We start from the raw sequence: 57,218 nt of genomic DNA, 5'->3' as shown, positions 1-57,218 counted from the left end.
AATCAGCGGTGGATGACGTGTGTGCCGAGCCCGTGCGAACACCAAGCAGGCGCATTCCCGGAGGCGCACGGAAATCCAGCGCAAACAGCATGTGTTGCCCGGCAGACGCGCATTCTATCTCCGCCTTCAGGGATCTGAATTCCAGGTACAGCACCGGTGTCGCAACCAGCTGGATGCTCTCGCCCCGCTTCAGGTACGCGTGGTTGACGGTGGGCTGTAGTCGCAGATCGGCGTCATCGGGCTCGACGACGCGAATGGCGAGATCACCGATAGTCTCACCATCGTTTCGAATCTCGATAGTCTTGGCCAGCGTGCGCGGATCTTCACTGACGACGCGCAAAGACAATTTCAACGGCGGGCGCGGCACCCTTACCCGCACCGTCGCGAATGTTCCTGAAGCCTCGACGGGAATGTCGTACGTCTCGCGCGTCGCGTCTGGTGCGGTAACTGCCAGCTCCAGTTTCAGTGTTCCGCCGGGTTGCAGCTGCGCGGGATCGTCGATGGAACCGGGTCCAACGATGTCGGCGGGGAGATCTTCCCAGAACTGAAGCGCCCTCGCTCCAACACTGATCGCTGTGGCTGAGCGATTCTTGAGCATGAGCGAAACCCGCTGGTCGTAGTCGCGCGCGACGATAGTCTCGAAGCTCGGGGGATCGAACATGAGACCAGGCTGTACCTCGAAGGTGCGAAGGCCGCTGCGGGACACGACGTCCGCGATCGCCTCTTCGACCATGTACTCGTACCGCCGGCCAATCTTGAGCGGACCGATGGGGGCTACGACAGGATCATCACCACTGGCTGGAACATTCCTGAATTCTTCCCGCCCGCTCTCGCGCCACATGACGCGCGCGGCACCGTGTCCCGACGTGCGCCACCTGACCCAGGTGTCCGTGCCATGAACGACGGCGCCATCAGCTGGCTCGATCTCCGTCACCGAGGTGGCGAAGACTGGTTCCACCTCGATGCGATCAGGCTGTCTCTCGATTACCGGCGGCGGCGCGCTCGGCTCAATCGGCGCGATGTGCGGCGGTCGTGTTGGCTCAATCGGCGCGATGTTCGGCAGATCGGTAGCGTTCGGTCTCGGCCAGCGGCCGAACTTTCGGAGTGCGTAGCGCGTGGCGAGTGTGGCGGTGAAGCCGACGATGGACGCGAAAAGCAGCGCGAATCCGAGCACATATAGAACGAGGGATTTCTGGAGGCCGATCGCGGCTAGAATGATCGAGATTACAAAAACGACCGAGTACACGCCCAGGAGAAGGCGGAATCGCGATGGTGTCATGCTGACTCTCTTGAGAACACGGATAGGAAAAAACGGATAGGAAAAACGGATAGGAAAATCAATCCGATCAATCCGGCGCCGATTTCGCTGCGCCGCGCCCGCGCGCCGGGAGCCAGTGCGAAAGCGCACGCACAGTGCGCATAATCGGTGTTAAGTTCATGCGGGCTGCCCCTCCCCGGCAGACGACCGCGATCCGGGCGGGTCGTGAGCGGGATCAGCGGTCGATTACCGAGCAATCTATTCCAACGGCGAGATCACAGCAAGCCCTTTCCCGCCCCTTGGCTATCGCAAGGGGTTAGGCGATGTCGGGAACCGGGTGATAGGTGAGCGGCAAGTTGGCATGTTGGGGCCAACTCGCGGCAGCGGGTGGCGGACTGCGCTCGGTGGCGAGCGGCGTCCACAATCCCAAGTGCTCGAGGATGCGCCGGATCACGCCCGGATCTTCGATCAGCGCAATCACCCGCATCGGGCCCTTGCACTTGGGGCACTGCAGCGGATCGGCCTCGTAAACCTGGCGGGAAATGTGCGGGAAATGGGACGCTACCCTTTATTCGTCCACTCTTTATTCGTCATCAGCCATCTTCGGTCGTCCTCGTGGCCGGTACTGTAACAGGCGTCCCGCTCGTTTCTCCAGTTGCTGGATGAACTTCTCCGAACCGCAGGGCAATCCCTTGTCGGCGTTACGCCTCAACACCTGCATGGCTTCCGGCGCATCGCCCTCGGCCAGCCTAGCGGACCAGCGGCCGATGCTGCCGAACTGCTTGCGCCAGAACGATTTCTGGGTCAGCACCGTGTCTGGTCGCAGTCCACAGTGCCCACCGGCGCTGGACCAGCGATAATTTTCGGCTTTTCGCACCATCTTGGCGCGGACGGGATTGCGCTCCACGTACCGCACCGCCGCCCACAGATAGGGTTCGTCCAAGGGCGAGGAGAAAAACCGTCCTTGCCACAGGTGCCCTTTCCATCCCCGCGCCTGGTTGATGCGCTGGGCATAGCGCATGTGCAAAGGCTTGAGTACGCGCTCGAGGCCGTGATCCGTCTCGGGCACGACGACCAAGTGAATGTGATTGGTCATGAGGCAGTAGGCCAACACGTCAACACGGTGTTGCTGGCAATACTCTTTTAACCAGTCCAGATAAGCCGTACGGTCCGCGTCGGTGAAGAACACCTTTTCGCGTCGGTTGCCGCGCTGCGTCACGTGATGGGGGACGCGAGCGAAGACGGTGCGGGCCAGCCGGGGCATGAATAGAATCTACCACGGCGAACACCTGAGATAAAGGGTAGCGTCCCCTTATTCAATTCACTTATTCACGCCCTTAATCACGAGACTCTCGACTACGTCAGTCCGGTGCGGTATGAAGTGCAGACTGTTGTTCCTTAACCATGTGTCCGTGGAAACGGGTACGCCTCACCTTGTCCCCAACCACCGGTCATGCCACGTGAGTTTGTCGCGGTTGGACATGATCCGCACCGGATCTCTCCCGCGTCAGGATCAAAGTATAAACACGATGTTTGTGCAGGCGCTGAAAACCGTGCTAGGATAAGTATGTTCAATGATCTGTACAGGTTCCAGTTCCATGAAAACGCTTACTTACACTGCCATCCGCAATAACCTCGCCAAGGCGATCGACGAGGTTAACGAGGATCACGCGCCCATCATCATCACGCGCCAGAAAGGCGCCTCCGCCGTACTGGTATCCATGGAGGATTACGAATCGTGGCAGGAGACGGCCTATCTGGCGCGCAGTCCGGCGATGCGACGCCGCCTGAGGAACGCGCTGAAGCAGATCGAAAGCGGAAAGGGGAAGAAACGGCGACTGATTAAATGAAGCCGGTCGTATGGGCGGATGAGGCGTGGGAAGATTATCTCTGGTGGCAGGCCAAGGACCCCAGGGTCCACAAGCGTCTCAACCGTTTAATCGAGGCTATCGCGAAGGATGCTTTCCATGGCATTGGCAAGCCCGAACCCTTGAAGCACGAATTGGCCGGTTATTGGTCGCGTCGTATAACGGAAGAACACCGATTGGTTTACAAGGTCGTCCAAGGAAAAATATTTATCTTGGCATGCCGATACCATTACGGAAAATAAAGCCCCAACCAGAGTTAAAATAATATGGACTTGGGGAGCTATTGGTTTTTAGGCAATAAAATTATTTTCGTCCCCGACCACCGGTCATGCCAGGCGAGTTTGTCCTGATTGAAGAGTATCCAGAGGAAACCCAGGCCGAGGCAGAGCAAGGAAATCCACGCCAAAGCGAAGCGCTTAACAGCGATGGCCCAACCGATCGGAGCGCCGTTTTGTGCGACCAGTTTCAGGCGCCAGGCGCGCATGCCGAGCGTTTGTCCGCCACGGATCCAGAAGCCGGCGTAGAATAAGAAACAAATGGCGAGCAGATAGAGCTGGTACAGCGTTTTGACGAACAGGACGGGCTTGTCACTAGCTGTCAGCCAGACGTAGGGGTAACTGAGCATCATTAATAAGGCAAGACCTGACCCTATTTCTGCGCTATGCCGCGCAGCCGCGCGCGCTCACGGCTGCGATTCGCCGTACCATCGCGGCGGCTTTGCTGCACGGCCTGTTGGTTTCGTTCGCGTTGTTCTTTGCCGTGGGAGGTAGGTAATCTTCGTTCCGGGGAAATGGGGCCCGTGAGCTGACCCGGCTTTCCCATCCGACACCACCAACCGGAATTGTCAACCTTCAAAAGTGTCCGTTAGCGCCAGGTTGGCTCAAACCACCGTTGTTCAATTCGGTCGTACTTAAACGTAAAACGCAAAGTTGTCGGTGCGCTTAACGTGACAACGGCGCCACAGGCGGTCGCAGAGGAGCGGCGGCCGGTGGCACACCGTAGTGGGTGCTCAGGTAATCTAGGATCTCGTTTTCAAATGGCTCAAGCGGCCACAGCCCTTGGGTTTTCTGCATCCAGCGGATTGAGTCGATCCAACCCGCGCGGGTTTTGCCGGATTGCGTAATGAGGCGCGCGGAGTGGCAGGCAGTGCAAAACTGCTTGACGATCGCGAAGCCATTGTCGATTACCAGCCCGGTTTGTGGGTCCACGGGTTTGTCCGCGGCGGCGACTTGCACCACGATCAGGGCAGCGGTCAACGCCGCCGCCCAACGAGCCCTCACACCACGCGCACCGCGATGCGGTGCATGGCGTTGCTGCCGTATCCGCCGGCGTTCCATCCGGGGGTGACCATCGGCTGCATCTTGCCGGTATTGTCGGTAGCGCGCGCCCAGATTTCGTAATAGCCCTTCTGCGAAAACTTCAGATCGGCTGAGAAGCGTTGCGGGCCGGACGGATTACGTGCTGATTTCAATTGCGTGGCGACCCAGGTCTGTCCAAAGTTGTACGACACATGAACCTCCTGGACCTGCTTCTGTCCGGTCCACGCTTGACCGCGCACCGTCATTGGCTGACCGAACTCATGCTGGATGCCCGAACGCGGGAACGTAATCAGTGATTTCACCGGCATTTGTTCGAGGATGCAGTAGTTCTTGGATTCCTCGCCGGGCGCGATCGGCTCGCACGCTACGCGGTAGTCGGTTCCTCCCATCTTCGGGCCATCGTGGACTTTGTTGCGAATCGATATGCGCTGTAACCACTTGCCGGACACCGAACCCGGATAGCCGCCAACCACCAGGCGCAACGGGTAACCATGCAATATCGGCAGGTCCCCGCCGTTGACCGCCCACGCCAGCATCACGTCTCCTTGCCTTGCCTTGGTGATCGGCGCGCCGCGCGATATCACGGGCTTGCTGGTATCGCCGGAAAGATGCGCATCGGCGCTGTAATAAGCGAAGTAGACGGCGTCCTGCTTCACATCCACCGTCTTGAGCACATCGCGCAGCAGAACACCGGTCCACATTGGAAATCCGACGCCGCCGTACGTCCACTGATTGCCCTTCGCCGGCGGGTAGAAGCTGGCGCGGCCGTTACCGGCGCATTCGATCCAGAGATGTTGCGTCACGATGCGGAAGCGGTTCTTAAGTTCCGCTAACGTAAACTTTACTTCCTTCATCACTGACTCGCCGTCGATCGTCAGCGTCCAATTGGCGACATCTATCGACGCCCGGTCGGGTGGTAAGCCGTTATTGCGGGTGAACAATTGCTCGATCGGCGTGATGTCGTCATCGAGCAAATGCGCCGGTGTCTCCATGACCAGAGGCTTGTCGCCGAGGACAACCAGCTCATGGTTCTTGCCGATGGCGGAGAAATCCACCGCCCCCTGCGCCAGGGCAACCGGTATCAATCCATCTGGGAAAAAGCGCGCGAAAGGAACGTGCGCGCCGACCGCTGTTGAGATTGCGAACAACGAACTGCCTTTAAGAAATTTCCGGCGACTTGAGTTGGTTAGAGCTGCCGGTGGCGTGGGGTAGGTGACTTCCTTTTGCACCCGTCCGGGTAATAATTCCTTTCTCATACATCCTCCTCGGCATCAGTCGGAATGAGTACGCTAAATTGTCATTCTAACTTCGGACATCAAAACCATGTAATCACCGCCGGGTAATGTTGTCAATCCGAAGTTGCCAAGGGTAAATTGACCAACAGGTTAATGATGTTTAGACGGTCTTCTTAGGTTCTTGGCAACAAGATCAACCTCGTCCCCGACCACCGGTCATGCCAGGCGAGTTTGTCCTGATTGAAGAGTATCCAGAGGAAACCCAGGCCGAGGCAGAGCAAGGAAATCCACGCCAAAGCGAAGCGCTTAACAGCGATGGCCCAACCGATCGGAGCGCCGTTTTGTGCGACCAGTTTCAGGCGCCAGGCGCGCATGCCGAGCGTTTGTCCGCCACGGATCCAGAAGCCGGCGTAGAATAAGAAACAAATGGCGAGCAGATAGAGCTGGTACAGCGTTTTGACGAACAGGACGGGCTTGTCACTAGCTGTCAGCCAGACGTAGGGGTAACTGAGCATCATTAATAAGGCCAGCAACAGCAGGCCATCGTAGGCCATAGCGCCAAGGCGGCGCAAAAACCCGGGGGGTGGGAAATCGGTCGTCATGTCCCTTTTTATTAGTAATTTTCCCGTCCGATTTGTTTAAAAAATATTCAATATGACAGCCGCGCGGTACGTCTACCACATCGGAGCCGTTCCATGTCATTTGCACACAAACTTATGCACAAAATCTGTGAGTAGATTGACGGCCATCAAGTTTTCCAGCCTACTAGTCTGGCAAAATCACCATAGCAGTACCGGAAGTGTCACCCGACTCTATACGAATGCACTGCTATAGGATAACCTGATAACTCTTATTGATGACGAAGATATGACAGCTTGCCTCCGTTGAATTTCTCCCGGGAGTTGAATTTAAGTGCTGGCCAGTAACCTTTCGCTGAATCTGGTCGAACTCGGACACTTCTGCGCCTATCTCGCCATGATGGTGGCGCTGCTACAGGGGGTGTCCCCGATCGCGGCGCATTACCTGCGGCAACCGCGGCTCGCCCAGTTAAGCGTGAACGCAAGTGCGGCGGTATTCCTGCTGACGACAATCGGCGGGCTCAGTCTGATACACGCCTTTGTAACCAGCAATTTCTCGGTGCAATACGTCGCGACTAATTCCAACTCCCTGCTGCCTATTTTCTATAAGGTCGCAGCCCTGTGGGGAGGGCACGAAGGCTCACTTTATCTCTGGGTGTGGATACTCACCTTATATACGTTGATTGTCGGATGGCGCGGGCGCAGGCAGTATCCGGAGCACCTGCCCCCGATACTCGCCGTCCAAGGATGGTTAATAGTGGGTTTTTTCGGCCTGATCCTGTTTTTATCCAATCCCTTTGACCGCGTGTTCCCGGCGCCGCCGGACGGCAACGATCTTAATCCGTTACTGCAGGATCCGGGAATGGTATTTCACCCGCCATTGCTTTATCTGGGTTACGTCGGCTTTTCCGTCCCGTTTGCCTTTGCAATGACGGCGCTCCTTACGCGCTGGCGCAGCGAACTGTGGATCGGCCTCATACGGCGTTGGACACTGATCGCGTGGGGATTCCTCACGACGGGCATCCTCCTTGGGGGTTGGTGGGCTTATTATGAACTGGGCTGGGGCGGCTACTGGGCCTGGGACCCAGTGGAGAACGCTTCCTTCATGCCCTGGCTGTTGGGCACCGCGCTGGTGCATTCCATTACGGTGCAGGACCGCCGGCGCATGCTGCACACCTGGAACATCTTCCTCGTTATTTCGACCTTTTCCTTGTCGCTGCTCGGAACCTTTCTGGTGCGCTCCGGGGTGCTTTCGTCGGTGCACGCCTTTGCCGTGGATCCGGGTCGTGGCGCTTATATCCTGGCCTTCATGACAGTCGTGCTCGCGATCTCCTTCGGGATTTTCATGGTCAAGGGTCGTTACCAGCAGGCGGAAGAAGAGATTACTTCGTTGATGTCGCGCGAATCGCTGTTCGTCTGGAACAATGTCTTGTTCACGGTGGCATGTGGTAGCGTGTTGCTTGCCACGCTTTATCCATTGGCACTGGATGCCTTCAGTGGACAGAAAATTACCGTGGCAGCGCAATATTTCAATGCCGTCATGGTGCCGTTATTTCTCGCGCTGATGCTCTTGATGGCCGTGGGTCCGCTGGTCCCGTGGCGCAAGGCCAAGCTCGATCGATTGCGTTTGCGGCTCCTTTGGCCGTTTGTAATCGGAATCGCCACGGCCGTGTCGGTGATCCTGTTTTTCCCTCCGGTCCACTGGACCGGACCGGTGGCCGCCGGACTGGCGCTCTTCGCATTTTCCAATCTCGTCATCGACTATGCGCGTGCCGTCAGCCAGCGCCGCGTGCAATTGAAGGAGCCGTTGGGCCGCGCGTGCTACAAGACGGTGCTGGCTAGCCGGCGACATTACGGCGGAATGACCGTGCATTTCGGCATTGTCATTATCGCGCTCGGTTTGACCGGTTCAGGACTGTTCCGCACGGAGGCGACCGTTTCCATGGCGCCGGGTGACGTGGTTGAGATTGCCGGCGAGCGCCTGCGGTTTGAGGGGGTCAGGGAATTGCAGGGATCAAATTACCAGGCAATACAGGGACGCCTGACCTTGTTGAACAGCGGGCGCGTGCTGCTCCCGGAACGGCGCCGTTACATGCGCCAGGAAGCGCCCATGACAGAGACGAGCATTGACTCCACAATGGCACGGGATGTGTATGTGGTTTTGGCGGAATCCAGCGATCGAAACAAGTGGGCAGTGCACGTGTATGTCAATCCGCTGGTGCGGTTCATCTGGACGGGCGGTTTTATCATTCTATTGGGTATATTGCTTTCCCTGAGCGTTTACCGCCGTTCACGCGCCGAGAAAGTGGCGGCCGCCGCACGGCCCGCCGGATAAAGAAAAGATGCGATTCCTGATTTATCTGTTTTTTTTCGTGGCCATGCCGGTATTGGCGGCGCAGGTCTCGGAGGACCCGCTCGAGCGGCAAATGCTCGAAATCGCCAAGGATCTGCGTTGCACCGTTTGCCAGAACCAGCCGGTTTCCGAATCCAACGCCGACCTGGCGCAGGACATGCGCTCCATCATTCGTGAACAGATCAAGGCCGGGAAAACGCGCGGCGAAATCATGAATTATTTTGTCGAGCGTTATGGGGATTACGTGCTGATGAAGCCGCGCACAAGCGGGGCGGGTACGTTGATCTGGTTGGCGCCGGTCATACTGGTAATAGTCGTCGGTGCGTCCGGTTTTGCGTTTCTGCGACGCCGATTACGCCCGACACTGCCTCCGCCGCCACCGCTTTCCAAGCAGGATGCCGAGCGGGTACGCGCGGCCCGCCGCCAAGGCAAAACATGACTTGGTTCTACGTTTTTGCTGCGCTGATTGCATTGGTCACGGTCTGGTACGTGACACGTCCGCTCGCACGATCCATGGCGGACGACAACGGCGAGCGGCGCGATCAATTGGAGCAACTGCGGGAACGGCTGCTGGTGCAATTGAATGAACTCGATATCGAGGAAGGCGATCGCAACATTGACGCCAATGTTGTCGGTGACGAGCGCCGCCGCCTCGAAGCGCAACTCTCCAGCGCCCTGCGCGAACTGGAATCGCTGGGTGGCAAGAAGAAAAGGAAAAAAACCAAGCAGGATTCCCGCCGGGGATGGGCGGTCGGCCTGGCGACGCTGGGTATATTGTTGCCGCTGACTTCCGCCGGGCTTTATGCCTTGGGCCAGCGGGATACGCTTTCGTATCTGTACCGTCCGCAAACACAATCGAATCCTTCCGTGCCGCCCATGGCGCTGGAAATGGTTGCGCGGCTGGAGAAACGCCTGGCCGGGCAACCGAACGATGCCGCCGGATGGCACCAATTGGGCCGCGCGTTTTCGGTCATGGGCAATATGGATGGAGCCAACTCGGCCTATGATCGTGCTTATAAGCTCGATCCGAACAATCCGGAATTGGTATCGGAATATGCCGCGTTTATCTACCGGCAGAATCCGCAAAATACAACCGGGCGGGTTTTCACGCTCTACAGTAACCTGATAAAGCTCCAACCGGAAAATCAGAATGCCATGTGGTTTCTGGGTTTTGCGGCTTATCAGAATGGGGACTACAAGCAGGCGCTTGGCCAGTGGGAACGGTTGCTGATTGCCATGCCGCCGGGCAGCCAAGAGGCCGAACATTTGCGCCTCATCGTCAACAAGACGCGCGAGAAATTGGGGGAAAAATAACTTTGACGCGGTGGTACGTTCCGCGGGTTATCGATTATTACCGGCGGTACCGAGGCAAGACGAATTGATTTGATCTTGCCGCGCGAAAGCGCGGGGATTACAGGGAAATTTCTTTAATCAGCGGCAGAATTTTTTTATCGAGCGCTTCCGCGGAGATCGGGCCGATGTGCTTGTAGCGGATGACGCCCTGTTTATCGATCAGGAAAGTTTCCGGTACCCCGTAGACGCCGATATCAATCCCGAATCTTCCGTCCAGGTCCGCCAGGCTAAGTTCATACGGGTCGCCCAGCTCCGCGAGCCAACGCACGGCATCTTCACGCTTGTCCTTGTAGTTCAGGCCGATGATGGGGACGACTTTACGTTGCGCCAAATCGTTAAGTAACGGATGTTCTTGCCGGCAAGCGGCGCACCACGAGGCCCAGACATTGAGCAGGTAAACGCGCCCGAGCAAATCATCCCGGCTGACCCGCCGCGCCGGGTCGGCGACGGTGGGCAGCGAAAACGCCGGCAACGGTTTGCCGATCAGGGGCGAGGGAATCTTGCGCGGGTCGAGATTCAATCCATAGGCCAGCAGGGCGCCCAGGATGGCAAACATGACGAGCGGGACCGCGTATTTCTTCATGGGTTTTTCTTTGCATCACCTGGCGCGAACGAGCCGCCTTTGAGCGCCTGCGCGGCTTCCGGCGGCATGTATTTCTCATCGTGTTTGGCCAATACTTCGCTGGCAATAAAGCGGTTATCGCCCAGCATTTTTCCCTGCGCCACGACACCCTGCCCTTCGCGGAACAGGTCGGGCAGGATTCCTTCGTAATGAACCGGAAGCTTCTTATTGAGATCGGTGACGACAAAATCGACCTTCAGGCCATCGGGCGATCGCTGTACGGAGCCTTGTTCGACCAGGCCGCCGATGCGGATGGTTTTTCCGGGGGCGACGGTCACCTTGCCTTCCAGCAGCTCGGTCGGTGAATAAAAGAACACCAGGTTGCTGCGAAACGCGTTTAATACGAAAAGGCCGGCGACGGTCAGCCCGATGACACCGGTTACGATAATGGCCAGGCGCTTGTGTCTTGTTTTCATCGGGTTTGTCCCTTGATTCGAAAAAATTCACGCAACAACCGGTGTACCGATTTGCGGCGTCGCAGCGGCAGATAAAGATTGAAGATCAAAATCAGGGCGGCGAATGCATAAGCAGTCCAAACATAAAACCCGTAACCGCCCATGGAAAAAAATTCCGACCAATTCATGATTCGGGATCGAGTACGCGAGCAACCCAGGTAGTATGCCGCTCCCGCTCCAGGATTTCGTTGCGCATCCGCATCAGCGCCACCGTGAAAAAATAAAAGGTAAAGGCCAAGGACATCAACAGCAGCGGCGCGAGCATGCTTGGATGTATCGAGGGTGCGCCGATTTTCGAAACCGAGGCCGGCTGGTGCAGCGTGTTCCACCACTCCACCGAGAAGTGGATGACGGGAATGTTGACCACGCCCACCAGGGCGAGGATCGCGGCGGCGCGCGCCGCCCGCCGCGGGTCGTCGATGCTGGCCTGCAACGCCATGTAGCCGATATACAGGAAAAACAGGATAAGTTCCGAAGTCAGGCGCGCGTCCCACGCCCACCAGGTGCCCCACATCGGTTTGCCCCAGAGCGATCCCGTTGCCAGCGTAAGCAAGGTAAAGGAGGCGCCGATTGGCGCGCAATTGCTCGCGAATATTTCGGCCAGCTTGACGTTCCACACGAGCGCAACGGCGCCGGCGCCGGCCATCATCATGTATATGAACATCGACATCCACGCGGCGGGAACGTGGATGAACATGATGCGGTAACTCTCGCCTTGTTGATAATCCGCGGGGGCGACGAACAAGGCCAGATACAGGCCGGTTACCAGCAGCAGGGCGGTAATCATCGCGGCCCATGGCGTCAGTTGTCCGGCAAGCGTGTAGAAAAATTTCGGCGAGGCGTACTTGTGTTGCATGCATCAGTCCAGGGATACGCGTAACGCGGCGGCTGCCGCCCAGGGAGCAAACGCGAGGGCCAACGCGAGAAAGGCTCCCAATAATGAAAAATGCGCTTCGACGTCGGTGCCGGCAATGACACCCGCGACCGCACCGGCGCCAAAAATCAGAACCGGAGTATACAATGGCAGCACCAACAGCGAAACCAGCACGCCGCCGCCGCGCAAGCCCAGTGTCAGCGCGGCGCCGACGGCTCCAAGCAAACTCAATACCGGAGTGCCGAGCAGCAGCGAAAGGGTAAGCGTTCCGATTGCCGACTCCGGCAGAAACATCTGAATCGCCAGAAGCGGAGATATCAGCACCAGCGGAAGTCCCGTCAGCATCCAATGCGCCGTGACTTTGGTCAGCACTAATACCGTCAGGGGATGCGGCGACAAAGCCATTTGTTCGAGCGTGCCGTCCGCGTGATCGTTGGCGAACAGGCGATTGAGCGAGAGCATCGTGGCGAGGAGCGCGGCCACCCAGATCACGCCCGGCGCGATGGTTTTCAGCACCGAGGGTTCCGGGCCCAGACCGAGGGGAAACAGGCTCACCACGATGACAAAGAAGATAAGCGGAGTGAGGATATCCGTGCTTCGACGTAACGCGACCGTCAGATCACGATGCAGCAGGCAGCCGACGGCTTTGAGGAGCTTGGGCACGTTATGCTATCTCGATCCGGAGCACGGTTTTCGCGGCCACATTGATTTCCTGATGAGAAGTCATGATAACCATTCCGCTTCGGGCAAGGTGTTCGATCAGGAATCCGGTAATCAGGGTGACTGAATCAATATCGAGGGCGCTCAGCGGTTCGTCCAGAATCCACAATGGTTTTTGCAGTATGACCAAACGTGCCAGCGCCAGGCGGCGCTTCTGGCCCTGTGAGAGAATTTTCGACGGGAAATGCCGGTAAGGTGCGAGGCCGACGCGCTCCAATGTTTGTTCGATGGGCACCGCGTGCATGGTGCAAAGGCAGGCAGCGGCACGCAGGTTTTCCACCGATGTGAGTTCACCCTGGATGCCGTTGCTGTGGCCAACGAAGGCCAGTTGGCTGCGGTAATCATCTCCCAGATTGTGAATGGATGAGCCGTTCCATTGCACTTCGCCCGCCGAGGCTCGCGTCAATCCGCAAAGCGTACGCAACAGCGTGGTTTTGCCGCTGCCGTTGACACCGGTGACGTGGATGAGCTCGCCCGGATTGAGACGAAAGCAAAGGTGGCGGAACAGCGGCCGATCGCCGCGCGTGCACTCTATATCAATTGCTTCCAGCAAAGACGCCTCCCCAAGGCAGTTTGAAGATATATCGAATTATGAACTTGGCGCCCCAGGCCGGAGTTGAACCGGCGACCTGCCGCTTAGGAGGCGGCTGCTCTATCCACTGAGCTACCGGGGCCTGACGTTATTCTAGCAGGGTGAACCGCGAGAATTAGAATCTCGCATGCCGGAGTAACTTTTGGCACTGTGATGTTGAATTTTCGGGTGACTGGATGTTACTGATACCGCGGTCCGGCACCTAGGGACGCTTTGAAGCGATGACATCGGTTTTTCTATACCGAACCGAAATTGCGTATTTTCAGGCGACTAGAATAACTGGTGGAGCGGAAGGGGATCGAACCCTCGACCTTCGCATTGCGAACGCGACGCTCTCCCAGCTGAGCTACCGCCCCATGAAGAAATTGCAGCAATTGTATCAGTTGCCCCGACAGAGTAGTTGTCGAAGTTGGACGGCAATTCTAAACACCGGGTGATTCTGAGACAAGCCAACTCGAGCGCCGCTGACATGTCAGAGTTTATTATGCCCCGGCATGCGTTCCAGCGAAGGACGATAACTGCTGTTTGACAGCAGTTCCTGCGTCGAAGGGAGGGCCTGATAATGCAGGCGCTTGATTTCTCTGCGTTCACGACTTACCGAGTCAAGAATGAGCCCGATGGTCAGGCCGATTCCCGCCAGTATCATCAGTCCGGTTGCAAGTATCGCTGTTGGAACCCGCGGAACCAGTCCGGTTTCAAGAAATTCAATGACGACGGGAATACCGAGCGCTAGCGAAATAATCACGAGAAGTCCCGATAGAAAAACGAAGAAACGGAATGGATGATATTCTTTGTACAACAGCATGATCGTGCCAAGAATCCGAAACCCGTCACGAAGGGTGTTGAGTTTGCTTTCCGTGCTTTCCTGCCGTTCAAAATACGGGCACTCGACTTCCGCATAGGGGAGTCGCAGGTCCAAGGTATGAATGGTCAACATGGCCTCGATTTCAAATCCGCTGGCGAGCGCCGGGAATGATTTAACCAACCGGCGCGACATGACACGGTATCCGGAAAGTATGTCGCGGAACCGGCTGTTAAACAGCTTGCCGACCGTGGCGGTCAGAAAGCGATTACCAAAAAGATGTCCGAAGCGATAACTCCGTGGGTTGTTTTCCTGTGCCCGGATTCCAACCACCATATCGAGGTTCTCCTTCTCCAGGAGTGCAATCATGTGAGGGGCTATCGAGGGTTCGTAGGTCCCGTCTCCATCTGCCAACACGTAGATATCGGCTTCTACGTCGGCAAACATGCGGCGCACTACGTGACCTTTCCCTTGCATGAATTCATGGCGAACAACTGCGCCCGCTGCCAGCGCATTAACTGCCGTATCGTCAGTAGAGTTGTTATCGTAGACATAGATAGCGGCTTGGGGCAGCGCGGAACGGAAAGATTTCACCACCTGGGCGATGACTGGGCCTTCGTTATAACAAGGTAGCAGTACCGCAGTTATCAGCGGATATGTCCGGTTGGCATTCTCGTTTTCCACGCGCATGGTTCAGCTTTTTCCCAGGGGGACGAAGCGCATTTCCAGCAACCGTTTGGCGACCAGGGCGAGCGGTACCATGGCCATGATATGCAGGAAAGGTCGCATGGGAATGGCGTATCGAGGAAGCGGGAAGCCGATGATCATGATCGATAAATGATACAGCAAAAGAATTGAAACGGCGCGCGCGACAAATACCGTATTTTCTGAAAACCCGGACAAACGTGGCGAAATCCAGGCGACAATTATTCCTCCCACCATCAATATGACTAAAACCCAGTGTGCGGCGTGCATGAACAAATGTGTCGCCTTGAATTGGGGCAGGTAGCGATAAGGGGTACTTGCCACGGGATAGACAAAAACATCTCCCGGACCTTCAATGTTGCTCCATGACCACAGCGTGAATGGTTTACCAATCAGGTACCAGCGCAACTGCTCCACCGGCGATTCCATGAATCTATCACCTATCTCCGTGGTCACGGATGATATGTCTCTGGAGGTATCCTCAAAGCGGGGATCGAAGCGATACGGATATCCGTAGGACCGCGGATCGTTTTGGTACATCATGTCGACATAAATCCCGGTGCGTAATGCCGCCAGCATCAAGGTGTTGTCGCCGGGTACGCCGAGGGTAGTGATATTACGTCCGATCCACGCCCCGTACAGAATAATGAAGCCCACGAAAATGACGCCGACTTTTTTCCATCCGGGATTCCATCCCCATGAGTAAAGCAAAAAGATCAACAACGGCACGATGAAGTAGAGCAGCATGGGATGTGTCAGCCCCGCGGCACCGAGTGCCAATCCCGCAAGTATCCGTATTGTGTGTCCGGAATTTTTTGCCGATTTCGTGATGAGCAGCATCGTCAGTACGACCAAAAAGGTAAAAAGCGTTTCACTAAGTAGGTAGATATTCATTGTCACCAAGTGCGGGCTGATGGCGGTTAGGGCCGATGCCATGAGAGCGAATGGTGTAGGAAGAAACTGGCAAGCGATCAGGAAAACCAGCAATACGGTTATCGTGCTGATCACTGCCTGAACCCGGGTTATGGTGGAAATATTGTCCATGGTGGGAGGCTTATCCAGAAACAACGCGATAAACAACGGAAAGAGTGGTGTGCGTTTCGCATCTGGAACGGGAATTGCCTGTTCGCCGGTCACGAATGTATTGGTGCGCGAGTAGACCCCGTAATTTTGCAGATTGTGTGCGTACAATACATACTCGCGCGCGTCCGCGCGAACCGGGGTATCCACTACAGTGTTGACGACCGCCTGAATGCGCAGATCGAAGGCGACCAGGAGTATCGCCATGAGGACATAGCCGTACCGCGGTATGTACCATTTCGATCCGAGAAATTTTTTCACCACTCCGCTAAAATCCTGCATTTAATTCTTTCTCTGGCTGAATCCGTTACCCGTGACCTGAGTATAGATTGATCTGCCGCTATTCGGATTTCCGGAAGAGTCCTATATAAAACAGAGGTACTGCAAACGGTCCAAGACGCGGTACGTACCGGTACGCCAGGCAGGTATAGCCGGCATCGTGATAACACCGCACCAGATCTTGCGCCGGATGATAGTGATCGGCGGGTTTGGTCTTTCTGAGGAATGCGCGTCCCAGTTTGTAAATCCAATTTTCGGTAGGCAGGCTGACCAGTAACAAACCGTTCGGCTTGAGATGGTTATCGAAGAAGCAGCGTGGAACGGATTTATCGGCAAAATGCTCGAGCACGTCCATGGCCACAACCAAGTCGTAAATTCCGGCGTCGTCCCAGTTCGTTATGTCCTTTTCAAATAGGCGTACGTTCGCAAACTGATAATGTTTCGCGACGCGCCTGGCATCATTCAAGTCCAAATCCACGACCGAAACGTCGGCAAATCGCCTAGCCAGCGCCGGCAAAAATGCGCCACTCCCGCCTCCCAGATCCAGCACCTTCGATCCGGAGGGGATTTCTTCCAGCAGGCGATAACCCATCTCCAATCGTTGCCAGAAAATCCACCGTGCCACGGGATTCGGATGAGCGTACATGTTGCGCTCGTGCTGCGCGTCGGTAAGCCGCACCAGGTCCGCAGGCGGAATTTTCATGAACATGATCGGATTAGGAGACGGTAGTATGGATCATGGCCAGATCGGTGTAGGCGCTCCGCATATTGTTTATGAACCAGTCCGGTTGTCGCGGGCTCAGATCGGGTAGTGTATGCGGGTGGTAGCCGAGCGCCTTAAAGGTATCGAAGAACTCCTGCGGCGTCACGCCCGCATGCTCGAGATCGCCCGGCGAATATTCAACGAGAATCGGCGGGTAATTGTTCTGCACGAGCACCCGGTCCATGCCACGCACGACCTGCAATTCCGCTCCTTGCACATCGATCTTGATCAGTGAGATGGACACAGCCGCGTATTGTGGATGAGCGTCCAGGAAGTCGTCGAGCCGGGTGATAGCAATATCGGCCGTTCGTGAAGATCGCGAATTGATGAGCTTGTGGTCCGTTGGCGCGAAATCTGAAAGGTATAGCGAGCCGGTTCCGGTTTTGTCGGAAAGAGCCAGCGGGAATGGAAATATCCGGGAGTACAGGCCATTTTCAGTAATAACATGCTCGAGATTTTGAAAATTCTGCACATCCGGTTCAAAGACGAGCAAGTTGACTTCCATGCGCCGGGCCAGCGCAACGGAGAAAAATCCGATATTGGCGCCGACGTCCACGACCAGCATACCGGGTTTCGCCAGTTTGCGAGCCGCCGAAATGAGATGTCTGTCAGTAAGATTCTTGTAGGAAAAATATGCGCGACAGTACGCCTTGCCAATCAATCCGCCATGCAGGTTTAGATGAGATGACAGGAACCGGTGGAGTATGACAAGAAGATGCTGGGCCGGCGAATTGAACAGCTTTCCTGGCATAAGGCTATTCGGTGGTCAATAATTGTGATTGTAGCTATAAATCAAGGAATCGATCAGGACGACTGGTGACCAGGCAGTTCGACGTCGAATTACGGGCATCAGCGCAAAGTATAGCAGAGAATAATAATCCAACTTTTAGGCGACACGATGGGAAATCGGAAAGATTACGGAAGCAGGGAAAGCGTGTTCGTTTTTGCCGCTCTCAGCGGTATCCTGGTGCTTACCCTGCTTCTCAGGCTGTATGGCATCGATTGGGGATTGCCAACCTCACTCCATCCGTACTATTCCTATCATCCGGATGAGGCTGCTTTGCTTCAGTTGTCGCAGTGGCTGGCGCAAGGTAAGACGGCCGTAAAGGAATTCATCTATGGAGGTACGTTTTATTTTGTGATTCTCCGGGCATGCACGTATTTCGGTGTCATGTTCGGGGAGAGTATCGGCGGCTTCAATGCGCTGGCCAATGCCATGTTGGTCGCCAGGTACCTGCAGGTATTCATCGCATTGCTGACGATGCTGCTCGTCTATGAATGCGGACGCTTGCTGTACGACCGTCGGACAGGGTTGGTCGCGGCACTCGTCCTGGTAGTGGCCCCGGCGCATATCATCGCGACGCAGACCGTCCGTCCCGACGCAATCAGCGCCTTCCTGGTGACATTGATCACGCTGATGGCCGCTAAGCTTTTGAGATCGGAAAGAACTGATCAGCGAAAACTCCTGGTGTATACCGGCATCGCCATCGGCGCAACCGCCGCGTTTCGATTGCCCATGATGGGTTTCGGAATCATGCCGGCCATTGCTTATATCATTGCGCGACAACGGACCGGTGGCGGGCCATTCTGGAAGATGATATTTGACTGGAATGCCCTGTGGCTCATTCTGGCGATCGCTTGTACATATGTTGTCCTCAGTCCGCATCCCTTGATATACCCGGAAGCGTTCATGCAGGGTATCAGGACAACAATAATGTACGAAACGAGTGTATTTTCAGATGCAGTGGATCGCGGGCCGATTTTTTATCAGTACGGCTGGCGGTTACTGTACCAGGCGCTCGGTTATCCGGCGTACTTTTTGACACTGGGCGGTGTTATCTACCTCCTGCTGCGTCGCCACATCGAAGACAAGATATTGCTCGCCGGAATCGCGCTCTATTTCATCATGCTTTCCTCGATTACCTGGACGGTGGTTCGATACACGCTCCCCATACTTCCATTACTGGCACTGGCGGGCGGAGTCGGAGTTATCCGGCTCTTCGATAGGATGCGTGAGGGTAATGCAAAAAGAATATTAACTGTCATAGCAGGGCTGCTTCTTGCCTGGACGCTGGCCGCGGATCTCGCCTTGCTTAATGTTGTGGCTTCGAAGAATGTACGTGTGTTGTCCAGCGAGTGGATAACCCATAATATCCCACGTGATAAATCCATCCTGGTTATCAAAGGCTACGTTGAAGATGAATTTTTCAATCCGACCATCCCACCATATCATAGCCTTTCAGCCGCATATTTGTTTAAAGGTAGTGATAGTCGTGAATTATTTACGCCAATAATGTTTGATTATCTTGTCCTCCATGAACTGCTTTATGCCGACATGGAAAGGCTCGGTAGCCAGCATCCCAGAAAAGAAGTGCGAGAATTTTACGAAAACATCGTAAATGCGAAGTTGAAACTCGTCGCAGAAATTAAAGTACCGATGAATTTCTTGGGAGTAGATTTTTCCGAATTATTCCAGGCCATGGATTTTTCTATTATCAATCCGGGAATTCGTATTTACCAGGCGCCTTAGGTACCTTTACTGATGTCTGGATACGTTACCTCGCGTAACAAAGAATATTGATCCCACCCGCGGTCGGGATTTTCTGCCTGATGCGGCTATCGTTGGGCAGCGCTGTTCTCCCATCCAGATCGTAGAGCGAATATCCGTGAGTAGCCAGGATTCCCAGGAGCTCGTCCAGGGAAGCACCCGCCTCATCGAGTCCATACGGCATAATTTCAATCAACAGGATCGGCTTGTCACGCTGGAGCAGTTCGTGGGAGCCGCGCAACACCTGACATTCATGCCCATCCACGTCCATCTTGATCAGGGAAACGGCGCCGATTTTATGTTCGGCGATATAATTATCCAGCGCCTCAAAACGCGCGCCGGTGGTGTCCATCAGGCGCCCGCCATGCTTCGGGTGCGTGTCGGGTAAGGCTTCATGTATCTGCCAGCTTGAGTAGAGCCGCGGTTTTACCTGCGAGTTGTCTATGCCGACCAGCATGATCTGCTCAGCCTGAATCATGCCGGCAATCGTTGGATTCAGCGAAATATTCTGCCGGAGTTTGCCGTAGGCATAGGCCGTGGGTTCAAAGGCAACGACTCGTCCCGCGGGATAAACGCAACGGGCCATGGGCAAGGTATGGGCGCCGATATTGGCGCCGATGTCGAGCACGGTGTTTCCAGGTTTCAATAGTTTCCGGTAGGCACGGAATGTGTCGTATTCAAAACTGCCGAACAGATATATCGCAAGATCAATTCCCTCCCGCAGATCCAGTTGCCAGCGGATGCCGCGTCGCGTGACCAGGGCGCTGTCCGTACGCCCCAGCAGACGCCTGAAGCCCATCACCGTTCGGTAGAGCGCGTGCGCAATGCGCAACTTTGTCCGGGTGTTCATCATGGCCAGGGACGAGTCATGACGTGAACGATCAGGCGGACTTGAGCTTCCGGTAGGCGTAGATCACCATTCGCAGCAACATCAGGCCGTGGCGGAAGCGGTGTATCTTCGTTTCGCCGTACTGGCGGTTCCGGTAGCGTACGGGGACTTCGATGATCTTGAGGTTCATTTTGCTGGCTCCGAACAGCAAATCGAAATCCCCGAAGGGATCGAAATCACCGAAGTATGACCGGTTCCTGACCAGCGTCAGATAATCATCCCGGAACATCACCTTGGTGCCGCACAGCGTGTCCTTGAGGCGTTCGCCGAGCAGCCAGCTGAAGGTTAAGGCGAATAGCTTGTTGGCAAACAAATTGAGGATGCGCATAGCCTCTCCCTCCATGGGGTAGACCAGCCGGCAACCGTTCAGGAATTCGGCTTTGCTACTGGCAACGGCACGATAAAACTTCGGCAGATCCTCCGGTGGAACGGTGAGGTCGGCATCGAGGATCATCAATATATCTCCACGGGCCTCCTGAAATCCTTTGCGCACGGCGTCACCCTTGCCGGTTTGATCCTGAACGACAAGTTTGATGTCGCGGTCGGGATTGCGCATTTGCACGCGTTTGATTTCCTCCTGTGTGCCATCGGTGGAATGTCCATCGACAAAGATGATTTCCTGACCCGTCCCGAAACGCGGAAGCCGTTGGATGGCCGGATCGATGTTGCCTCTTTCATTCCGGCAGGGGATGACGATGGAAACCGAAAATTCCTGGGTGTCGAGACTCGGTGAGGCGCGGGCGACGGTGTAATGGCAAAGGCAGCATTTGTTGATTATCGGCAGCATTCCCAAGTTGTTGAGCAACCAAGAAATCACGGGAATATAAACTGGAAACAGAAGCCGCCGTTCAGTTTTCACCACCTGATAGTCGGCAAGCGACATCAGGTTTCGCATATCGTTCGGGGTCAGCCAACTGTGTTCCGGTGTCGGCGTCTTGAAACCGAGAAATTCGCCGAATTTAAGGACCGGTTCCCAGAGAAAATTGTAGTAAGAAATGATCAGCCGGGTATGAGGGCCACAGAAAGGGTGCAATCCCTCGAGGCACGCCTGGATGTCGTCCAGATAGCCGACAACGTCGGACAGAATTATATAGTCGTAGGTCGACCGCGGAATCTGGCTGAGTCGCTGGGCATCGGCCTCCAGGAAAGTCAGGTGCGGATATTTTTCCTGGGCGAGCCTTACCATCCCCGGACTGATATCAATGCCGACGCCATGCGACGGCTTGAGGGCATTGAGCAGATCGCCGCTGCCGCAACCAAGCTCCAGCACGCGTTTGTTTTCCGTGACAAGATATTTGAAATAGCGTGTCTGCTCGCGGTGATAATGGCGTTTCAGCCGCCGGGACCGGGCAGTTTCGGCAGACAGTGCGTCGAAATGAAGCCGTATTTGTTCTGACCGCGTGCTCATGAGACGGTAATCTTACCGGTGCGGCTGAGCAATGGCACGAGGGCGCCCGGAAGGGTGGAGAGCCATAACACGATGAGATAAAGGAGTGACAGGGTGATAGCCAGGTGAAAGTCTGCGCCGGCCGCGACCAGCATGGCCACGAGAGTGCCCTCACGGATACCCAGGCCTCCAATCGATATTGGGAGGCTGGCGGCGAGAAAAATCGCCGGAATCGTCACGATATAGGTGGTAACCGAGATATCCAACCCCAAACCGCGCCCGAGTAAATAATAAGTCAGGATGACCAAGGCATATCCGGTTGTCGTTATCGCAAGCGCGAGGAGAATGCGGGTTTTTTCCGCCCGGTAGGAATAACAGGTGCGCAGGACGTCCAGTATCCAGCTACGCACCCGCGTGTGCCGGTATTTTTTTCCCAGCGATTCGATAAGCCGACCGCCACGCCGCGAAAGCAACCAGCCCGCCGCCGACAGGCAGCCGAGGAAAAGACCGAACAGAATGATCTTCGAATGATTGGGGATGCGCAGTTCATCGGTAATGACCACGCCGAGCAGACCAACGATGAAGATGGTCGCAAACCCGATGGATCTGTCCACCACGCTCGCGCTCACGAGCGATTTCATGCTTACGCCGTGGATACGCATATGCAGTATTCGCACCGTGTCGCCGCCGAATCCTGTCGGCAAAAAATTATTGAAAAATACGCCCAGATAATAACTGGGAAACGCCCGGAAAAATGGAATTGCAGCGTGAGTATGTTGCAGTAGAATCCACCAGCGCAATGCGCTGAGAATAACGACCGCAACATGCAGCATCACACCCAGGACGATGGGTATCGCACCCAGGCGCGCCAGTCCCTCCTGCAAGGCTTGTAGATCGACGCGCGTAAATAACCAGATGCATAACGAAGCCGTTATGGTTAGTTTCAGTATCAGGAGCGCGATCTTCATTCCTGTGATTTCTGGATATGTCAAGCAGGGGTGGTGAAAGGACCGCGTGTAAATAGCATAACAATCTGTTTTACCGCATCCTGCGAGGACAGGTTTTTTTCGTAAAAGGTACGGGCGTTTTCAGCATACCTTCGGCGTCGTTCGGGGTCTGTGGCGAGTCCGGCGATGGCGTTCGCCAGCGCGGCGGGATCCCCCGGCGGAACGGTCAAGAATGGCGCGGCATCCGTGCGTTGCAACATCTGACGCGTATGTAAAGTGTCCGCGGTAATGATTGTGCGCCCGACGGCCATGTACGCATAGTTTTTGAGCGGCCATACGCGCTGTACCTTGGGGCCCGCGCCGAAAATCCCAAGGCAAATGTCAGCACTCCGGATTTCCTGCGCCAGCTCTTCGCTGTCCATCCATGGTGTGATCCAGTCAACGTTTGACGGGGAGTGATTCCGGAAAATTTGCTCCACAGCCTTTGCCATCTGTCCAAATCCTACGAGCCGGAATCGTATATCGCGGCGGGATTCCAGCGACACCGCCGCATGCGCGATCACATCGACTCCCTGCAAGGGGACAAAAGTGCCTATGAAGAGCACCTTGCACGGACCTTCGTGTGCTTGGTACGGTGCCGGCCGAAAGCGGGACTCATCGATGCTGAGTGGCAGGGCCATGATTCTTGTTGGAGCAAGCCCGAAGGTTTTAGTGAAATAAGCGGCGTTCAAATCCGTGTCCACAATCACCATGTCGGCGGCCCGGTAACCACGCGATTCCACCGATCTCAGGATGCGCGCAAACCACGAGAGGGGTTGAAAAAGCGTTCTGTCGGTGATGGCCGTATCGTAAAGCGAAATGAAACAGTCCGCGATCATCTGCCTAGGGCGCCAGAACTTGGGCAGCAGCGACAGGCAAAAAAGCACCAAGGCAGAGGGATAGGGGACATATAGCCTGCGCGGGCAGCCTCGCCAGAAATAGGCAGACAAAACATGTATATGCGCATAAAAAAAACGTAGCGTGATCCACAACCATTTCAATGGTTTCAAGACACGTGAACGGGAACCGCCATAAGGTGGAGTGGCGCTAAAGGGGAAATTTATTTCCCGTGTTTGCAGCACAGGTGAGCGAACCAGGTCACGTATGCGAAAGGCTACGTTGGGATATCCCGCGGATTTCACATGCACGCCGAGGATGGTGACTTCCACGGGTACCTGTCTGTCGTGCTTTCCCTCTCGTCCGGAGATCACGCCGGGCGGACCTTTTGCGCCAAGACCAGAAACCCGTCACCGAGATTGGTGTTTTTAACCCGGTTTTGCAGAAAATAGAATGGCCGAAGAAGATTGGCCAGAAACCGCGCGCTGTTTTTGCCGATCAGTGGTCGCTCGATGCCGCTTCGCTTGGTGGAATCTTCTTTCGACAATTTTTTTCCGCGGAGAGAGAGGCCGTAATAAAGCTGGCGGACCGGGTAGAGAAGTTCGGTAACGGGAAAGCCGAAGGACCACATGGCATCAATCCGAAAACCGTGGAGAGTGAATTTTTCGATGAGTTCGGCGCGCTCATAGCGGCGATAATGGCCGGCATATTCATCAGCACGTTGCCACTTCCGCATGAAGGCCGGCGCCGAAAAAATGAAATACCCGCCGGGATTAAGCAAACCGGAGACAATCCGAAAAGCTGTCTTGTCATCGTCTATGTGTTCGAAGACTTCACAGGCAATGATGAGATCGTAGTTTCCCTCATGAGACATGGTCATGAAATCGCCGGTGCGTAACTGCAGTCGCGGATTGCCTGAGGTTCGTTGTCGCAGGATATCGATACAGTCGCTGGAAAAATCCAGCAGTACACCGCGCGCTTCCGGAAATCGACGGCCGAGATACAGACTCAGGTCGCCCATTCCGGGGCCGATCTCAAGGAATGATTGGATGTTCGAAGGCAGTCGCTCCACGAATTGTTCGATTAACACCAGCCGCATCAGATACCTTGGCGCGGGTGTCACCAGTGTATCGATGATGGCGGCTTTTCGTGCTTCGGGAATTGGTCTATTTTTCACTGTCTTTGAAATTCAAAGCGGTAATTTGTTCGGATACCAGACCGATGAGAAATACAAGCACGGAAGTGATGAAAAGGAATGCGCTCATGTTGGTAAATCGCTGGTACTGAATAAACGTGTAGAGGTAATAAAACAGGCCGGTGAGAAAAAAACCGAGGCTGACAGGGAAAAACAGCTTCAGTGGCGCGTAAAGAGTGCCAATCTTGAAAATAATAAGCAAAAACCGAACTCCATCGTGGACGATACGGATATGGCTTTTGCCTTCGCGCTGGCCGGTGACGATCGGGACGTACGCGACCGGGTGACCGGCACGGAAAAAGCTCATCGTGATCGTCGTAGGATATGAAAATCCGTTCGGCAGCAGGTGGAGAAATTTCCTGAATTTGTCGGCGCGGACAGCTCGGAATCCTGATGTCAAGTCATCTATCCGAGTCCCCACCATCCAGCTCGCCAGCCGGTTATATATCTTGTTGGCATAGGATCTGCCTATGCTTGACTGTGAATCACTGTCCCGCGCTCCAACGACCATGTCATAGTTTTCGTCCAGTCGCTCCAACAATCGGCGGATGTCCTCCGGCTGGTGTTGACCGTCGGCATCCATGAATAACAGGATCTCGCCACTCGCAGCGCGCGCCCCTGATTTCACGGCAGCGCCGTTGCCCATGCTGTATGGGTGTGTAACGACGCGGGTCGCATATTGGTTGCAAACTTTTATAGTGTTGTCGGAGGAACCATCATTGACTACGATGATTTCTGCGTCAGGGAGTTTCTCGCGTATCCGTGGAAGGATTAGCGCCAGCCCTTCTTCCTCATTTTTAGCAGGGATAATAACGGATATACGATTCATTTTTGTAATTTAGTGACCTTCGAAGACCGTTTCGGCTTGCCTGAAGTATAGTCCAGTCCATTAAAAATTCTCGCCCAGTCAGGAAGCTGCGGACATGACGGGTCACTGTATCGGTTTTTGAAGGTCTCTGTACCTGTCTAATAGTTTGTCGTACAGATTCTGGTGGGAACCCCGTTGAAGCCGTGATTCAGGGTTGTTGTCCGAGATGTTGTTCAGAAGCACCTTCGCCTCGTTTAGTCTTCCTAGCTGTATCAAATACTCAGCTTTCCGGAGCCCATAGTAGATTCTGTCAGGCGCTGCATCGACAGCAGCCGTGATATACACGAGTGCCTTATTATATTGCTCCTTACCTGCCAATAGCTCGGCTGCGTTGCTTGATATCAGGGCATGATATTCGGGAGAGGTTTTGTTATTCGCAGCAGCAATTATTAACCACTTGAGCGCTTGGGGATACAGGGAACGGCAGCGGTACGGCGGGATAAGGATACATTCACGAAGGTTATCGAGCGAGATAATTCCATGAACTGTGATCGGTTCATTGCGGAGCAGCTGTTTTATTTGATTCATGGAAGAGACGTCGGTTGATAGCTGCAGCCGACCATTTTCCGTTTTCCAGCGTATGTTCGGTGGTAATCCCGAGATGGTAACGGCGGTCAATTTTGTTGTGTCGCCTGTTGTCCGGGATATGGAATCATTTACATCGGCAGCGAAACTGGTAAGCACTATCTGCATGTCAAGTCGAAATCCGACTTCATTTGGCGCAATACGCACACCATTTTCTAGGTAACGGATCGCTTTATCGATATACCCCATCTCCAAGTTTGTGCGTGCGGCGTAATCGTTGGCCTGTGGAGAGTTGGGGTGATTGTAGACAGTATGCTCTGCCAGAGCGTAGGCGTTGTTCCATGTGCCAGCCAGGCTCCAAGTATCAAAGGTCAAAAGAGAGAGCAACAGCAGTATAAATGCCCAAGTGCCAACTCTTATCACTTTGGTATGCCGAAGGAGAAGGATGGCCAGATAACTCACACCAAAGAAAATGCCAAAACTTGGTAGATAGTTGCGATACTCATAGGCAATTTCGAGACCGAAAATACTTGATTCGAGCACATGACCAATCATAAACCAGAGTATCGAAAATCCGGCGACGGGATATCGCTTGTGTCTTAAAAGCACGAATAACAACAGTGCATAAATACCCAGAATCGCCGGCAGGGTATCGTAGGGATTCAAGATTCCAGTACTGATAGGGATGTCATCATGAAAGAGACCAAAAAACCTAAAATCAGGTAGCAGGATGAGGCCCACGTAAAACCATAGTACACGCGCCTCTGTCATCAGACGTTCAGTCAGAGTGAAGTTTCGCTCCGCATAGGCGCTCAGCACAAGCTCAGGATGCATGATGAGATATGTGGCGAACAGAATGGCAGGAATAACTACAATTCCCAAATAAAATATGTGTAGCTTAGTGCGTGCGTCAATAGAAAGTCTTGTACGGTCAAAAAATATGTATTCAATGCTTGCGGCAAATAGCGGAAGGAGCAGGGCATTTTCCTTCGATGTCAGACCGAGTAGCGTGCCGAGAAGAACTCCACACAACATCACCCCGATTCCCTTGTTAGTAGCCGTTACATAACTCTGTCTCCCGCGCACGAATGCAATTAGACCCGCAATAACAAACAAAGCCGAGAGGCTGTTCATTCTTTGTACGGTGTAGAGCACGCTCGTCAGCTGAATAGGATGGAGCGCCCAGAGGGCGGTGGTGAATGCAACGATGATGAGCCTCTCTTTGGATGACAGCTTCAGGATAGGTGTGTGTACGAGCGCAAGAGATAAAAAGTAAACCAGTATGGTATTGATGAGATGAATGCAAAGGTTGGTGGTTTTAAAACCGAAACTTGTTTCGAAGCCTCCCGAGAAGTAGTGATTTATCGCAAAGCTCAGGCTGGCAAGTGGACGCTTCAGCGGACCAGTATCATTGCTCCAAGCTGCCTGATGCAAACTCTGCAGATCGAGATCGTGTATGGCGATAGCTTTATTCGAGATAATGTTCCCGCTATCGTCGAGTACAAATGGCCCATTCAGTCCGGGGTAATAGGCCAGGACCGTCAAGATCAATAGCGGTGCGAGAACTAAAAAATGCACCAAGGCATGAATCGGCAGACGTGCAGGTTTCTGAAGGGACGAAATCATTATCAGGTTTGATCTTGTTATGTGCTGCGGTATTGTTTGGCAAGAGGCTTTTAGTGTTGCTGCTTGATTATAACAAGAATCTTCTCGGCTTCTTCTTGGTCGGTCTTGCTCAAAGTGATGCCAGATTCCATCAGGCTACGTATGATCCCATTTGCTTTATCCGGTCTATCAGCCAGGACGTGTATGTTCGCCTCCATGATCGCAAGAGCGGGTTGCAATGGATCAAGGCTTCTGGCTTCTTCTGCCACGCGTAAAGCCTGTCTTAAGTTGCCACGCTCAAGGTATAGTCTCACAAGTTGGGTGGAAAGCCTTTTGCGGACAGAGATGTTTCCACGCGGGTTATCGAGAGCCAGGCGATACCAACTAACGGTATCCTTGTACAGGTATCCGCAATATTGAGGCTGTTCCAGAATGCAATTGGTCAATATCTTCAGCGCGCCCTCCACCCTGTCATGAACAGGTTGTAATCTCAGTTGTTCTGTTATCCTGCCAAAAATGGACCGGTCCAGTTGCAAACGCATTTCCCCACCATGCTCGTTGAGCGTTATAGAAGCAAGATCGCCAGGTATAGATCTGCGCCATGGTTTCGAAACTCTGGCCCATTGAACCTCTGCGGCAGATGCGATAAGGACCATTCTGATTAAGTAGCTTGTTTCATAAGGAGCAAGCTCGGAGGCTTTTTTATAATATATTAATGATTGGATTGGATCGCTTCCTTTCTTTAAGTACACATCCCCCAGCATTCCGTGCGATCTGGCAGAGGACGGATGGTGTCTTACCATAAACTCAGCCAGGCTGATTTCATCAGCCCAATTTCTTGCGATGACGTGTGTCGAAAATGCCAGGCTGGCGACAATCAGGAGCAATAGCGCAACTGGCAATATCTTGTCCTTAAAGCGGCCAAACCCGAGCACTAAGACATAGATCGCACCAGCAACAGGACCGAGGCCGGGAAGGTAGTTGCGATGCTCATGGGCAAGCTCGAGGCCGATAAAACTGGATTCCATGCTGTGTCCGACGAGAAACCACAGTATTGAGAAGCTGAGCCAAGGATATTTTCTGCGGCTGGTTATGGCAACCAGCACAGACACGATAATACCCACAAGGGCAAGGCTAGTTGTCCATGGTAAAACCAGGCTTGTGCTGACCGGAATGTCGTCATGAAAGAGTGTCAGGCGGTTAATCCCGGGCAACAACAGCAGGCTGAGATAAAACCAGAGCACGCGACCTTGCGTCAACAATCGTTCAATTGGCGTGAATTCCCGAAGCTTGTATGAGCCGAGAACCACGTCCGGGTGCTTGATCAACCAGAATAAGGCGAGCAGAACGAGAAGAATAAGTGGAGTTGCATAAACCCAGATCAGTCTTTTACGCCCGGAAACGGTGTTTCGGATATTATTAAAAAAAACCAATTCGATGATCAGTGCGTATGCCGGAAGCAGCGCTGCATTTTCTTTGCACGTCAGTCCAAGGATAGTCCCACCCAGAATTCCGGCCCACATGAATGTTATGCCTCGTGAATCGTGTTTCTGCGCTAAATGCCTTCCGTGAACAAATATCAAGAGGCCTAACAGAATAAAAAACGCTGAAAGGCTAGTCATGCGCTGGACGACACTCAACACCGTGGTGAGCTGAATCGGGTGCAAAGCCCATACGACAGCAATAAGGCCCGGCAGCCACGGGCGCAGGGAGGCATGCCGAAATTCCGGTTTTCCTGAACTTGTTTGCAGTAGAAGAGAAAACAACCAAAAGACTAAGCTGGCATTAATGATGTGTATGCCAAGATTGGTGGCTTTGAAGGCAAAAGTATCTGCAAATCCACTCGCAAAATAATAGTTGAGAGCGAAACTCAGAGCTGCCAATGGCCGCTTGAGGATACCGCTTTCGTTGGACATGGCGGCTTCGGCCAGAGCTTTGTACTCAAGAGACTGAATGGCGATTTCCGGCTTATCGACAAAATTTATATGATCGTCGAAAACGAAGGGGCCATGAAGCCCCGGGTAATATGTAACGAAGGCAGCTATGCCGATGACGACAAGCGCGAGCAGCGTCTGGAATAAGGTTTGTCGGTAGCCTGCGCTCATTGCATTTCTTGGTTACGGGACGTGATACTTGCTTTGCCGCGTTTCAATTTCTCAATGTCTTCCGCCAAGAGCTCAAGTTCCTTGGTTCGAGGGTGAGGGTTATCTTCGTTGGCGCTACGTAACATCAACAATACCTGTTCGGCATTATCTGGCTGTTGCAACTGGATGTAGATACTCGCCATGGCGAACAGGGGATGAAGGTAAAAGGGATCCATCTGATGAGAAATCCATAGCGACTCAATCGCCTCGTCTATTCTGTTTTGACTGGCAAGACTGATGCCAAGGGCATAATGGTAGAAGGACTTGTCTCCGGGCAATTTGTCTCTGTTGAGAATAACTCTGAGCCACTCCTCCATGGAAATTTGCAACGATTTGCACCATGTCTGAACACAGTTGGCGATGTGCTGGATGGAAAGATAAGTTGTGGCTGATAGGGGTTCAGCGGCGAGAAGTTTCAGGGTTTTAGCGTGCTCAACAGGATCAATTTGTTTTCCCGACCGTGCGGTGAGCAAATGCGTCTGAATGAGGTATCCTGTTTCTGTCGGTTCAATTCTATATGCGCGGCGGATCGCTTCCAACGCGGCATTATATTGTCCCTGTGCTTCGAGCAAGATGGCAAACCCGGCCTGAACCCGCGATGAATCCGGATGATGCATAACTTCATATCGATAGAAAGAGTTGTAGTTGGCCCATTGTGATGCACGCAGACTGGTGCTACCTACGAAAATCAGCGCCATGACAGGGACCACCCACCACAATTTTCGATGCCCAAGTTTGGAATTACTCAAGTCAATAAGGCCGAATAACGCCATTATGATCCCTGCGGAGGGCAGATAATTTCGATGCTCATGGGCGAGTTCCAGTGCGACGATCGTTGACTCCAGCAGATGTCCGGCAAAGAACCAGAATATGCCGAGGCTTATAAGGGGGAATTTTTTTCGTGACTTGAACGCAATGACCAACAGGCCGACGATTCCGATAAGCGCCGGGAGCGTTGTCCATGGCTCGAATAACGAGGTTGAAATCGGAATATCGTCGTGTTGGTGCCCAAAGCGGTTGATCTGCGGCAGCAGGATAAGCGACAGGTAGAAGATCAGGACTCGCCCCTCGGTCATCAGGCGTTCCGGCATGTTAAACCGCCTGGCGGCGTAATCAGGCAGGGCAAGCTGGATGGCCAGGACCAGCCCGATAGCTGCGGTCGCCAGAAAAGCCGTGATTACTATTCGCTTCGATAAAACAGGAAGGAGGCTCCATTCTGACCATGGACGTTCACGGGGGAACAAAACGAAATCCAGAGCAAGGATAAACACCGGCAACAAAATGGTATTTTCCTTGCTGAACATGCCAAGCAAACCGCATAGCAGTAGGCCAAACACGGACAACCAGGCTCTATTCTTTTGTCCCGAGAGAAATTGAACCCGGCCCTTTAGATAAAAAATCAGTCCCGCTAGCGTAAACATCGCAGACAACTCGGTCATGCGCTGTATTACATAAAGCACGCTGGTGATCTGGATGGGATGTATGAGCCACAGCAAGGCGACGGAAAACGCCAGTAATGTGACCATCTGGGCGACACTATTACTAAGCAGGATATTTACTTTTTTGAGCTGTCTAAGCCGCGAGAAGACAAGTTGCATCATCCAGAACAACAGAAGGCCGTTGATAATGTGGATACCTAAATTGGTGAGTTTATACGGCGCCGTATTCTTGAAATCCCCCGCAAAATAGTAATTCAAGGCGAAGCTCAGCATGGAAATTGGGCGTTGCAGCGGGCCCGAACCGAGCGAGTACGCAGCTTGATGCAAGGTATCTGAATCGAGTGATTGAATCTTGATGTAACTGTTGAACAGCAGGTTCGTGTAATCGTCAAAGATAAACGGACCTGAAATTCCCGGCAGGTAGACGGCCGCGGATAATATCAAGGCAAGGGAGCACAGCAGTTTGATGCCAACATGATTCCTTATCATAATGATTTGTTTTCTTCCGTAAATGCTGTGTGTTCAATGGTATTGAATGGATTTGCGGTTAATTTCCTTGAACACTATGAAAAATTCAACTGAAACTCTCCAGAAAATATTAAAGCGATATTTGTCAGCGGAAGTCCTGAGCGACTTAACACATGTAAATATAAACAGTTTAGTTTTTATTTCTGCGGGGGCGCTGGCTAATACGATAAGGGTAAGCGGCAAATGGGACTTTTGGTGCAGGTATCTGCAAGTGCCGTAAAAAAAACAAAGGCGACAGAAGTCGCCCTTGTTTTTGATTTTGAGACAACCCTTGACAGTTTTGCGTAAGGGTCGACCGTACAACAGATTAATTCTTCGGACGGTATTTGGTCTGTATCGTACCCTTCACTTCCCACCTGAGGTTACCACCTACGCTAGCTGGTGAGTAGACCACAGTCCTTGTTACAGCAGCGCCAAGTGATCTTTCGCCTGTCAACGTCACGGTTACAAGACCACCGGAGCCGACATATCCGACACTTGACACATATTTGCTTTTATAGCTGGCGGCTGGAGAAACGTTCAGCGATGCTGGAGTTGCCGGTATGGAAAGCAGGCCATAACCTTCGCTGAAAGCGACATCAATGGCAGTTCTTACCGCTCCTGACAGACTCGCCGCCTCCGACACACGCGACCGAATCGTATAGTCCTGATACGCCGGCACCGCGATGGCGGCGAGAATGCCGATGATCGCGACCACGATCATCAGCTCGATGAGTGTGAAACCCTGTTGCAACTTTTTCATAAAACCTCCGAGTTGGATAATGTTGCGAGGGTGCCCCGGAAATAACCGGCCCTGTATTTTCCTTGGCAGGGACCGTTTTGAAGCAGGGTCAGGGCAGTTCCTCGCGCCGTGCCGATGCTTTCCGTGACATCCTCATATATCTAATTAGCAGAGCCACCCCCGAAGTCAATTCAGCGTGTGCCCGGCTCACAATAGCGTCTCCTTGAACGACAGTCCTAATGTTTCCCAATACTCCTGGACCTATAAAAGCTGCATCAATTATGCCAAAGCAACTCCTCGTAACGTATGCGGAAGGTTGCGTTTGGCCCATTGAAAACAAAGGATTATTTTACAATACCACTTTATCTATCTTGATTTCCATAGTCTTTTTTCGTGGTTCCACTGCCATATTTCGTCATGGCTGCCGTAGTCTGTCAGCCAAGTCACTCAATCCCCAGTTTTTCCAGCTTGTAGCGCAGGGCACGGAAGCTGATTCCCAAAAGCTTGGCGGCGGCCGTTTTGTTCTGTTGCGTCTGGGCTAAGGCCTTCTCGATCGTGGCCCGTTCTACGCGCTCCAGATAATCGTCCAGCGATTCCTTGCCGCTCATCACGGTTTGCTCGCTGGCCACGGGTTCTGCGGCCTGAAGCTGCAAATCCGGCGCTGAAATTTCGGTTCCATTACACATTGTTAGTGCCCGTTCCAGAATATTTTCAAGTTCCCGAACATTGCCGGCGAACGCATAATGCTGAAGCAATTGAGCCGCCTCCAAGGTCAGACGCGGCGGCTTCATCCCCATGTTGTCACACAGCTTCCGGCACAGGGCCTCGGCGAGTACGGGAATGTCTTCGATGCGCTCGCGTAACGGAGGTATGATCAACTCGATGACATTAAGGCGGTAGTAGAGATCCTGGCGAAATTTTCCTTGCCCCACGAGATCATGCAGGTTTTTGTGCGTGGCGGAAAGGATGCGCACGTCTACTTTGATTTCGCTCTGAAAGCCGACCGGACGGACGCACTTTTCCTGGATTGCGCGCAGCAATTTGACTTGCATGGACAAGGGCAGATCTCCGACTTCGTCGAGAAAAAGCGTACCCCCGTCGGCTGCCTTAAATAGCCCATCCTTGTCCGTCACCGCGCCGGTGAAACTGCCTTTCTTGTGACCGAAAAATTCGCTTTCCATCAGACTTTCGGGGATAGCACCGCAGTTGACCGGCACGAACGGCTTGTCGGCTCGCGGACCGAGTTCATGAATCAGCCGCGCCGCGAGTTCCTTGCCGGTACCGGATTCTCCGGCGATATAAACTGGGGCTTGGCCGCGGGACAGCCGCTCGATCATAATCCGGACCTTCTCTATGGCGGGAGAAGCCCCCAGCATTTTTTTGGCGGTGATACTTGTGGCCTCATCGTTGTTGATGGAAGCCTTGGCAACGGTCGGCGGTCCAACCCGCAGCGCGGACCGGACGATATTACGCAGGTCGTTCAGGTCGAGTGGTTTGGATACAAAATCGAAGGCGCCGGCTTTCAGCGCGGCCACCGCCGTTTCCATGTTGCCGAAAGCGGTGATCACCGCCACCGGCAGGTACGGATGGTTTTCCTGTATGTGGCGGACCAGTTCAATACCGTTTCCATCTGGTAGGCGCATGTCCGTCAGGCACAGGTTGAACTGGTATTTATTCAGCAAATGACGCGCTTCTTCAATATTGGCGGCGGTTCTTGTCTCAAGGTTCATGCGTCCCATCGTGAGTTCAAGGACTTCGAGGATATCCGGTTCGTCGTCGACGATCAGAATCTGGCTTTTGGTCTTGCTCATAGCGATCCCAACTCGGTGCAGTCCTCGGCGCGCACAAACGTAATGCGGAAACGGCATCCCACACCACCTTCGCCCGGGTGATGATTCAGTGATGCGCCGTTGCCTTCGCACAATTCCCGCGCGATATACAGGCCAAGCCCCGTACCTTTCGGGGTGGTTGTGAAGAACGGATCGAAAATGTTGTCCGCAATCTCGGGATTGACCCCGGTACCCCAATCAATGACATCGAGCGTGGGCCGGTCTTCGCTTTCCCGGCCCCCCTGCAACTTGATCAAGGGGGTTCCCGTAAAGGGGGGGCTGTGTCGCAGCGCATTCTGGCAAAGATTGGAAATGATCTGGTAAAGCTGGTCCGGATCCACGCAAACCGACAGGCCCGGTAACCCTTGCAGGGCAAATGCCGCGCGTGGAATGGATATCGTATCACAGTACTGGCGCAAGAAATCCTCACACCACGGTTCCAGATCCAGCTTGACGGGGCTGATTCGGTCACGCCGGCTGAGTTGCGTGACGTTGTGCACGATCACATTCATGCGCCTGCTTTGTTCTTCGATGATTTTTACGAGACGCTTTTCTTCCGCACTTTCTGAGCCTGTCGTTTCGCCGAGCAGTTGTGCGGCATTGGTGAGGGCGCCGAGCGGATTGCGAATTTCGTGCGCGATGCTGGCGGTCAGCCGCGCAAGCGCCGCCATTTTCAGTTGCTGGGCTTGCTGTTTCAGGAGCGACATGTCTTCAATGAAAATCAGTTTGACCGAATTCTTGTCCGAGCCGAGCGTGACAAAGCGCGGCAATAGTGAGTACCCCACGCGGGAGGTGAACACTTTGCGTGTCCGGCTCGCGGAACCGTGCCCCAGCCATTGGAACAGCTGTATCGCAAGTTCCGGCGAAATCTCACTCAACGGTGATTTTTTTTCAGCCTCGTTGCGCAGACCAAGGAACCGTTGTGCGGCCTGATTCATCATGCGAACCGTTCCCTGGGGATCACAAATCACCACGCCGGATTGCATGCGCTGAATGACCAGCTCGTTGAGTTGGGTGAGATTGACCACATCCACGCCCCGGCGTTGGGCGAGTTCTTCGGTCGCGCGCAGACGTGTCGCGAGCAAATAACCGAAAAAGGCCGTGGCAAAAAGTCCCACGCCGAACAAACCGACTTGCGGATATTCCAGAAACAAGTCGGCATTGACGTTTTCTGCGCCGGTAAGCCAGCCCCAGGAATGTTCCAGCAACACCGAAATGGTTGCCAGCGCGGCAAAAAAAATCGTCATGCGTTTCCCGAGCATCAGGCTGGTGCCGGCGACGGCCACCACCAGCATCAAACCCAGGCCGCTCGCCAATCCGCCGCTGGCGTGCATGATGATTGTCAACAGGGTTATGTCCGAAAAGGAGAGCAGCGTCGCCTGGCTTTCATAGTCCGGTGTCTGCCAGAGGATGGCTAGGGCCCCCGTCAGGCTGATGATGGCGTAGACCATGCTCGCGCTGAGAAATAAGCACGGGTGCGTATCACCGAATGGCGTGAATTTTCCCAGGAAAATGGCAATCACCGCTGCCGACAGCGCGATTGCCACACGATAGTAGTTAAAATATTTGAGAAGCTTCCAGTTCTGGGCCGCGACCGCGGCTTTACCTTCGGCCAGGCTTGGTCCGGGATGCGGGAGCACGCTTTCCATAGCTGTCATACCTTTACTGAAATAGCACAGAAAAGGGGGGGTGGCAAAAATTGTCAGCTTTTTTACTTGGATATGTAAGGCTTTTTAATGACACTGGTAAAACTGAATCCCGGTCAGGAAACAGCAGGGAGTCAGGGTTTTTTCGCGGCTGTCCGGTGTTCTTCGCAGCAATAACGCTGCTTTCCGTTGTGTAGGGCTTCCGATTCCGGTATGTGCACGCCGCAGTGGTCGCATGCGATCATGTTATCGAGCGTGGCGGGTGTTGGCGGCGGTTTCCGGCGCGAAGCCAGCGCGCGCTTGATAATCAGCAGGACGAGCCACAATCCGATCAGTACGATGATGATGCGTAACAGCTGTCCCATATTCGAAGATGTATCAGTTGGTCGGGGTGAGAGGATTTGAACCTCCGGCCCCTTGCTCCCGAAGCAAGTGCTCTACCAGGCTGAGCTACACCCCGTTGATACCTAATAATTGCGATGCGCGGAGAAATGGGCCAGATCGAGAAGCGCTTGTTTATAGGGCGAATCCGGAATGTTGGCCAGGGCCGCCATGGCTCGGGAAGCCTCGTCTTCAGCCCGGCGCGCAGTGTACGTGATGGAACCCGTTGATTCAATCGCGTTCATGACCTCATCGAGTTGGGCGAGCCCGCCTTCCTCGATGGCAATTCGAATCAGGTTGCGCTGGTGGCTGGTGCCCTGACGCAAGGTATGAATGAGCGGCAGCGTGGGTTTACCCTCGGCGAGGTCGTCGCCGATGTTTTTGCCCAGATCGCGGTTGTCTCTGCCGTAGTCGAGCACGTCATCGATGAGTTGAAACGCGGTGCCCAGGTGCATGCCGTATAGCGCCATGGCCTGTTCGATTTCCTGGTTTTGGTTGCTGATGACGGCGGAGAGCTGTGCCGCCGCCTGGAAAAGTTTGGCGGTCTTGTTCCGGATCACCTCGAGGTAATGTTCCTCGGAAGTATCGGGGTCGTGGCAATTGAGTAATTGCATGACCTCGCCCTTGGCGATGGTGTTGGTAGTATGAGCGAGAATTTCCATCACGCGCATGCTGCCCACTTCAACCATCATCTCGAAGGCGCGTGAGTAGAGAAAATCGCCCACGAGGACGCTCGCTTCGTTGCCCCAGATGGTGTTGGCGGTGGTGTGTCCGCGGCGCAGCTCCGAGGCATCGACTACATCGTCGTGCAGCAGGGTGGCGGTATGAATGAATTCAATGATGGCAGCCAGCCGGATATGCGCCGACCCTTCGTAGCCGAAAGCGCGACTTCCCAGCAATACCAGAATTGGCCGCAGGCGTTTACCGCCGCTGTGGACAATATAGGAACCCATCTGGTTAATCAGGGCGACATCGGATAGCAGCCGCGTTTCGATTTCGATATCGACCGCCCGCAGCTCGCCCTGGGCGAGGGCCTTGATGGCTTCAAAATCCATGGATTTCATGGTGGTCTGGGTTCGGCGGCATGCTAGGGGCTGGGTTTAAACCCGTCAAGCAGTCGGGGTTTGACCTGATAAGCGCTAATCGTTAGAATTGCCGCCCTTTTAGCGGCAATTAAGCGTATTTTTACGCTAAGTTATCTCCAGGAGCTGAATTCATGTACGCGGTGTTCGAGAGCGGCGGCAAGCAGTACCGGGTTTCACCGGGGGACATCATCCAGGTTGAGAAACTCGATGTCACCGAAGGACAATCCGTGGACCTTAACCAGGTGCTCATGGTGAGCGATGACCAGGGGGTGCGTGTTGGCAATCCGATTTTGAGCGAAGCGACAGTCACCGCCAAGGTGAAAAGCCACGGTCGCGGCGAGAAGATCCGGGTGTTCAAGATGCGCCGGCGTAAGCATTATCGCAAGACCACGGGTCATCGTCAGTATTACACCGAACTGGAAATTACGGGCATCAAGTAATACTAAAATACAGAGAAAATTTTTTATGGCACATAAAAAAGCAGGTGGCAGCTCGCGCAATGGTCGGGATTCCCAGGCTCAACGGCTCGGTGTCAAGCGTTACGCCGGCGAACAGGTCCTGGCGGGCAATATCATCGTTCGCCAGCGTGGCACCGCATTTCATCCGGGAACCAATGTCGGTATCGGCAAAGACGATACACTGTTCGCCAAGGTAAATGGACGGGTACAATTCGAAATCAAGGGGCCGCGGAGCCGCCGAACGGTAAGCATCGTCCCGGGCTGAAACGCTTACCTTACGTTCGCATCGCCTAACCCCGCCCTGGCAACATGGCGGGGTTTTTTATTTGTACACTGCGGTCTCGATGGTGGAAAAGTGATATGAAATTTGTTGATGAAGCGACCATACGCGTCGAGGCCGGCCACGGCGGGAACGGCGCGCTATCTTTCCGGCGCGAAAAATTTGTTCCCCGCGGCGGGCCGGACGGCGGTGACGGAGGAAACGGCGGCAGCGTCTTCCTTATCGGCCGGGAGGCGCTGAATACCCTGGTCGACTTTCGCCACACGCGCGTTTATCGCGCCGCGAACGGAGCCAAGGGCGGCGGAGGTAATTGCACCGGAAAATCCGGTGAAGATCTTTATATTCCGGTTCCCCTCGGCACGCGGGTGATGGATGCCGAGGCAGAGGAACTCATTGGAGAAATTACCCATGACGGCGAGACCCTGCTCGTGGCACACGGCGGCAAGAGTGGTTTGGGAAATACGCGCTTCAAATCGAGCACCAACCGGTCCCCACGGCGGACCATCCCCGGCCGTCCCGGAGAACACCGCGAATTGGCGCTTGAACTTCAGGTGCTCGCGGATGTCGGTTTGCTCGGATTGCCCAATGCCGGCAAGTCAACATTTCTGCGCGCGGTGTCGGAGGCACGTCCCAAGGTCGCCGACTATCCCTTCACCACGCTCCATCCGCATTTGGGTGTGGTACCTATCGAACCGGGTCGAAACTTCGTGGTTGCTGATTTGCCGGGTCTCATCGAAGGTGCTGCCCAAGGCGCGGGTCTCGGTCACCGGTTTCTGCGGCACCTGGCGCGCACGCGGATCCTGCTGCATATGGTGGACATGGCACCATTTGAGCCGGCCACCGATCCCGTGGCGGGCATCGAGGCGATTGCAGCCGAACTGAGACAATTTGGCGCGGGTCCCGAACGCGGGAAAGTTTCGGGCGCTAAAAAGCCGGGAATATCCCGTAAACTGCACCGGCGCGAACGCTGGCTGGTGCTGAATAAAATGGACCTGCTGCCCGACAATGAACGCGAGTTGCGTGTGAGCCGGTTGGTCAAAAAGCTGAAATGGAAAGGTCCGGTGTATAGAATCTCCGCGATCAACCGCGAAGGTTGCCGCGAACTGGCCATGTCCCTGATGCAGCGGCTGGAAAATATGAAAAAGAAAACCAAGCAAAGAACGGTGACGCGAAATGGGTAACGCCGCGCGCGCATCGCTTAAGAATATCCGCCGTCTCGTGGTTAAAATCGGCAGCGCACTGCTGACTCGCGATGGCCAGGGATTAAACCATGAAGGCATTCAGGATTGGGTCACGCAGCTGGCGCAGTTTCGCGCGCGCGGTCTTGAAGTCGTGCTGGTGACATCCGGCGCCGTGGCGGCCGGAATGCAGCGGCTGGGCCGCACGGTTCGCCCGCATGCGCTTTTTGAGTTGCAAGCGATGGCGGCCGTCGGGCAAATGAACCTGGTCCAGGTTTATGAAGCCGCGTTTCAGCGCCATGGACTGCACACCGCACAGGTGCTGCTGACCCACGATGATCTCGCGGATCGCCAGCGCTATCTCAACGGCCGGAGCACTTTGCGTACGCTGCTGACTCTGGGCGTGGTTCCGGTGGTAAACGAGAATGATACGGTTGCCACGGAAGAAATCCGTTTTGGCGACAACGATACCCTGGCGGCACTGGTTGCCAATCTTGTGGAAGCCGATTTGCTGCTCATTCTCACGGACCAGCATGGGCTTTATGACCACGATCCCCGGCGGGATCCGGATGCCAAGCTGGTTTACGAAGGCGTCGCCGGCGATCGCCAGTTGCTTTCCATGGCCGGCGCATCGGGAACGCTCGGCCGCGGAGGGATGCGCACCAAACTTCTCGCGGCGGAAAAGGCCGCTCACTCGGGTGCCTCCACGGTAATCGCATCGGGCCGGGTTGAGAACGTGATTCAACGTGTGCTGAACGGGGAAGCTTTGGGTACCCATCTCAAGGCTGTGCAGGGACGCGTAGCGGCGCGCAAGCAGTGGCTGGCCGGCCACGAGCGGGTGGCCGGCAGCTTGAAACTCGACGCGGGCGCCGCGAAGGTTATCCGTGAAGGAGGCAAAAGCCTGCTGCCGGTCGGGGTGAAGGCAGTCGACGGCAGGTTCACACGCGGGGAAATTGTCTCCTGTCTCGATCCCGAAGGGCGCGAAGTGGCGCGCGGCCTGGTGAATTACAACTCGGAAGAAGCGGGGAGCATCATCGGCAAGGCCAGCGACAAGATTGAATCCATCCTTGGGTATGTGGATGAACCTGAATTGATCCATCGCGACAACATGGTCGTGTTGTAACCGGAATAATTCCCCTGCCTGAAACAACGAGGACTGGTGTTGTCAAGTAGACAGGAGATTCGTAAGAAAAAATAATCGAAGGCCACGGTGGCCTCTGTGGTGTTGTTATTCGCGGGGAGTTGATTGAAAGGCCGGTGTCTCCGGCCTTTTATGTTTTGCTACTGCTTTTAGTATTACGTCAGCGTTCGCAATTGCTGATTGAGCCCGCTTTTGTAACGCGCTGCGGCATTTTTGTGCAACAGGCCTTTTCCGACCATGCGATCAATGACGGAGCCCGCTTCGCGGAATGCCTGCTGTGCGACAACCTTGTCTTTGGCGGCGATTGCCGTGCGGACTTTCTTGATCTGGCTGCGCAGCTCGGTACGTTGCCCGGTGTTGCGCGCGCGATGCGTCTCTGCCTGGCGAGCGCGTTTCTTTGCCTGTGCGGTATTGGCCAAAACAGTTCTCCTGGGAACGCCTCGAAAAGCGCGCAACTATGCTTATTTCAGACATGTTTGTCAATCCCGCCGGCGTTTTATCCGGCGTTATTCAGGGGGCGCGACAGCGGTTGGGGCAGCCCGGTGACATCCTGTATTATCGCTCTCACACTCTGACCAGCTTACAAGCCATCCATGGCGCGGGATCATGACTTCGATAGTCCCCAGCCCGGCCATCCGTGGCCGGGCGCTCAGCGGCGCAGAGATACGTTAAGTGTCTCTGCGACAACCCCGCTTCGCCCGTGAGCCGCCAACTCCTGAAATCCACGGCTGTCACCGGCAGCATGACACTGTTATCGAGGATTACCGGGCTCATTCGGGACATGTTGTTTGCCGGTCTCATCGGCGCCGGAAGCGGCGTCGCCGCGGATGCCTTCTACGTTGCCTTCCGCATTCCCAATTTCCTGCGGCGTATTTTCGGCGAAGGCGCGTTTTCCCAGAGCTTCGTGCCCGTGTTTGCCGAATACAGGACCAAGGAGGATGGCGGACAAACGCGCGAGTTTGTCGACAACATGGCCGGAATCCTCGGCCTGATCCTGTTCGTGATCACATTGGTTGGGATCATCGCCGCGCCGATCCTGGTGATGATCCTGGCGCCGGGCTTTGTCGGCGAACCGCACAAATACGACCTCACTGTCCAGCTGCTGCGCATCACTTTTCCTTATATTTTTTTCATCTCGTTGGTGGCCATGGCAGCCGGCATTCTTAATACATACGGCCGATTCGGAGCCGCCGCCTTCACGCCGGTGTTGCTCAATCTTTCGCTGATCGGCGCTGCCGTGTGGCTGGCACCGCGTTTCGACGAGCCGGTGGTGGCGCTCGCCTGGGGCGTGTTCATTGCCGGAGTCGTACAGTTGCTGTTTCAGATTCCGTTTCTGCGCCGGATCAAAATGCTGCCGCGCCCGCGTTTTACTACACGCACACGCCATGACGGGGTCTCGAAGGTCTTCAAGCTAATGTTGCCGGCGATATTCGGCGTCTCGGTCGCGCAAATCAACTTGCTGGTGAATACGCTGCTGGCGTCATTCCTGATAACGGGCAGCGTCTCTTGGCTTTATTATTCGGACCGGTTGATGGAATTCCCGCTGGGTGTTTTCGGCATCGCACTGGCCACCGTGATCTTGCCGAGCCTGGCGCGCCAGTATACGCGGAATTCGCATGAAGAATTTTCTCAATTGCTTGACTGGAGCTTGAGATGGGTTTTCCTGATTGCGGTGCCGGCCAGTGTGGCGCTGGTGGTGCTCGCGGCACCGCTATTGGCCACGTTCTTTCATTTCGGTGCATTCAGCGCGAACGACGTGGTGATGAGCGCCAATGCGCTGATGGCGTTTGCATTCGGTTTGCTGGGATTTATCCTGATCAAGGTGCTGGCACCGGGTTTTTATGCACGTCAAGACACGAAAACACCCATGCGCATCGGTGCGCTGGCCATGGGTGTCAATATTATCTTGAGTTTGCTGTTGGTGGCGCCGCTCAAGCACGTGGGTCTCGCGCTCGCGATTTCTCTGGCCGCTTTCCTAAATGCCGGAATGCTTTTTTTCATTTTGCGTCGAAGAAATATTTATTACCCGTTACCGGGATGGTGGTTGTTCCTCGCGCGCGTTTTTTTTGCCAGCGTCGTTATGGGAATGGTGCTTTACTGGGGCACGGGAGATATCGACTACTGGCTGCAGGCATCCGGCTGGCAAAGGGCATACCGTTTGTCAATATGGATTGTCACGGGCGCCGTAGTGTATTTATTGACCGTATTGGCTATCGGTGTACGATTGGCACAATTACTGCTTAAGAAGGGTGAGGGGACGTAGACGGATGACGAACGCAGCACAGATTTACCAGATTTCGGCGTGCAACGATCCGCGCGTGTTCACGTTGTCGGAGGCAGAAGAACTGTTTCCGCTCGTCTGGAAGATTACGGAGGACGCCTACCGCGAACTGGAACCCGTCCGCACCGCGCTGGAGTCCATGCTGCCCAGCAATCCCCTGACTCGCAAGGTGGAAAAACAGTATGAAGTCATCGTCCGGCGCTGGATGGGCAAGATGGAGCGGCTGGGACTTGTCGTCAAGGGACTGTGGCTGGCGGATTTCGACACCGGTGACGGGTATCTCTGCTGGAAATTTCCGGAACTGCGCATCAGCCACTACCACAGCTATCATGAAGGTTTCGGCTCGCGTCGCGCGTTGCAGGACATCATCGAGGAAATCGATCCGGACTGGGCCCATCTCTGACACTCCACCGCCCGGCCGCTTGTTCTGGCGTTCCCGAGACGGTAACCTTCCCCGTTTGTCCAATGTAATAACCTGAACGATCCCATGGAGTTCATACGCGGGTGGCATAACCTCAAGCCGCGACATCGCGGATGTGTCGCCACGATCGGAAATTTCGACGGTGTCCATCTCGGCCATCAGGCGGTGATCGGCCAACTGGCGGAAAAAGGCGAGGAGCTTGGCCTTCCCACCCAGGTTATCCTGTTTGAACCGCAACCCCAGGAGTTTTTTCAGCCGGATGACGCCATTCCGCGGCTGACGCGCCTGCGTGAAAAACTGCAGGCGCTGCGGCGTTTTTCCGTGGATCGGGTGTTGTGCCTGCGTTTCACCGCTGACTTTTCCGCCATGCAGCCGGATGAATTCGTCCGGCGCCTGCTGGTTGACGGGCTGGATATCCGCTATCTCGTCGTGGGGGATGATTTTCGTTTCGGCCACAAACGCCGCGGGGACTTTGACATGCTGGCGGCGGCCGGCCGGCAGTACGGTTTCCAGGTCGTCAACATGCACACCGTGACGATTGACGGGGAACGCGTCTCGAGCACGCGCATCCGCGCCGCGCTGGCGGACGGCGACCTGGCCAAGGCGGAGAAACTGCTGGGGCGTCCGTACCGCATGTGCGGGCGCGTGGCGCACGGCGACAAGTTTGGACGCACGCTTGGTTTTCCGACGGCGAATATTCACCTGCACCGCCAGGCAACCCCGATCAAGGGCATATTCGCCGTGGAGGTTTTCGGCCTGAAAACCGAACCGGTTGCCGGCGCCGCCGACATCGGCACGCGGCCGACGGTGGGCGGCACGCGCACGTTACTCGAGGTGTTTCTGCTGGATTTCAATGAAGAAATATATGGCGAATACGTACATGTCAATTTCCTTCACAAGTTTCGCGATGAGAAGAAATTTGACTCGCTCGATGAATTGCGCCGGTGGATTGAAAAGGATGTGATGGATGTGCGCCGTTTTTTCCGGGATTATCATCCTCGGCGACAGAATGACGACTTCCGCGAGAAAACCGCCTGATATTCCCAAGGTGTTTTGGTGAATGACTACAAGCACACGCTAAATCTCCCGCAGACCGGCTTTCCCATGAAGGCCAATCTTGCCACGCGTGAGCCGGAAGTGCTCAAGCGCTGGCAGGAAATTGATCTCTACAAAAAATTGCGCGAGCAGGGTCGGGGCCGTCCGAAATTTGTCCTGCACGACGGTCCGCCGTATGCCAACGGCGATATTCACATCGGGCATGCGGTCAACAAAGTGCTCAAGGACATCATCGTTAAATCCAGGATCCTGAGCGGATTCGATTCCCCTTATCTGCCGGGTTGGGATTGTCATGGGCTGCCCATCGAACATGCCGTTGAGAAAAAAATCGGCAAGGCGGGCGTTGTCGTGGAGCCTGCTAAATTCCGCCAGGCCTGCCGCGAATACGCCCAGTCACAGATAGCTCGACAGCGCGAGGACTTTATCCGACTGGGCGTGGTCGGCGACTGGGATCATTCTTATCTGACGATGGAATTTGCCGTTGAGGCCGACATTATCCGTGCGCTCGGGCGCATCATTGCCAACGGTCACGTGGTGCGCGGTCACAAGCCGGTGCATTGGTGCAGTGACTGCGGTTCCGCGCTGGCCGAGGCGGAAGTGGAATACATCGACAAGACTTCTCCGGCGATTGACGTGCGTTTCACCGCGGTCGATCCGGCGTCACTGCTCGCGCGTTGTGAGCACGTGCCGGGACACAGCGGCGAGGGTCCCTTGAGCGTCGTCATCTGGACTACAACCCCGTGGACGCTTCCCGCCAACCAGGCGGTTGCCCTGCATCCGGACCTGGAGTACGTGATACTGCAATGCAACGGACCGCAAGGCAACGAGCGGCTGATCATCGTTGAACCTCTGGTCAAGGATGTGATGGGGCGGTGCGGGATCGAAAATTACCGCGTGATCGCCAACTGCCTCGGCAAGGACCTGGAAGGCGTAAAGCTGAAACATCCGTTTTACACGCGCGAGGTCCCGATCATTCTCGGCGATCACGTGACAACCGACGCCGGCACCGGCGCGGTGCATACCGCCCCGGGACACGGGCTGGAGGACTACGTTGTCGGCGAGTGCTACGGGCTTGCGGTGGACAACCCGGTCGGCGATGACGGCAAGTTTCTTCCCGGCACCGACATTTTTGCCGGCGAACATGTGCTCAAGGCCAACGATCATGTCATCGAGGTGCTCAAGGCGCGGCGGGCGTTGCTGCACGTGACGGCCGTGAACCACAGCTATCCGCATTGCTGGCGCCACAAGACCCCCATCATTTTTCGCGCGACATCGCAATGGTTTATCAGCATGGAGCGGTTGCGCGAGCCGGCCTTGCGCGCCATCGCCGCCACTCATTGGGTTCCTGAATGGGGCCAGGCGCGTATTCAGGGCATGGTGGATAACCGCCCCGATTGGTGTATTTCCCGCCAGCGCGCTTGGGGCGTCCCCATTCCACTCTTCGTTCATCGGCAGACAGGCCGGATCCACCCGGATACCAGCCGGTTGATCGAGGAAGTGGCTTTACGCGTGGAAAAACGCGGCATTGATGCCTGGTTTGACCTGAAACCGGAGGACCTCCTCGGCACGGATTCGGCGAATTACATAAAAACCGGGGATACGCTCGATGTCTGGTTCGATTCCGGCGTGACGCATGCCAGTGTGCTGGAGCGCCGTCCGGAATTGCAGTTTCCCGCCGATCTGTATCTCGAAGGTTCGGATCAGCACCGCGGCTGGTTTCAGTCATCGCTGCTGACTTCGGTAGCTATGCACGGGCGCGCGCCGTACAAGGGGGTGCTGACGCATGGTTTCACCGTCGACGCCCGGGGCAGAAAAATGTCCAAGTCGATGGGCAACGTCATTGTTCCGCAGAAGGTTATTAAAGTCATGGGCGCGGATATATTGCGCCTGTGGGTGGCGGCGACGGATTACAGCGCCGAAATGAACATTTCCGACGAGATCCTGACACGCATGGCTGATTCTTATCGGCGCATCCGCAATACCGCGCGTTATCTGTTGGCGAATCTTTCCGGCTTTGACGAGACGCGGCAATTGCCTGTCAATGACATGCTTGCTCTTGATCAGTGGGCGCTGCAGCGCGCGCACGATTTGCAGAACGAAATTCTCGGGGCCTACGAAAAGTTTCAGTTTCATCTGATTTACCAGAAGGTGCATCACTTCTGCGTCGTCGACATGGGCGGATTTTATCTCGATATCCTCAAGGACCGGATGTACACCATGCCGACCAACAGCCGCGGAAGGCGCTCGGCGCAAACGTCCATGTTTCATATCCTCGAGGCCTTGGTTCGCTGGCTTGCCCCGGTGCTGTCGTTCACGGCGGAAGAAATCTGGCACCACATGCCGGAAAGGAAAAACGCCTCGGTGTTCCTGGAAACATGGCATTCGTTTCCGGTTATCGATGACGCCGCCGTCGATCGTTCCTATTGGAACTACGTCATGACCGTGCGTCAGGCAGTGGCCAGGGAACTGGAAAAATTGCGTGTGGCTGGTGACATCGGTTCCGGCCTCGATGCGGAAGTGGATATTTATTGCGATGAATCCTGGCAGAAACGCTTGCGGCGGCTGGGTGACGAACTGCGTTTTGTGTTTATCACCTCTTATGTACGGTTACATCCTTTGCCGGAGAATAAATCCAATGCTGTCGAAACGGAAATAAAAGGAATGACGCTTCGGGTCGCGCCATCCACTTACCCCAAGTGTATCCGCTGCTGGCATCACCGCGAGGACGTGGGTGCGAACAAGGAGCATCCCCAAATTTGCGGACGATGCGTGCAGAATGTCGTCGGCGCCGGTGAAGCGCGGAGTTACGCTTGATGTGGCGGCTTTCATGGGTTGTCCTGGTTGTCTATGTCTTCGATCAGCTGACAAAATACCTTGCCACGGATTACCTGCTGCGACAGGGTGAGGTTAAAGTCGCCCCATTCCTGAATTTGGTGCTCGTCCACAACACCGGTGCGGCGTTCGGTTTCCTGAGTGGCGCCGACGGCTGGCAGAATGCTTTTTTCATATTTGTTGCCGTGATTGCCAGTATTTTTATTCTGTGGATGATCTCGCGATTGCATCGCAGGGAATTGCTGCTTGCCTTGGGGTTGATGCTGATATTGGGCGGCGCCTTGGGTAATCTCACCGATCGCCTTATTCACGGTTATGTTATTGATTTCATTGATATGTACTACCGCGCCTGGCATTGGCCGGCGTTTAATGTCGCGGACTCGGCGATTACCGTGGGCGCGGTATTTCTGGTAATCGATGCGCTTGGTTTGTACGGTCGGGGAAAATCTTGAAATTCAATCCCGGCTTGCCGCCGGTCGTCTTGTGGTGGACACAGGTTTTTCTGGAGCTAGACTCAATAGAGTTGGATTTCACCAACTGAATCAAATACTTTAATCATAAAATTTATTTTCACATGGGAGTTTCGGCAAATGCGTAATATTATTCTGACTATTCTTGCCGTGGCTGGATGGGCCTTGATTTCCATGCCGGCCGGGGCGGCGGATTCTCCTAAAGACAAAGCTGAGGATCCCGTCAGGCTTTGTCAGAGTGGTTGCAAGGTACACCAGGATAGCCTGGCCTATGAAACATGCATGCTGAAGTGTCAGGATGACCATAAAGCCAGCAAGCCGGTCATTTCGACTGTCCCCGCCAGGAAAAAGTAAACCGTTTTTATCCAACATACGCCCGGCTATGCCGGGCGTATTTCGTTACGGCCGGCAGAATGCTTTCCGCGGTTTAATTCAACCTCAGGTAATTTCAGCACGCTGATTACGTTTGGAAAACAGGGTATTATTGCCGCATGCAGGTCTATTTAGCCAACCCCCGTGGCTTCTGTGCCGGCGTGGATCGCGCCATTGAAATCGTCGAACGCGCGCTCGAAATGTTCGGCGCGCCCATCTACGTGCGTCACGAAGTGGTGCATAACCGGTTCGTGGTGGACGATCTGCGCACGAAAGGGGCGGTGTTTGTCGATGAGCTCGAGCAGATTCCCTCCGGCGCGACGGTCATCTTCAGTGCCCACGGTGTTTCCCGCGCGGTGCGGGACGAGGCCGCAAAGCGGGGGTTGCGCATATTCGATGCTACCTGCCCGTTGGTCACCAAGGTGCACATGGAAGTGGTCCGTCACCGCAGCAACGGGACGGAATGTATTCTGATCGGCCACGCGGGACATCCTGAAGTGGAGGGCACGATGGGGCAGGCTGACGGGGGCATGCACCTCGTCGAATCGGTGGAAGACGTCGCCAAATTACGCGTGCAGGATGAATCTAATCTGTCTTATGTAACCCAGACCACGCTGTCCATGGACGACACGGCGCGAATCGTCACGGCGCTGCGCGCGCGTTTCCCCTACATCAAGGGGCCGAAGAAAGACGATATCTGTTACGCCACGCAAAACCGCCAGGATGCCGTCAAGGCGCTCGCCAAAAGGGTCGACGTGGTGCTGGTCGTGGGCTCGCCCAACAGCTCTAATTCCAACCGTCTGCGTGAAGTGGCGGAAGTGCTCGGGGTGCACGCCTACATGATTGACGGCCCTGAGGATATTCAGTGCGAATGGCTCACAGACGCTAAAAAAGTGGGATTGACCGCCGGCGCCTCGGCACCGGAGCAATTGGTACAGCAGGTGATCGCGCATTTGCGCGAATGGGGGGCGGAAATTATCGAGGAAGAGGGGGCCAGGATTGAATCGGTCGTGTTTCCCGTGCCGAAGGAATTGCGTATCCAGACTTGATGAGCGTTGTCAGCAACGATGCCCGTTTAGCTTCAGCGTAATATTAATTTACTTCCCCCAGGTGTTCTCATTGGCATCGAATGTGCCGCTGTTATTGCGATCCCACTGTTTCGTCCCGAGGGCATCGATCCGGAACGCCCCGTCGCCGACTTGACGTCCACCGGCGGTTGGCGTGACGGTGATAGTGTAACCGCAGGAGAACGTGGCACAACCGCCGGCAATGTTACCGGCGGTTATGGGTAAAAAAGTGTAATGCCCATCGGGTGAAGTGGCCGGAAGATTGAGTCTTGCATTCACATCTGCCGGTGCGGCTCCGCAGGCACGTGCACCGGTAAGATTGGTGGCATACCAGTTGCAATCCGAGTAAAACCGTTCCTGTGAACTCGCGGCCTGAGTCAAGGCAATCTTGGCGTCGGAGCGCCGTGTTTGCGTGGAATATCGGTTGTAGGCGGGATAGGCGATGCTGGCGAGTACGCCGATAATCACCACCACAATCATCATTTCGATGAGCGTGAAGCCGTTAGAGGATGCGCGTTTCATTCTGTAGCTCTCCGGACAAAGGCATGCGCTTAAAAAGCCATCTCCTCCGCGCGCGGAGGAGATGGCTGCAGCGAACATCATTGATACTATTTTAGACTATTCATCCCACCAGAATGTCTTGTATCGGGGTGGCGAACCGCCGACAGAGACGGCTCCCGCGCCACCGCTGGTACCCACCAGGCCGGTTACGCCACCGTCACGGATGACAATGACGACTTCGGACGGGATACCACCGCCCACCACGGCAAACCGCTCGATCGATCCATCATTGTCCAGATCGTAATTGGCCTCACCGGTCAGGTATTTCAGGGCGTAGGTACGCGCTTCGCCTTCATTCGGCAAACAGGCGGACGTTACCGTATTCTGGTTGGCGGGAAAGAACGTGGTGACGAACAGCACGCCGTCAAAAATGATGGGTTTCGCCAGCACTTTTTCTCCCGCCCAGGTCGAGCTCAGGCCGTTCAACAGGGTGACGTTGCTCGGCTCCACGAGATCGATAAACCACCCCTTGCTGTTTTTGACTTTCGTGTCAATCTCGTTCTGGAGCGCCGCGCCTGTGAGCGTTCCCAAATTGTCCGCCGTCGCGTCGTACATCACGAATTCCGTGATCGGCGTCGTCGGCGTGGTCGTTGGGGCGCCCGACCGGTAGTCGTAATCCCGGAAGGCGTAGATACGGTTATGGACGGGGAAATCCGCGGTAGGCTTCGAGGTCAGCAGATCCAGCGGATCCTCGCGGTCACCCGAACCGATGGCCACCAGGTCGTAGTTCTCATTGCTTGAGTAGAGACCGTCCTTGACCTGCGCCACGTCCGGCGGATAGAAGAATTTCCGCATGCCCTGGATAGTGGCCCCGACCGGACAGGCGCCGGCGGCGTCATGCACCCGCTGCGTGGTGCTGGTGCTGTCGCAACCGATGTCGGCGAACATATAGCCCGATGAGCCGTCACTGACGGCGCCGATCTGGTCTCCCAGATCGATGCGCCACAGCTGCCCGCCGGTGTCACCGACGTACAGGCGGTCGACTGACTTGTCACCGTTGGTATCCAGGGCGGTTACCTCAGACGGAATGCTGAATTGCATCTTGGGAAGCACCAGCGCGGCCCCGGTGTCACTGCTGGCCCACCATAACCGCTGACCCGTGAACGGATCGGCGATATAGATGGCGTTGCCCATGAGATCCGTACCGGCCGGGATGTTGTTGTCCTGGTTGATGTCATAGCCCCCGCCGAAGATCAGCGCCATTCTGGATTCACTGTCATTGGTGGCCGGATCGCCGTCATCGCAAGCGCTGGGCGGACTGCACTTGGCGCGGATGCGCGCGACCAGTGGACGCGACCAGGTCTGGCCAAGCTGGGCATAATTCCCGACGCCACCCTGGATGACCCAGATCAGCTTGGGCGTGACCGTGTCGGTTTGCAGGGTCATCGTGGCCGCGGGCGTGAGATCGAAGGCGTAGATATTACCGCGATTCGTCGCCGGATCGACCACGCCACGGCGCATGCCGATGAACATATACACCCTGTCGCCATCGGCCGGTTCGATCATGCCATCGTGGTCGATATCAATGACCAGGAACGCCGGCGAATCGTCCATTCCGTAGATATGGTCGCCATTGTTGTTTTGCGACAAATCGCGCTGGTATTTCAGCAGCTCGTTCGGGATAAACGCCCATTCTTCCACGCCGGTGCTGTTATTGATGATGCGCACCAAGCCGTCGTTGGTGCCCACGATCAGTTTGATGACCGGCTTGTTCGGATCCGGAACCCCGGCTGACAATTCGGCGCCGAAGCTGAATGCCACCGGCCGGCTGTGCAGCGGATCGGCAAAGTTCCACACCCGGCTTTCATCCGTGTTGCCGTCGGCGTCATCATCGTATGCATCCTGACCACGCATCCATTTGATAAGTGTGGCGACCTCCGCCGTGTCGGCGGCATTGGTGGTGGAGGGGCTGCCGCTGGTGTCCGTTAGACCGAGGATCGTCGGATCATTGATGGCGACGTCGTACACGGAGTTGCCCGAGGTGGCGACAATTGTCACCGGGGTGGCCGGAGACGAGGCGGTCAGGCCGCTATAGCTGCCGCGATAGGTATGCAGCGTGCGGGGCACCTTGGTGTTATCCGTGATTTTCGCGCCGGCCCCGCCCTTGGTGACATCCGAACCGTCTGCGGTGCTGCCCCAGTAGCTCACGGAGGTATCTTTGATTTTGTTCCTCGGTTTGCCTGTCGTTGGGTCAATCGACGTATCGATGGCGGCGACATTATTCACGTCAATAACTTCGCCGAAAACACAACCGAAAGCGGTTACGTCGGAACTGTTGCACAGTCTGAACTTCTTGAGATTGCCGTCCCAGGCTTGGGTGCTGGAAGGATTGAACAGCGCGAAGTAGATATCGTCGCGGTTGAACAGCCGGTTGAACGCGTTGACCGACAGGCTGGGCGCGGAGAAGGAGGTATCCACTTCCGTGATCTCGTTGATCGCGCTCTGGAGCGCTATCGAAAGCTTATCGGAATCTTCCGCGGGAAAATACGTGCCACCGCCTTCCGTCGCCGTATCCTGCAACAGCGCCAGGCCGGCGGCGGAAATGCCCGTGCCGAAACCGATAGTATAGGTCTTGACGACTTGAGGACTGGGCAGGCCGCTGTAGACATCGTTGTTGCGCATCCATCCGGCAAGGTCATCCAGGCAGCTGGAACCGTCGCAGACGCTAAGCCCCGCCAGGCCGGTGATGCGGCTGCTTCCATTGGCGTCCGTATCGTTGGTCGGGTCACCGTCGGTCACATAGATGATGTATGCCGCCTGGCAGCCGAATTTGTAGGGAGAGATGTAGGTGCCGTCGTTGTACGCCGGCAAACCCGCGGCGATGGCGTCGTAATAACCGCCGTTATCGCACGCGGCGTTCGAGGTGTTCTGGGCACAGGAATCCTGGTGTGGTGTCTGCTCCGGTGACGGGTTTCCGTAGGTGACAGACAGGCCGGCGAAGTAGCGATAGGCCTCCCATAACGTTTCCGCCAACGGGGTGAACGTGTCTGGTGACAGGCTGTCCACGATGTTCTTCATCGCGGTACGCCGGGCGTTGTCCATGTTGTCGATACGCATCAGCACACGCCCGCCATGCGGGGTCTGATTGTTATTGTTGAAGGCCATCAATCCGAAACGCACGGAAATATTGGCGTCAATCAGGTTTTTGACCGCGGCTTTGGCCACGTCCATGCGCGTGAGCGTTACCAGCAGCGCGGAGTTATGCCAGTAGTTCATGTAGTTCGCCGTAAACAGCGTCGGCGAAGCGGAACTAGTAAATCCGTTCCAGTTGAAAGCCTGGCTCGAAGTGGAGGTATAGGCAATGCTGGTTGAGTCGCGTGGAAACGTGTTATCCCCCGCGGTTTGTCCATCCGTCGTTCCGTCGGCCTGGCAATCCACAAAAGTGATGTTGCTGTCGGTTTTACCCGACAGCGTTTTCCAGTTACGGTTGGCAGTGCTGCCGAGGCCATGCCAGCGCGCGATTTTTGTCCCGGCGAATCTGCCGGAGGCGGCGAGGCCCGAAGCGGGATCGAGCGAGGCCAGGCATTCATTCTTGGTATCCGTGAACCACTGGCTGGAGCTCATGCTCGGCGGGCTGGCATTGAATGACCAGTAGATCCGGCCCCCGATGCTTGAGCAGTTGCTGGGTTTGCCGCCATTCGCGCCCGCAACACCCGTCAGTGTGTCGAGATCGCCGGTGCAGTAATCGATTGCGGGATCGTAGGGCGGCCGCGTGCTGCTGATGGTCGTGTTCATGCTCCCCGAATTGTCGAGGATGATCATGATGTTCGGTTTGTCATCCGTGGAGGTCGTTGGCGCAAGCAGATAGATATCCGTATCCTTGGCATTAACGGGCTGGACGCCCGATAAAGCAACCAATGCCCCAGCCAACAGGGCGCGGAAAATACGTTTGATGGAATGGAGATCTGTAGTCATATCACTTACCTGCCTGTTGCGTAATGAACTTAATTGGCCTTGGGTACGATCTGGGCCAGGCCCTGATGGATTACGGCTTTGGCGCCGACCACGGTGGTGCCGGTGCTAGCCTGCTCAAAATTGGCGGCCTCGAAATTGCTGCCGTAGCCGGAACCCCGTTTTGGCGGGGTCATTTGAATAAATTTGCTGGTAACGACGGCGCTGCCGTAATTTCCATATGCGTACTTCGGGCTGGTTGTCACGCCTTGGAGGACGATGCTGCCCGGCGTGTTCGACCACTCGATCAGGCCCGATTCCGCGGACTCGAAGGCGCGGGTGATTTCCTGCGTGTTTCCGGACATTTTTTCTTCCAGCGAAGACGTGCCCATGGCGGTTATTCCCAGAAGGGTGAGGATCAGCAGGATAACCATGCTCATGATGAGCGCGGTGCCGCGCTGGTACCGGCTCACCGGAACGGCAAGCTGGCTCCCCGCTCGATGCAGCGCCGGGATGTTATTGAGTAATATGGAATGCCTGTTCATCATAGGTTTCTAAAATGGACCACGGCCTGGAATACGCGGCGTTTGTGGTGATCATTCTGTGCAGGAGTTTCGTAGCACGGATCTGTTTTAGGTGCTGCTATGGCACAATTACCATCGACATCATATGAGTTAGTGTCGACATCGGTGTCCTTGTCGCTGACGGTTCTGGCGAGAATGCCGATACGGACACTGACGACGCTCGACCAGTCCGCGGCTGACTGGAGACCGAGACCGGCGGCACCGGCCGCGCCGGCCGCGAGATAAATGTTGGGCACCTTGTCGCCATCGGTATCCTTGCCGTACAGGATTTGCATGTTTTCAACGCCGTCAACCAACTCAACCGCCGCGGCATTGTTATCCTTGCGAAACAAGGCCGGGTTGCCGCTGGCTCCCGTCGCGATGAAATATTGCTTGGTAGTAAATTTCATTACCCGTGTCCCCTGCCCGTCGGTGGAGGGGCTGTAGGCTTTGCTCAGTTTTTGGGTGGAATTTCCCGGTGGACTGGCACCGCCGGGATTGTGCTGAACCTTCAGCGTTCCGGTTCCTTGATTGATCACTTGGGTCACTTGCATTACATCGGCACTGGCGCAATCCGATACCATGATAATGTCATCCACACTGAGTCCGGCTACGGAATTGACATCTAGCACTGCGGAGGAATTCGGCATTTCGGCTTCGATATATATCGAACTGGTGGCATCCGCGGAACGAACGGTAACGGCATCGGTACCCGGCAGGATTCCGGGCGGGAGCGTGGTATCGCCCGAGGGATACCAGGTACCCGTGGCGTTATTCAGCCCTTCAAGCGGAATCTGGACGTTGTTCACGAAACCCGTCGGGTTGTTCAATGTAACGTTGACCGTGTCCGGATTGATTTCATCCACGCAGCCGTAATAACCCGCCAACCGCAAATCCTTGACAATAAAATGCATGGCAAAGCGTGAATTTTCCTGTAACCGCGCCTGACGATCCTGACTGGTGTAGGTTTTCTTGCTGCTCACGAACAACATGGATACGGCCGAGAGGATGATCAGCCCCAGGGTGAGCGCCACCATCAGCTCCACCAGGCTGAAGCCACGGTTCGTTTTCGCATTGCGTTGGAATGGCCTCATAACTGTATTACCCAATCTTGTCGCTTGGTTAAATCCCGTTCTTGCCAGTTAATTCTTATAGTCACTCTCCTGTTCGCGTCTATCTGAATGGTCGGTGGAGTGGTTGTGGCATCTTGTGGCAGCACGGCGACGATTCTGTCATACCATTTTCTGACATCGTAGAGCGCCAGTTGGGCGCTCGTGCAATTGGTTGTGTCGCAATTAACGGGTGGTATTACGTTGGTTGTGGTCGGTTGGTCATAGCCGTTGTTGTCACTGTCGACCACGGCGGCGGTGTTCGCGCGCATGCGATCGATGATGTCGTAGGCAAGAAAAGTAGCCTGAGTACGGAAGTACGAACCCGTGTTGTACTGCAGAGAAGTGGTTTGTAACGCCGCCAGACCCAGCAATCCAATTGACAAAACCAGCAGCGCCACCAGAACCTCGATGAGCGAGAAACCCCGATGTTGGAAGGCGATATTGAATTTTTCTTTATGTGTCATACGCATGTTCCACTGGATATAGCTGTTTGGCCGAGAACCGAAACATCGATGATTCGGGAGTTTCTTCGGGCTGGATCACACACCGTGAAGCGATACCTGAAGTTTACTGTCGAAAAAGAACCGCTGCGGCTGTATGTGACCGTATCCGTGGCCGAAGGCGTATTGGTGGCGGCAACAATTTGCTCTACTGTTAGCCGATTACCGCTTGTGAGTGCTTCATGTGTTTTGATCACTCGGTTGGTGCCGGCAGGACAATCCGGGTCCGTGGTGGGGGTAGGGCAGACAAAAAAGATGATCCAACCGTTGGTCCAGTTTCCGCCGACGGCACAGCTGGTCCCGGTTGTGGAGACACAGATCACCATATCGGTGGCACGCTTGATGGCCTCACTTCTCGTAAGGTTAATGTCGGCCATCACATCGTTAACCTGCGAGGTCAGCCGGTTGCTGGTAACAAATCTCTGCATGGCAGGGCCAGCAATGGCCACCAGGATTCCGGCAATCGTGAGGACCACTATCAATTCAACCAGTGTAAAACCTCTGATACCGACAAACGGTCGTTTGTATCTGACGAACGGAATGACGCCCGCCATATACGGACAGACGAACGGCGATATTTGGCAGACAAAAGGACATGCCTTTGGGGATTCATTTACTGATGTTTGCTGGCAGTAATACATGGTACCTTGCATTTCAGCCTCAAAACCAAGGGATTTTGGTAATTGAGCCTTCCCTACTCATTTAAGTTTAATCGCAGATCCAAAGTCCGCAATTGCCGCGAATTGTCAGGGTAATTGGGCATCACCATGGAAAGAATATTTGTTGCAGCGTGTGAGATTGAGGTACGAAAGGCATTAACCGGCAGACGAGCGGTATGGTGAAATTGATGACAGATATGCGCAATAGACATTAATTTCATGTATTTTCATTGCGGTTACATAATATTCCCCTATTTAACCTTAAACATTTAGATAAATCCTCAAAATTAGACAATATTCGGCAACTAATTTAAAATGATTCTAAATGAAGACAGAGCTGAAAATCGCATCTGACGCCGATTTGGCCGCACTCCTGCGACAGCATGACATCCTGCCGACAACCCAGCGGGTATTGATAGCGCGCACGATGTTCAAGCACTGCGCGCACCTTTCAGCGGAGGACGTTTTTCGTTTGGTGAATGCGGAAAATCGCCATGTGTCCAAAGCCACGGTTTACAACACCCTGGGACTGTTTGCGGCAAAAAGGGTGATCAGGGAGGTGATCGCCGATCCGGCGCGGATTTTCTACGATCCGAATACGCAGCCGCATCACCATTTCTACGATGTCGCTTCCGGCGCGCTGACGGACATCAGCGCCGATCAGATTCGCGTATCCGGCCTTCCTCCACTGCCCACGGGTTCCAAACTTGAAGGAATCGATGTAATCGTGCGGCTGAGTCCCGAAAAGTAATTGTTAACGACGCGATTAATCGATCTGTTGGTTCGCCCTCGGGACCGGCTTATACTTCCGGCCCGCAGCTATTTGACGAGGCCGGTGTAGCTCAGTTGGTAGAGCAACTGATTCGTAATCAGTAGGTCGTCGGTTCGACTCCGGCCACCGGCACCA

At 55.0% G+C, this 57,218-nt stretch carries 56 protein-coding genes and 4 tRNA genes (1 of these 60 running past the window's edge); 19 read left to right on the top strand and 41 right to left on the bottom strand.

Features of this window, described 5'->3' with window-relative positions; all coding sequences use genetic code 11:
* The 3 genes from WD823_RS08080 to WD823_RS08070 form a co-directional block, all read right to left on the bottom strand.
* Positions 1–1,408, bottom strand: partial view of a hypothetical protein gene (locus WD823_RS08080; protein WP_368428979.1) — the 5' portion only. The gene continues 983 nt to the left of window position 1, outside the view; only the first 1,408 of its 2,391 coding nucleotides appear in the window; the start codon lies at positions 1,406–1,408; the stop codon falls past the left edge of the window.
* Between the two features lie 166 nt (positions 1,409–1,574).
* The gene (locus WD823_RS08075; RefSeq protein WP_368428978.1) at positions 1,575–1,745 is read right to left on the bottom strand and encodes a hypothetical protein; all 171 of its coding nucleotides are present in this window, start codon (positions 1,743–1,745) and stop codon (positions 1,575–1,577) included.
* Positions 1,746–1,841: 96 nt separating this feature from the next.
* The gene (locus WD823_RS08070) at positions 1,842–2,522 is read right to left on the bottom strand and encodes a transposase (RefSeq protein WP_368428977.1); all 681 of its coding nucleotides are present in this window, start codon (positions 2,520–2,522) and stop codon (positions 1,842–1,844) included.
* Between the two features lie 334 nt (positions 2,523–2,856).
* Between WD823_RS08070 and WD823_RS08065 the strand changes: the two genes are divergently transcribed.
* Positions 2,857–3,108 (top strand): type II toxin-antitoxin system Phd/YefM family antitoxin, encoded by a 252-nt coding sequence (locus WD823_RS08065; protein WP_368428976.1) that lies wholly within the window; start codon positions 2,857–2,859, stop codon positions 3,106–3,108.
* The gene (locus WD823_RS08060) at positions 3,105–3,368 is read left to right on the top strand and encodes a Txe/YoeB family addiction module toxin (protein ID WP_368428975.1); all 264 of its coding nucleotides are present in this window, start codon (positions 3,105–3,107) and stop codon (positions 3,366–3,368) included. The genes WD823_RS08065 and WD823_RS08060 overlap by 4 nt, the downstream gene beginning before the upstream one ends.
* Before the next feature lie 38 nt (positions 3,369–3,406).
* Here WD823_RS08060 and WD823_RS08055 read toward each other — a convergent pair whose 3' ends face one another.
* The 4 genes from WD823_RS08055 to WD823_RS08040 all read right to left on the bottom strand — a co-directional run bounded on the left by WD823_RS08055 (position 3,407) and on the right by WD823_RS08040 (position 6,282).
* Positions 3,407–3,754: an RDD family protein gene (locus tag WD823_RS08055; protein ID WP_368428974.1), complete on the bottom strand. Its 348-nt coding sequence runs from the start codon at positions 3,752–3,754 to the stop codon at positions 3,407–3,409.
* Positions 3,755–4,067: 313 nt separating this feature from the next.
* Positions 4,068–4,406: a hypothetical protein gene (locus tag WD823_RS08050; protein WP_368428973.1), complete on the bottom strand. Its 339-nt coding sequence runs from the start codon at positions 4,404–4,406 to the stop codon at positions 4,068–4,070.
* A complete protein-coding gene (locus tag WD823_RS08045) occupies positions 4,403–5,701 on the bottom strand; it encodes a sulfite oxidase (protein ID WP_368428972.1) in 1,299 nt (432 codons plus the stop codon). The genes WD823_RS08050 and WD823_RS08045 overlap by 4 nt, the downstream gene beginning before the upstream one ends.
* Positions 5,702–5,853: 152 nt before the next feature.
* The gene (locus WD823_RS08040) at positions 5,854–6,282 is read right to left on the bottom strand and encodes an RDD family protein (protein ID WP_368428971.1); all 429 of its coding nucleotides are present in this window, start codon (positions 6,280–6,282) and stop codon (positions 5,854–5,856) included.
* Between the two features lie 310 nt (positions 6,283–6,592).
* On the opposite strand from WD823_RS08040, the gene WD823_RS08035 reads away from it, so the two are divergent.
* From WD823_RS08035 to WD823_RS08025, 3 genes are read left to right on the top strand one after another with little or no spacing between them, the layout of a single operon-like run.
* Positions 6,593–8,593, top strand: coding sequence for a heme lyase CcmF/NrfE family subunit (locus WD823_RS08035; protein WP_368428970.1), 2,001 nt, complete (start codon positions 6,593–6,595; stop codon positions 8,591–8,593).
* Between the two features lie 7 nt (positions 8,594–8,600).
* Positions 8,601–9,050: a cytochrome c-type biogenesis protein CcmH gene (locus WD823_RS08030; RefSeq protein WP_368428969.1), complete on the top strand. Its 450-nt coding sequence runs from the start codon at positions 8,601–8,603 to the stop codon at positions 9,048–9,050.
* On the top strand, positions 9,047–9,925 hold the full coding sequence (locus WD823_RS08025; protein ID WP_368428968.1) for a tetratricopeptide repeat protein: 879 nt from the start codon (positions 9,047–9,049) through the stop codon (positions 9,923–9,925). The genes WD823_RS08030 and WD823_RS08025 overlap by 4 nt, the downstream gene beginning before the upstream one ends.
* Before the next feature lie 97 nt (positions 9,926–10,022).
* On the opposite strand, the gene WD823_RS08020 is transcribed toward WD823_RS08025, so the two are convergent.
* The 12 genes from WD823_RS08020 to WD823_RS07965 form a co-directional block, all read right to left on the bottom strand.
* Entirely contained in the window at positions 10,023–10,547 is a 525-nt protein-coding gene (locus WD823_RS08020) for a DsbE family thiol:disulfide interchange protein (protein WP_368428967.1), read from the bottom strand.
* Positions 10,544–11,002: a cytochrome c maturation protein CcmE gene (gene ccmE, locus WD823_RS08015; RefSeq protein ID WP_368428966.1), complete on the bottom strand. Its 459-nt coding sequence runs from the start codon at positions 11,000–11,002 to the stop codon at positions 10,544–10,546. Before ccmE ends, WD823_RS08020 begins: the two co-directional genes overlap by 4 nt.
* Entirely contained in the window at positions 10,999–11,169 is a 171-nt protein-coding gene (gene ccmD, locus WD823_RS08010) for a heme exporter protein CcmD (RefSeq protein ID WP_368428965.1), read from the bottom strand. The genes ccmE and ccmD overlap by 4 nt, the downstream gene beginning before the upstream one ends.
* Positions 11,166–11,897 (bottom strand): heme ABC transporter permease, encoded by a 732-nt coding sequence (locus WD823_RS08005; protein WP_368428964.1) that lies wholly within the window; start codon positions 11,895–11,897, stop codon positions 11,166–11,168. Before WD823_RS08005 ends, ccmD begins: the two co-directional genes overlap by 4 nt.
* A gap of 3 nt (positions 11,898–11,900) precedes the next feature.
* Positions 11,901–12,578, bottom strand: coding sequence for a heme exporter protein CcmB (gene ccmB / locus WD823_RS08000; RefSeq protein WP_368428963.1), 678 nt, complete (start codon positions 12,576–12,578; stop codon positions 11,901–11,903).
* 1 nt (position 12,579) lies between these two features.
* Positions 12,580–13,188: a cytochrome c biogenesis heme-transporting ATPase CcmA gene (gene ccmA / locus WD823_RS07995; RefSeq protein WP_368428962.1), complete on the bottom strand. Its 609-nt coding sequence runs from the start codon at positions 13,186–13,188 to the stop codon at positions 12,580–12,582.
* A 45-nt stretch (positions 13,189–13,233) separates the two neighbouring features.
* Positions 13,234–13,309, bottom strand: a tRNA-Arg gene (locus WD823_RS07990).
* Between the two features lie 198 nt (positions 13,310–13,507).
* Positions 13,508–13,583: transfer RNA gene (locus WD823_RS07985), tRNA-Ala, on the bottom strand.
* Positions 13,584–13,699: 116 nt separating this feature from the next.
* Positions 13,700–14,719 (bottom strand): glycosyltransferase, encoded by a 1,020-nt coding sequence (locus WD823_RS07980; RefSeq protein WP_368428961.1) that lies wholly within the window; start codon positions 14,717–14,719, stop codon positions 13,700–13,702.
* A 3-nt stretch (positions 14,720–14,722) separates the two neighbouring features.
* On the bottom strand, positions 14,723–16,096 hold the full coding sequence (locus WD823_RS07975) for a glycosyltransferase family 39 protein (protein ID WP_368428960.1): 1,374 nt from the start codon (positions 16,094–16,096) through the stop codon (positions 14,723–14,725).
* 58 nt (positions 16,097–16,154) lie between these two features.
* Complete coding sequence (locus tag WD823_RS07970; protein WP_368428959.1) at positions 16,155–16,796, bottom strand: class I SAM-dependent methyltransferase; 642 nt, start codon at positions 16,794–16,796, stop codon at positions 16,155–16,157.
* A gap of 13 nt (positions 16,797–16,809) precedes the next feature.
* Positions 16,810–17,607: an FkbM family methyltransferase gene (locus tag WD823_RS07965; RefSeq protein WP_368428958.1), complete on the bottom strand. Its 798-nt coding sequence runs from the start codon at positions 17,605–17,607 to the stop codon at positions 16,810–16,812.
* 147 nt (positions 17,608–17,754) lie between these two features.
* Between WD823_RS07965 and WD823_RS07960 the strand changes: the two genes are divergently transcribed.
* The gene (locus WD823_RS07960) at positions 17,755–19,386 is read left to right on the top strand and encodes a glycosyltransferase family 39 protein (protein ID WP_368428957.1); all 1,632 of its coding nucleotides are present in this window, start codon (positions 17,755–17,757) and stop codon (positions 19,384–19,386) included.
* 25 nt (positions 19,387–19,411) lie between these two features.
* Here WD823_RS07960 and WD823_RS07955 read toward each other — a convergent pair whose 3' ends face one another.
* The 15 genes from WD823_RS07955 to ispB form a co-directional block, all read right to left on the bottom strand.
* Positions 19,412–20,257: an FkbM family methyltransferase gene (locus WD823_RS07955; RefSeq protein WP_368428956.1), complete on the bottom strand. Its 846-nt coding sequence runs from the start codon at positions 20,255–20,257 to the stop codon at positions 19,412–19,414.
* Between the two features lie 28 nt (positions 20,258–20,285).
* Positions 20,286–21,701 carry a glycosyltransferase gene (locus WD823_RS07950; protein ID WP_368428955.1) on the bottom strand — a complete coding sequence of 472 codons (1,416 nt, stop codon included), beginning with the start codon at positions 21,699–21,701 and terminating at the stop codon, positions 20,286–20,288.
* Positions 21,698–22,648 (bottom strand): YbhN family protein, encoded by a 951-nt coding sequence (locus WD823_RS07945; RefSeq protein ID WP_368428954.1) that lies wholly within the window; start codon positions 22,646–22,648, stop codon positions 21,698–21,700. Before WD823_RS07945 ends, WD823_RS07950 begins: the two co-directional genes overlap by 4 nt.
* A 20-nt stretch (positions 22,649–22,668) precedes the next feature.
* Complete coding sequence (locus WD823_RS07940) at positions 22,669–23,877, bottom strand: glycosyltransferase family 4 protein (RefSeq protein ID WP_368428953.1); 1,209 nt, start codon at positions 23,875–23,877, stop codon at positions 22,669–22,671.
* Positions 23,874–24,680, bottom strand: a complete 807-nt coding sequence (locus WD823_RS07935; protein WP_368428952.1) for a trans-aconitate 2-methyltransferase — start codon at positions 24,678–24,680, stop codon at positions 23,874–23,876. The genes WD823_RS07940 and WD823_RS07935 overlap by 4 nt, the downstream gene beginning before the upstream one ends.
* Positions 24,670–25,527 (bottom strand): glycosyltransferase family 2 protein, encoded by an 858-nt coding sequence (locus WD823_RS07930; protein ID WP_368428951.1) that lies wholly within the window; start codon positions 25,525–25,527, stop codon positions 24,670–24,672. The genes WD823_RS07935 and WD823_RS07930 overlap by 11 nt, the downstream gene beginning before the upstream one ends.
* A 102-nt stretch (positions 25,528–25,629) precedes the next feature.
* A complete protein-coding gene (locus WD823_RS07925; RefSeq protein ID WP_368428950.1) occupies positions 25,630–27,717 on the bottom strand; it encodes a tetratricopeptide repeat protein in 2,088 nt (695 codons plus the stop codon).
* Positions 27,718–27,767: 50 nt separating this feature from the next.
* Entirely contained in the window at positions 27,768–29,801 is a 2,034-nt protein-coding gene (locus WD823_RS07920; protein ID WP_368428949.1) for a tetratricopeptide repeat protein, read from the bottom strand.
* Positions 29,798–31,768 (bottom strand): tetratricopeptide repeat protein, encoded by a 1,971-nt coding sequence (locus WD823_RS07915; protein ID WP_368428948.1) that lies wholly within the window; start codon positions 31,766–31,768, stop codon positions 29,798–29,800. The genes WD823_RS07920 and WD823_RS07915 overlap by 4 nt, the downstream gene beginning before the upstream one ends.
* Positions 31,769–32,114: 346 nt before the next feature.
* Positions 32,115–32,549, bottom strand: a complete 435-nt coding sequence (locus tag WD823_RS07910; protein WP_368428947.1) for a prepilin-type N-terminal cleavage/methylation domain-containing protein — start codon at positions 32,547–32,549, stop codon at positions 32,115–32,117.
* Between the two features lie 422 nt (positions 32,550–32,971).
* Positions 32,972–34,339, bottom strand: coding sequence for a sigma-54-dependent transcriptional regulator (locus WD823_RS07905; protein ID WP_368428946.1), 1,368 nt, complete (start codon positions 34,337–34,339; stop codon positions 32,972–32,974).
* Positions 34,336–36,015, bottom strand: coding sequence for a PAS domain-containing sensor histidine kinase (locus WD823_RS07900; RefSeq protein WP_368428945.1), 1,680 nt, complete (start codon positions 36,013–36,015; stop codon positions 34,336–34,338). The genes WD823_RS07905 and WD823_RS07900 overlap by 4 nt, the downstream gene beginning before the upstream one ends.
* A gap of 122 nt (positions 36,016–36,137) precedes the next feature.
* On the bottom strand, positions 36,138–36,368 hold the full coding sequence (locus WD823_RS07895; RefSeq protein ID WP_368428944.1) for a PP0621 family protein: 231 nt from the start codon (positions 36,366–36,368) through the stop codon (positions 36,138–36,140).
* A gap of 18 nt (positions 36,369–36,386) precedes the next feature.
* Positions 36,387–36,463 (bottom strand) — tRNA-Pro (locus WD823_RS07890).
* Between the two features lie 7 nt (positions 36,464–36,470).
* Positions 36,471–37,439, bottom strand: coding sequence for an octaprenyl diphosphate synthase (gene ispB, locus WD823_RS07885; RefSeq protein WP_368429031.1), 969 nt, complete (start codon positions 37,437–37,439; stop codon positions 36,471–36,473).
* 161 nt (positions 37,440–37,600) lie between these two features.
* On the opposite strand from ispB, the gene rplU reads away from it, so the two are divergent.
* From rplU to proB, 4 genes are all read left to right on the top strand, one after another.
* Positions 37,601–37,909 carry a 50S ribosomal protein L21 gene (rplU, locus tag WD823_RS07880; RefSeq protein ID WP_368428943.1) on the top strand — a complete coding sequence of 103 codons (309 nt, stop codon included), beginning with the start codon at positions 37,601–37,603 and terminating at the stop codon, positions 37,907–37,909.
* A gap of 25 nt (positions 37,910–37,934) precedes the next feature.
* Positions 37,935–38,192 carry a 50S ribosomal protein L27 gene (rpmA, locus tag WD823_RS07875; protein WP_368428942.1) on the top strand — a complete coding sequence of 86 codons (258 nt, stop codon included), beginning with the start codon at positions 37,935–37,937 and terminating at the stop codon, positions 38,190–38,192.
* A gap of 95 nt (positions 38,193–38,287) precedes the next feature.
* Complete coding sequence (cgtA, locus tag WD823_RS07870; protein WP_368428941.1) at positions 38,288–39,388, top strand: Obg family GTPase CgtA; 1,101 nt, start codon at positions 38,288–38,290, stop codon at positions 39,386–39,388.
* Positions 39,381–40,508 (top strand): glutamate 5-kinase, encoded by a 1,128-nt coding sequence (gene proB, locus WD823_RS07865; RefSeq protein WP_368428940.1) that lies wholly within the window; start codon positions 39,381–39,383, stop codon positions 40,506–40,508. The genes cgtA and proB overlap by 8 nt, the downstream gene beginning before the upstream one ends.
* Before the next feature lie 173 nt (positions 40,509–40,681).
* Here proB and rpsT read toward each other — a convergent pair whose 3' ends face one another.
* A complete protein-coding gene (gene rpsT, locus WD823_RS07860; RefSeq protein WP_368428939.1) occupies positions 40,682–40,945 on the bottom strand; it encodes a 30S ribosomal protein S20 in 264 nt (87 codons plus the stop codon).
* 281 nt (positions 40,946–41,226) lie between these two features.
* On the opposite strand from rpsT, the gene murJ reads away from it, so the two are divergent.
* The 7 genes from murJ to ispH all read left to right on the top strand — a co-directional run bounded on the left by murJ (position 41,227) and on the right by ispH (position 49,007).
* Entirely contained in the window at positions 41,227–42,789 is a 1,563-nt protein-coding gene (gene murJ, locus WD823_RS07855) for a murein biosynthesis integral membrane protein MurJ (protein ID WP_368428938.1), read from the top strand.
* A gap of 4 nt (positions 42,790–42,793) precedes the next feature.
* Positions 42,794–43,210 carry a DUF2203 family protein gene (locus WD823_RS07850; RefSeq protein WP_368428937.1) on the top strand — a complete coding sequence of 139 codons (417 nt, stop codon included), beginning with the start codon at positions 42,794–42,796 and terminating at the stop codon, positions 43,208–43,210.
* An 84-nt stretch (positions 43,211–43,294) separates the two neighbouring features.
* The gene (gene ribF / locus WD823_RS07845) at positions 43,295–44,266 is read left to right on the top strand and encodes a bifunctional riboflavin kinase/FAD synthetase (RefSeq protein WP_368428936.1); all 972 of its coding nucleotides are present in this window, start codon (positions 43,295–43,297) and stop codon (positions 44,264–44,266) included.
* Between the two features lie 18 nt (positions 44,267–44,284).
* Positions 44,285–47,098, top strand: coding sequence for an isoleucine--tRNA ligase (ileS, locus tag WD823_RS07840; protein WP_368428935.1), 2,814 nt, complete (start codon positions 44,285–44,287; stop codon positions 47,096–47,098).
* Positions 47,098–47,568 carry a signal peptidase II gene (lspA, locus tag WD823_RS07835; protein WP_368429030.1) on the top strand — a complete coding sequence of 157 codons (471 nt, stop codon included), beginning with the start codon at positions 47,098–47,100 and terminating at the stop codon, positions 47,566–47,568. Before ileS ends, lspA begins: the two co-directional genes overlap by 1 nt.
* Before the next feature lie 138 nt (positions 47,569–47,706).
* Positions 47,707–47,940 (top strand): hypothetical protein, encoded by a 234-nt coding sequence (locus WD823_RS07830; protein ID WP_368428934.1) that lies wholly within the window; start codon positions 47,707–47,709, stop codon positions 47,938–47,940.
* A 137-nt stretch (positions 47,941–48,077) separates the two neighbouring features.
* The gene (gene ispH / locus WD823_RS07825) at positions 48,078–49,007 is read left to right on the top strand and encodes a 4-hydroxy-3-methylbut-2-enyl diphosphate reductase (RefSeq protein WP_368428933.1); all 930 of its coding nucleotides are present in this window, start codon (positions 48,078–48,080) and stop codon (positions 49,005–49,007) included.
* Positions 49,008–49,055: 48 nt separating this feature from the next.
* Here the strand turns inward: ispH and WD823_RS07820 are convergent, their stop codons facing one another.
* The 6 genes from WD823_RS07820 to WD823_RS07795 form a co-directional block, all read right to left on the bottom strand.
* A complete protein-coding gene (locus WD823_RS07820) occupies positions 49,056–49,547 on the bottom strand; it encodes a type IV pilin protein (RefSeq protein WP_368428932.1) in 492 nt (163 codons plus the stop codon).
* A gap of 96 nt (positions 49,548–49,643) precedes the next feature.
* Positions 49,644–53,501 carry a pilus assembly protein gene (locus tag WD823_RS07815; protein ID WP_368428931.1) on the bottom strand — a complete coding sequence of 1,286 codons (3,858 nt, stop codon included), beginning with the start codon at positions 53,499–53,501 and terminating at the stop codon, positions 49,644–49,646.
* Between the two features lie 29 nt (positions 53,502–53,530).
* Positions 53,531–54,025, bottom strand: a complete 495-nt coding sequence (locus tag WD823_RS07810) for a PilX N-terminal domain-containing pilus assembly protein (RefSeq protein ID WP_368428930.1) — start codon at positions 54,023–54,025, stop codon at positions 53,531–53,533.
* Positions 54,022–55,134: a PilW family protein gene (locus WD823_RS07805; protein ID WP_368428929.1), complete on the bottom strand. Its 1,113-nt coding sequence runs from the start codon at positions 55,132–55,134 to the stop codon at positions 54,022–54,024. The genes WD823_RS07810 and WD823_RS07805 overlap by 4 nt, the downstream gene beginning before the upstream one ends.
* Complete coding sequence (gene pilV, locus WD823_RS07800) at positions 55,131–55,616, bottom strand: type IV pilus modification protein PilV (RefSeq protein ID WP_368428928.1); 486 nt, start codon at positions 55,614–55,616, stop codon at positions 55,131–55,133. The genes WD823_RS07805 and pilV overlap by 4 nt, the downstream gene beginning before the upstream one ends.
* Positions 55,613–56,305 (bottom strand): GspH/FimT family pseudopilin, encoded by a 693-nt coding sequence (locus tag WD823_RS07795; RefSeq protein WP_368428927.1) that lies wholly within the window; start codon positions 56,303–56,305, stop codon positions 55,613–55,615. Before WD823_RS07795 ends, pilV begins: the two co-directional genes overlap by 4 nt.
* Positions 56,306–56,636: 331 nt before the next feature.
* On the opposite strand from WD823_RS07795, the gene WD823_RS07790 reads away from it, so the two are divergent.
* Together WD823_RS07790 and WD823_RS07785 are read left to right on the top strand one after the other, a co-directional pair.
* A complete protein-coding gene (locus tag WD823_RS07790; RefSeq protein ID WP_368428926.1) occupies positions 56,637–57,062 on the top strand; it encodes a Fur family transcriptional regulator in 426 nt (141 codons plus the stop codon).
* Between the two features lie 80 nt (positions 57,063–57,142).
* Positions 57,143–57,218 (top strand) — tRNA-Thr (locus WD823_RS07785).

It is taken from the genome of Sulfuricaulis sp., from assembly GCF_040901545.1.
Lineage (GTDB): Bacteria > Pseudomonadota > Gammaproteobacteria > Acidiferrobacterales > Sulfurifustaceae > Sulfuricaulis.
Note: the sequence above shows the minus strand (reverse complement) of the source record. Positions and strands in the feature narration are given on the sequence as shown.

What these genes read in the sequence shown, in the direction of transcription:
- WD823_RS07910 (WP_368428947.1), bottom strand. Translation starts at nt 32,549, where the DNA reads ATGAAAAAGTTGCAACAGGGTTTCACACTCATCGAGCTGATGATCGTG.
- WD823_RS07950 (WP_368428955.1), bottom strand. Translation starts at nt 21,701, where the DNA reads ATGAGCACGCGGTCAGAACAAATACGGCTTCATTTCGACGCACTGTCT.
- WD823_RS07915 (WP_368428948.1), bottom strand. Translation starts at nt 31,768, where the DNA reads ATGATAAGGAATCATGTTGGCATCAAACTGCTGTGCTCCCTTGCCTTG.
- WD823_RS07790 (WP_368428926.1), top strand. Translation starts at nt 56,637, where the DNA reads ATGAAGACAGAGCTGAAAATCGCATCTGACGCCGATTTGGCCGCACTC.
- WD823_RS08055 (WP_368428974.1), bottom strand. Translation starts at nt 3,754, where the DNA reads ATGATGCTCAGTTACCCCTACGTCTGGCTGACAGCTAGTGACAAGCCC.
- WD823_RS07905 (WP_368428946.1), bottom strand. Translation starts at nt 34,339, where the DNA reads ATGAGCAAGACCAAAAGCCAGATTCTGATCGTCGACGACGAACCGGAT.
- WD823_RS08075 (WP_368428978.1), bottom strand. Translation starts at nt 1,745, where the DNA reads ATGCGGGTGATTGCGCTGATCGAAGATCCGGGCGTGATCCGGCGCATC.
- ccmE (WP_368428966.1), bottom strand. Translation starts at nt 11,002, where the DNA reads ATGAAAACAAGACACAAGCGCCTGGCCATTATCGTAACCGGTGTCATC.
- WD823_RS07925 (WP_368428950.1), bottom strand. Translation starts at nt 27,717, where the DNA reads ATGATTTCGTCCCTTCAGAAACCTGCACGTCTGCCGATTCATGCCTTG.
- cgtA (WP_368428941.1), top strand. Translation starts at nt 38,288, where the DNA reads ATGAAATTTGTTGATGAAGCGACCATACGCGTCGAGGCCGGCCACGGC.
- WD823_RS08060 (WP_368428975.1), top strand. Translation starts at nt 3,105, where the DNA reads ATGAAGCCGGTCGTATGGGCGGATGAGGCGTGGGAAGATTATCTCTGG.
- WD823_RS07975 (WP_368428960.1), bottom strand. Translation starts at nt 16,096, where the DNA reads ATGCAGGATTTTAGCGGAGTGGTGAAAAAATTTCTCGGATCGAAATGG.
- WD823_RS08045 (WP_368428972.1), bottom strand. Translation starts at nt 5,701, where the DNA reads ATGAGAAAGGAATTATTACCCGGACGGGTGCAAAAGGAAGTCACCTAC.
- proB (WP_368428940.1), top strand. Translation starts at nt 39,381, where the DNA reads ATGGGTAACGCCGCGCGCGCATCGCTTAAGAATATCCGCCGTCTCGTG.
- ribF (WP_368428936.1), top strand. Translation starts at nt 43,295, where the DNA reads ATGGAGTTCATACGCGGGTGGCATAACCTCAAGCCGCGACATCGCGGA.
- pilV (WP_368428928.1), bottom strand. Translation starts at nt 55,616, where the DNA reads ATGACACATAAAGAAAAATTCAATATCGCCTTCCAACATCGGGGTTTC.
- WD823_RS07930 (WP_368428951.1), bottom strand. Translation starts at nt 25,527, where the DNA reads ATGAATCGTATATCCGTTATTATCCCTGCTAAAAATGAGGAAGAAGGG.
- WD823_RS07980 (WP_368428961.1), bottom strand. Translation starts at nt 14,719, where the DNA reads ATGCGCGTGGAAAACGAGAATGCCAACCGGACATATCCGCTGATAACT.
- WD823_RS07830 (WP_368428934.1), top strand. Translation starts at nt 47,707, where the DNA reads ATGCGTAATATTATTCTGACTATTCTTGCCGTGGCTGGATGGGCCTTG.
- WD823_RS07810 (WP_368428930.1), bottom strand. Translation starts at nt 54,025, where the DNA reads ATGATGAACAGGCATTCCATATTACTCAATAACATCCCGGCGCTGCAT.
- WD823_RS07920 (WP_368428949.1), bottom strand. Translation starts at nt 29,801, where the DNA reads ATGAGCGCAGGCTACCGACAAACCTTATTCCAGACGCTGCTCGCGCTT.
- WD823_RS07900 (WP_368428945.1), bottom strand. Translation starts at nt 36,015, where the DNA reads ATGACAGCTATGGAAAGCGTGCTCCCGCATCCCGGACCAAGCCTGGCC.
- lspA (WP_368429030.1), top strand. Translation starts at nt 47,098, where the DNA reads ATGTGGCGGCTTTCATGGGTTGTCCTGGTTGTCTATGTCTTCGATCAG.
- WD823_RS07820 (WP_368428932.1), bottom strand. Translation starts at nt 49,547, where the DNA reads ATGAAACGCGCATCCTCTAACGGCTTCACGCTCATCGAAATGATGATT.
- WD823_RS08070 (WP_368428977.1), bottom strand. Translation starts at nt 2,522, where the DNA reads ATGCCCCGGCTGGCCCGCACCGTCTTCGCTCGCGTCCCCCATCACGTG.
- WD823_RS07815 (WP_368428931.1), bottom strand. Translation starts at nt 53,501, where the DNA reads ATGACTACAGATCTCCATTCCATCAAACGTATTTTCCGCGCCCTGTTG.
- rplU (WP_368428943.1), top strand. Translation starts at nt 37,601, where the DNA reads ATGTACGCGGTGTTCGAGAGCGGCGGCAAGCAGTACCGGGTTTCACCG.
- WD823_RS07850 (WP_368428937.1), top strand. Translation starts at nt 42,794, where the DNA reads ATGACGAACGCAGCACAGATTTACCAGATTTCGGCGTGCAACGATCCG.
- rpmA (WP_368428942.1), top strand. Translation starts at nt 37,935, where the DNA reads ATGGCACATAAAAAAGCAGGTGGCAGCTCGCGCAATGGTCGGGATTCC.
- WD823_RS08020 (WP_368428967.1), bottom strand. Translation starts at nt 10,547, where the DNA reads ATGAAGAAATACGCGGTCCCGCTCGTCATGTTTGCCATCCTGGGCGCC.
- ispH (WP_368428933.1), top strand. Translation starts at nt 48,078, where the DNA reads ATGCAGGTCTATTTAGCCAACCCCCGTGGCTTCTGTGCCGGCGTGGAT.
- WD823_RS08025 (WP_368428968.1), top strand. Translation starts at nt 9,047, where the DNA reads ATGACTTGGTTCTACGTTTTTGCTGCGCTGATTGCATTGGTCACGGTC.
- WD823_RS07805 (WP_368428929.1), bottom strand. Translation starts at nt 55,134, where the DNA reads ATGAGGCCATTCCAACGCAATGCGAAAACGAACCGTGGCTTCAGCCTG.
- WD823_RS07895 (WP_368428944.1), bottom strand. Translation starts at nt 36,368, where the DNA reads ATGGGACAGCTGTTACGCATCATCATCGTACTGATCGGATTGTGGCTC.
- WD823_RS07795 (WP_368428927.1), bottom strand. Translation starts at nt 56,305, where the DNA reads ATGCAAGGTACCATGTATTACTGCCAGCAAACATCAGTAAATGAATCC.
- WD823_RS07970 (WP_368428959.1), bottom strand. Translation starts at nt 16,796, where the DNA reads ATGAAAATTCCGCCTGCGGACCTGGTGCGGCTTACCGACGCGCAGCAC.
- ispB (WP_368429031.1), bottom strand. Translation starts at nt 37,439, where the DNA reads ATGGATTTTGAAGCCATCAAGGCCCTCGCCCAGGGCGAGCTGCGGGCG.
- WD823_RS08030 (WP_368428969.1), top strand. Translation starts at nt 8,601, where the DNA reads ATGCGATTCCTGATTTATCTGTTTTTTTTCGTGGCCATGCCGGTATTG.
- WD823_RS07945 (WP_368428954.1), bottom strand. Translation starts at nt 22,648, where the DNA reads ATGAAGATCGCGCTCCTGATACTGAAACTAACCATAACGGCTTCGTTA.
- WD823_RS07955 (WP_368428956.1), bottom strand. Translation starts at nt 20,257, where the DNA reads ATGATGAACACCCGGACAAAGTTGCGCATTGCGCACGCGCTCTACCGA.
- ccmD (WP_368428965.1), bottom strand. Translation starts at nt 11,169, where the DNA reads ATGAATTGGTCGGAATTTTTTTCCATGGGCGGTTACGGGTTTTATGTT.
- WD823_RS07960 (WP_368428957.1), top strand. Translation starts at nt 17,755, where the DNA reads ATGGGAAATCGGAAAGATTACGGAAGCAGGGAAAGCGTGTTCGTTTTT.
- WD823_RS08065 (WP_368428976.1), top strand. Translation starts at nt 2,857, where the DNA reads ATGAAAACGCTTACTTACACTGCCATCCGCAATAACCTCGCCAAGGCG.
- WD823_RS08040 (WP_368428971.1), bottom strand. Translation starts at nt 6,282, where the DNA reads ATGACGACCGATTTCCCACCCCCCGGGTTTTTGCGCCGCCTTGGCGCT.
- WD823_RS07965 (WP_368428958.1), bottom strand. Translation starts at nt 17,607, where the DNA reads ATGCCAGGAAAGCTGTTCAATTCGCCGGCCCAGCATCTTCTTGTCATA.
- WD823_RS08005 (WP_368428964.1), bottom strand. Translation starts at nt 11,897, where the DNA reads ATGCAACACAAGTACGCCTCGCCGAAATTTTTCTACACGCTTGCCGGA.